Source organism: Streptosporangium sp. NPDC023825, assembly GCF_040639575.1.
In the GTDB taxonomy this organism is placed as follows: Bacteria; Actinomycetota; Actinomycetes; order Streptosporangiales; family Streptosporangiaceae; genus Streptosporangium.
Map to the genome: position 1 here is coordinate 1 of NZ_JBFAAE010000040.1, position 57,671 is coordinate 57,671.

The 57,671-nt window shown below is 72.8% G+C and carries 48 protein-coding genes (1 of these 48 running past the window's edge); 30 read left to right on the forward strand and 18 right to left on the reverse strand.

Translation table 11 applies throughout. The features are described from left to right. The first annotated feature begins 177 nt into the window (after window positions 1-177). From AB0G15_RS28595 to AB0G15_RS28655, 13 genes are all read left to right on the forward strand, one after another. On the forward strand, window positions 178-1,053 hold the full coding sequence (locus AB0G15_RS28595) for a sugar ABC transporter permease (protein ID WP_362845674.1): 876 nt from the start codon (window positions 178-180) through the stop codon (window positions 1,051-1,053). Continuing rightward, entirely contained in the window at window positions 1,050-1,931 is an 882-nt protein-coding gene (locus AB0G15_RS28600; protein WP_362845676.1) for a carbohydrate ABC transporter permease, read from the forward strand. Before AB0G15_RS28595 ends, AB0G15_RS28600 begins: the two co-directional genes overlap by 4 nt. A gap of 50 nt (window positions 1,932-1,981) precedes the next feature. Further along, on the forward strand, window positions 1,982-3,598 hold the full coding sequence (locus AB0G15_RS28605) for a glycoside hydrolase family 13 protein (protein ID WP_362845678.1): 1,617 nt from the start codon (window positions 1,982-1,984) through the stop codon (window positions 3,596-3,598). Beyond that, window positions 3,588-4,664: a LacI family DNA-binding transcriptional regulator gene (locus AB0G15_RS28610; RefSeq protein WP_362845680.1), complete on the forward strand. Its 1,077-nt coding sequence runs from the start codon at window positions 3,588-3,590 to the stop codon at window positions 4,662-4,664. The genes AB0G15_RS28605 and AB0G15_RS28610 overlap by 11 nt, the downstream gene beginning before the upstream one ends. Window positions 4,665-5,047: 383 nt before the next feature. Beyond that, window positions 5,048-5,179 (forward strand): hypothetical protein, encoded by a 132-nt coding sequence (locus AB0G15_RS28615; protein ID WP_362845682.1) that lies wholly within the window; start codon window positions 5,048-5,050, stop codon window positions 5,177-5,179. Then, a complete protein-coding gene (locus tag AB0G15_RS28620; RefSeq protein WP_362845684.1) occupies window positions 5,176-6,684 on the forward strand; it encodes an NAD(P)/FAD-dependent oxidoreductase in 1,509 nt (502 codons plus the stop codon). Before AB0G15_RS28615 ends, AB0G15_RS28620 begins: the two co-directional genes overlap by 4 nt. Continuing rightward, window positions 6,681-7,355, forward strand: coding sequence for a DUF6875 domain-containing protein (locus tag AB0G15_RS28625; protein ID WP_362845686.1), 675 nt, complete (start codon window positions 6,681-6,683; stop codon window positions 7,353-7,355). The genes AB0G15_RS28620 and AB0G15_RS28625 overlap by 4 nt, the downstream gene beginning before the upstream one ends. Further along, window positions 7,352-11,992 carry an amino acid adenylation domain-containing protein gene (locus tag AB0G15_RS28630; RefSeq protein WP_362845688.1) on the forward strand — a complete coding sequence of 1,547 codons (4,641 nt, stop codon included), beginning with the start codon at window positions 7,352-7,354 and terminating at the stop codon, window positions 11,990-11,992. The genes AB0G15_RS28625 and AB0G15_RS28630 overlap by 4 nt, the downstream gene beginning before the upstream one ends. After that, the gene (locus tag AB0G15_RS28635; protein ID WP_362845690.1) at window positions 11,989-13,305 is read left to right on the forward strand and encodes an MFS transporter; all 1,317 of its coding nucleotides are present in this window, start codon (window positions 11,989-11,991) and stop codon (window positions 13,303-13,305) included. Before AB0G15_RS28630 ends, AB0G15_RS28635 begins: the two co-directional genes overlap by 4 nt. A 220-nt stretch (window positions 13,306-13,525) precedes the next feature. Then, window positions 13,526-14,557, forward strand: a complete 1,032-nt coding sequence (locus AB0G15_RS28640; protein WP_362845692.1) for a methyltransferase — start codon at window positions 13,526-13,528, stop codon at window positions 14,555-14,557. A 166-nt stretch (window positions 14,558-14,723) separates the two neighbouring features. Then, the gene (locus AB0G15_RS28645; RefSeq protein ID WP_362845694.1) at window positions 14,724-16,010 is read left to right on the forward strand and encodes a right-handed parallel beta-helix repeat-containing protein; all 1,287 of its coding nucleotides are present in this window, start codon (window positions 14,724-14,726) and stop codon (window positions 16,008-16,010) included. 94 nt (window positions 16,011-16,104) lie between these two features. Continuing rightward, on the forward strand, window positions 16,105-16,743 hold the full coding sequence (locus AB0G15_RS28650) for an amino acid-binding protein (RefSeq protein ID WP_362845696.1): 639 nt from the start codon (window positions 16,105-16,107) through the stop codon (window positions 16,741-16,743). Between the two features lie 233 nt (window positions 16,744-16,976). Beyond that, window positions 16,977-17,714 (forward strand): hypothetical protein, encoded by a 738-nt coding sequence (locus AB0G15_RS28655; protein WP_362845698.1) that lies wholly within the window; start codon window positions 16,977-16,979, stop codon window positions 17,712-17,714. Window positions 17,715-17,802: 88 nt separating this feature from the next. On the opposite strand, the gene AB0G15_RS28660 is transcribed toward AB0G15_RS28655, so the two are convergent. Next, window positions 17,803-19,092: an ATP-binding cassette domain-containing protein gene (locus AB0G15_RS28660; RefSeq protein ID WP_362845700.1), complete on the reverse strand. Its 1,290-nt coding sequence runs from the start codon at window positions 19,090-19,092 to the stop codon at window positions 17,803-17,805. Window positions 19,093-19,387: 295 nt separating this feature from the next. Here AB0G15_RS28660 and AB0G15_RS28665 point away from each other — a divergent pair, with 295 nt between their 5' ends. From AB0G15_RS28665 to AB0G15_RS28675, 3 genes are all read left to right on the forward strand, one after another. Then, window positions 19,388-20,452 (forward strand): LacI family DNA-binding transcriptional regulator, encoded by a 1,065-nt coding sequence (locus tag AB0G15_RS28665; protein WP_362845702.1) that lies wholly within the window; start codon window positions 19,388-19,390, stop codon window positions 20,450-20,452. Window positions 20,453-20,546: 94 nt separating this feature from the next. Continuing rightward, the gene (locus tag AB0G15_RS28670) at window positions 20,547-21,506 is read left to right on the forward strand and encodes a carbohydrate kinase family protein (RefSeq protein ID WP_362845704.1); all 960 of its coding nucleotides are present in this window, start codon (window positions 20,547-20,549) and stop codon (window positions 21,504-21,506) included. 114 nt (window positions 21,507-21,620) lie between these two features. Then, on the forward strand, window positions 21,621-22,532 hold the full coding sequence (locus AB0G15_RS28675; RefSeq protein ID WP_362845706.1) for an aminoglycoside phosphotransferase family protein: 912 nt from the start codon (window positions 21,621-21,623) through the stop codon (window positions 22,530-22,532). A 56-nt stretch (window positions 22,533-22,588) separates the two neighbouring features. Here AB0G15_RS28675 and AB0G15_RS28680 read toward each other — a convergent pair whose 3' ends face one another. Further along, window positions 22,589-26,104: an indolepyruvate ferredoxin oxidoreductase family protein gene (locus AB0G15_RS28680; RefSeq protein ID WP_362845708.1), complete on the reverse strand. Its 3,516-nt coding sequence runs from the start codon at window positions 26,102-26,104 to the stop codon at window positions 22,589-22,591. Window positions 26,105-26,213: 109 nt separating this feature from the next. On the opposite strand from AB0G15_RS28680, the gene AB0G15_RS28685 reads away from it, so the two are divergent. Next, window positions 26,214-26,666, forward strand: a complete 453-nt coding sequence (locus AB0G15_RS28685; RefSeq protein ID WP_362845710.1) for an Lrp/AsnC family transcriptional regulator — start codon at window positions 26,214-26,216, stop codon at window positions 26,664-26,666. A 145-nt stretch (window positions 26,667-26,811) separates the two neighbouring features. Here AB0G15_RS28685 and AB0G15_RS28690 read toward each other — a convergent pair whose 3' ends face one another. Then, window positions 26,812-27,072 (reverse strand): aldo/keto reductase, encoded by a 261-nt coding sequence (locus tag AB0G15_RS28690; RefSeq protein WP_362845712.1) that lies wholly within the window; start codon window positions 27,070-27,072, stop codon window positions 26,812-26,814. A gap of 336 nt (window positions 27,073-27,408) precedes the next feature. On the opposite strand from AB0G15_RS28690, the gene AB0G15_RS28695 reads away from it, so the two are divergent. From AB0G15_RS28695 to AB0G15_RS28715, 5 genes are all read left to right on the forward strand, one after another. Further along, entirely contained in the window at window positions 27,409-28,959 is a 1,551-nt protein-coding gene (locus tag AB0G15_RS28695) for an ABC transporter substrate-binding protein (RefSeq protein WP_362845714.1), read from the forward strand. 231 nt (window positions 28,960-29,190) lie between these two features. Continuing rightward, on the forward strand, window positions 29,191-30,156 hold the full coding sequence (locus AB0G15_RS28700) for an ABC transporter permease (protein ID WP_362845716.1): 966 nt from the start codon (window positions 29,191-29,193) through the stop codon (window positions 30,154-30,156). Then, a complete protein-coding gene (locus tag AB0G15_RS28705) occupies window positions 30,153-31,019 on the forward strand; it encodes an ABC transporter permease (protein WP_362682903.1) in 867 nt (288 codons plus the stop codon). Before AB0G15_RS28700 ends, AB0G15_RS28705 begins: the two co-directional genes overlap by 4 nt. Further along, on the forward strand, window positions 31,016-31,828 hold the full coding sequence (locus AB0G15_RS28710) for an ABC transporter ATP-binding protein (protein WP_362845718.1): 813 nt from the start codon (window positions 31,016-31,018) through the stop codon (window positions 31,826-31,828). The genes AB0G15_RS28705 and AB0G15_RS28710 overlap by 4 nt, the downstream gene beginning before the upstream one ends. Further along, complete coding sequence (locus tag AB0G15_RS28715) at window positions 31,813-32,739, forward strand: ABC transporter ATP-binding protein (RefSeq protein WP_362845720.1); 927 nt, start codon at window positions 31,813-31,815, stop codon at window positions 32,737-32,739. Before AB0G15_RS28710 ends, AB0G15_RS28715 begins: the two co-directional genes overlap by 16 nt. Window positions 32,740-32,758: 19 nt before the next feature. Here the strand turns inward: AB0G15_RS28715 and AB0G15_RS28720 are convergent, their stop codons facing one another. Beyond that, window positions 32,759-33,229, reverse strand: coding sequence for a DUF2000 domain-containing protein (locus AB0G15_RS28720; protein WP_362845722.1), 471 nt, complete (start codon window positions 33,227-33,229; stop codon window positions 32,759-32,761). 113 nt (window positions 33,230-33,342) lie between these two features. Here AB0G15_RS28720 and AB0G15_RS28725 point away from each other — a divergent pair, with 113 nt between their 5' ends. Next, window positions 33,343-33,834: an Lrp/AsnC family transcriptional regulator gene (locus AB0G15_RS28725; protein WP_362682891.1), complete on the forward strand. Its 492-nt coding sequence runs from the start codon at window positions 33,343-33,345 to the stop codon at window positions 33,832-33,834. A 183-nt stretch (window positions 33,835-34,017) separates the two neighbouring features. Then, window positions 34,018-34,428 carry a hypothetical protein gene (locus tag AB0G15_RS28730; protein WP_362845724.1) on the forward strand — a complete coding sequence of 137 codons (411 nt, stop codon included), beginning with the start codon at window positions 34,018-34,020 and terminating at the stop codon, window positions 34,426-34,428. A 51-nt stretch (window positions 34,429-34,479) separates the two neighbouring features. Here the strand turns inward: AB0G15_RS28730 and AB0G15_RS28735 are convergent, their stop codons facing one another. Then, window positions 34,480-35,154, reverse strand: coding sequence for a response regulator transcription factor (locus AB0G15_RS28735; protein ID WP_362845726.1), 675 nt, complete (start codon window positions 35,152-35,154; stop codon window positions 34,480-34,482). Beyond that, a complete protein-coding gene (locus AB0G15_RS28740; protein ID WP_362845728.1) occupies window positions 35,151-36,278 on the reverse strand; it encodes a sensor histidine kinase in 1,128 nt (375 codons plus the stop codon). The genes AB0G15_RS28735 and AB0G15_RS28740 overlap by 4 nt, the downstream gene beginning before the upstream one ends. A 229-nt stretch (window positions 36,279-36,507) precedes the next feature. Between AB0G15_RS28740 and AB0G15_RS28745 the strand changes: the two genes are divergently transcribed. Both AB0G15_RS28745 and AB0G15_RS28750 read left to right on the forward strand, forming a co-directional pair. Then, window positions 36,508-36,942, forward strand: coding sequence for a DUF6223 family protein (locus tag AB0G15_RS28745; protein WP_362845730.1), 435 nt, complete (start codon window positions 36,508-36,510; stop codon window positions 36,940-36,942). Between the two features lie 378 nt (window positions 36,943-37,320). Next, window positions 37,321-38,958, forward strand: a complete 1,638-nt coding sequence (locus AB0G15_RS28750) for a glutamate--tRNA ligase family protein (RefSeq protein WP_362845732.1) — start codon at window positions 37,321-37,323, stop codon at window positions 38,956-38,958. A gap of 148 nt (window positions 38,959-39,106) precedes the next feature. Here the strand turns inward: AB0G15_RS28750 and AB0G15_RS28755 are convergent, their stop codons facing one another. Then, complete coding sequence (locus tag AB0G15_RS28755) at window positions 39,107-40,240, reverse strand: AI-2E family transporter (protein WP_362845734.1); 1,134 nt, start codon at window positions 40,238-40,240, stop codon at window positions 39,107-39,109. Between the two features lie 173 nt (window positions 40,241-40,413). On the opposite strand from AB0G15_RS28755, the gene AB0G15_RS28760 reads away from it, so the two are divergent. Further along, window positions 40,414-42,024: an ROK family protein gene (locus AB0G15_RS28760; RefSeq protein WP_362845736.1), complete on the forward strand. Its 1,611-nt coding sequence runs from the start codon at window positions 40,414-40,416 to the stop codon at window positions 42,022-42,024. A gap of 125 nt (window positions 42,025-42,149) precedes the next feature. Continuing rightward, window positions 42,150-43,958 (forward strand): glycoside hydrolase family 71/99-like protein, encoded by a 1,809-nt coding sequence (locus AB0G15_RS28765; protein ID WP_362845738.1) that lies wholly within the window; start codon window positions 42,150-42,152, stop codon window positions 43,956-43,958. 257 nt (window positions 43,959-44,215) lie between these two features. Here the strand turns inward: AB0G15_RS28765 and AB0G15_RS28770 are convergent, their stop codons facing one another. Continuing rightward, on the reverse strand, window positions 44,216-44,839 hold the full coding sequence (locus AB0G15_RS28770) for a helix-turn-helix domain-containing protein (RefSeq protein WP_362845740.1): 624 nt from the start codon (window positions 44,837-44,839) through the stop codon (window positions 44,216-44,218). A 121-nt stretch (window positions 44,840-44,960) separates the two neighbouring features. Between AB0G15_RS28770 and AB0G15_RS28775 the strand changes: the two genes are divergently transcribed. Both AB0G15_RS28775 and AB0G15_RS28780 read left to right on the forward strand, forming a co-directional pair. After that, window positions 44,961-45,353, forward strand: coding sequence for a nuclear transport factor 2 family protein (locus AB0G15_RS28775; RefSeq protein WP_362845742.1), 393 nt, complete (start codon window positions 44,961-44,963; stop codon window positions 45,351-45,353). A 125-nt stretch (window positions 45,354-45,478) separates the two neighbouring features. Then, complete coding sequence (locus AB0G15_RS28780) at window positions 45,479-46,015, forward strand: hemerythrin domain-containing protein (protein WP_362845744.1); 537 nt, start codon at window positions 45,479-45,481, stop codon at window positions 46,013-46,015. On the opposite strand, the gene AB0G15_RS28785 is transcribed toward AB0G15_RS28780, so the two are convergent. The 10 genes from AB0G15_RS28785 to edd form a co-directional block, all read right to left on the reverse strand. Then, window positions 45,924-46,469, reverse strand: a complete 546-nt coding sequence (locus AB0G15_RS28785; protein WP_362845746.1) for an NmrA family NAD(P)-binding protein — start codon at window positions 46,467-46,469, stop codon at window positions 45,924-45,926. The genes AB0G15_RS28780 and AB0G15_RS28785 overlap by 92 nt on opposite strands. Before the next feature lie 165 nt (window positions 46,470-46,634). Next, window positions 46,635-48,650 (reverse strand): tetratricopeptide repeat protein, encoded by a 2,016-nt coding sequence (locus tag AB0G15_RS28790; RefSeq protein ID WP_362845748.1) that lies wholly within the window; start codon window positions 48,648-48,650, stop codon window positions 46,635-46,637. A gap of 14 nt (window positions 48,651-48,664) precedes the next feature. After that, entirely contained in the window at window positions 48,665-49,510 is an 846-nt protein-coding gene (locus AB0G15_RS28795; protein ID WP_362845750.1) for a hypothetical protein, read from the reverse strand. 183 nt (window positions 49,511-49,693) lie between these two features. Next, complete coding sequence (locus AB0G15_RS28800; protein ID WP_362845752.1) at window positions 49,694-50,800, reverse strand: RNA-guided endonuclease TnpB family protein; 1,107 nt, start codon at window positions 50,798-50,800, stop codon at window positions 49,694-49,696. Between the two features lie 407 nt (window positions 50,801-51,207). Beyond that, on the reverse strand, window positions 51,208-51,534 hold the full coding sequence (locus AB0G15_RS28805) for a cupin (protein ID WP_362845754.1): 327 nt from the start codon (window positions 51,532-51,534) through the stop codon (window positions 51,208-51,210). Between the two features lie 67 nt (window positions 51,535-51,601). Further along, a complete protein-coding gene (locus tag AB0G15_RS28810) occupies window positions 51,602-52,222 on the reverse strand; it encodes an AAA family ATPase (RefSeq protein WP_362845756.1) in 621 nt (206 codons plus the stop codon). 1,302 nt (window positions 52,223-53,524) lie between these two features. Next, window positions 53,525-54,760, reverse strand: coding sequence for a TIGR03118 family protein (locus tag AB0G15_RS28815; RefSeq protein WP_362845758.1), 1,236 nt, complete (start codon window positions 54,758-54,760; stop codon window positions 53,525-53,527). Between the two features lie 262 nt (window positions 54,761-55,022). Further along, complete coding sequence (eda, locus tag AB0G15_RS28820) at window positions 55,023-55,634, reverse strand: bifunctional 4-hydroxy-2-oxoglutarate aldolase/2-dehydro-3-deoxy-phosphogluconate aldolase (protein ID WP_362845760.1); 612 nt, start codon at window positions 55,632-55,634, stop codon at window positions 55,023-55,025. Further along, entirely contained in the window at window positions 55,631-56,587 is a 957-nt protein-coding gene (locus tag AB0G15_RS28825) for a glucokinase (protein ID WP_362845762.1), read from the reverse strand. The genes eda and AB0G15_RS28825 overlap by 4 nt, the downstream gene beginning before the upstream one ends. 193 nt (window positions 56,588-56,780) lie before the next feature. Further along, a protein-coding gene (gene edd / locus AB0G15_RS28830; protein ID WP_362845764.1) for a phosphogluconate dehydratase crosses the window boundary here: on the reverse strand, window positions 56,781-57,671 show its 3' portion. Its footprint extends 1,005 nt past the window's final position; only the last 891 of its 1,896 coding nucleotides appear in the window; the start codon falls outside the window, past its right edge; it ends in the stop codon at window positions 56,781-56,783.

Sequence of the window (57,671 nt, forward strand, 5' to 3'; positions counted from 1 at the left end):
CCACGCAGACCAGACCCGACTCCCGGCGGAAGGCCAGCACCCCGTCCTGGGCGTCCAGCCAGGTCAGCGTGCCGTCGCCGAGCAGCTCGCGGCGCCGACGGCGCCCGCGGCCGGGGCCGCGGTAAGGAGCCCGGCCCGTTCCGGCGGGCGACGGGCCGGCACTGGTACGCCTGGGCCATGGTCGCCCCGGTGATCCTGGTCACCGGCCTGCTGGTCGGCTGGCCGCTGGCCAGGGGCGTCTACCTGTCGCTGACCGACGCCACCGAGGCCAACATCGGCCGGACGATCGGCGTCAACGTCATCCCCTCGACGTACGAGTTCACCTGGTTCGACAACTACGTCGCGATCCTGACCAGCGGGCTGTTCTGGGAGAAGCTGACCTGGACGGTCGTGTGGACCGTCGCCTGCGTGGCGTTCCACTACGGCCTGGGCCTCGGCCTGGCCATGCTGCTCAACCGCAAGGTCAGGTTCCGCTCGGCCTACCGGCTGCTGCTCATCCTGCCGTGGGCGATCCCGGGCTTCGTCTCGGCGTTCATCTGGCGCTACCTCTACAACAGCGACTTCGGCGTGATCAACGCGATGCTGCGGGCCGCCGGCCTGGGCGCGGTCGGCTGGCTCGACGACCCGACCACGGCGAAGATCGCGGTCATCGCGGTCAACGTCTGGATGGGCGTGCCGTTCATGATGGTCGCCGTGCTGGGCGGGCTCCAGTCGATCCCCGGCGAGCTGTACGAGGCGGCCGAGGTCGACGGCGCCACGCCGTGGCAGCGCTTCCGCTTCATTACGATTCCCGGCTTGCGTACCGTGTCGAGCACGGTTGTCCTGCTGGGCACGATCTGGACGTTCAACATGTTCCCGGTGATCTATCTGATCAGCGGGGGAGGACCGGGCAGCTCCACCGAGATCCTGGTCACCTACGCCTTCCGTGAGGCCTTCACCGGCGTCCGCAACTACTCCAACTCCGCGGCGTGGGGAGTGATCATCCTCCTGCTCCTCGTCGTGCTGGCCGTGGTCTACCGGCGCTCGCTGCGCAAGCAAGGGGAGGTCTGGTGAGCACAGCCACCACTGCCACCACTGCCGGCTCGAGGCGTGCCCGGGGGCGCGGGGAACGCAGTGTCGGCAAGTCGATCCTGCTGCACGCGACCCTGCTCGCCGCGGTCGCCACCTCGCTGTTCCCGATCGTCTGGCTGGTCCTGACCTCGCTCAAGCCGCGCGACGGCTGGCTCTCCAGCGAGCTGGAGATCTTCAACCAGCCCTCGCTGGACAACTACGTGCGGGTGCTGACCGAGACGCGGTTCCCGACCTGGCTGCTCAACTCGGTGATCGTCGCCGGGCTGACCACGGTCATCGGCGTCTTCCTGGCCTCCACGACCGGGTACGCCATCAGCCGCTTCCGCTTCCCCGGCTACCGCGGGGTGATGTGGATGCTGCTCGTCACCCAGATGTTCCCGGTGGCGATCCTGATCGTCCCCCTCTACAACCTGATGGCGGGCCTCGGGCTGCTCAACCAGATCCCCGGGCTGGTCATCGCGTACATGACGGTGGCGGTGCCGTTCTGCGCGTGGATGATGAAGAGCTACTTCGACTCCATCCCGCGCGAGATCGACCAGGCGGGGCTCGTCGACGGCTTGACGCCGTTCGGCGCGTTCTGGCGGGTCATCCTGCCGCTGGCCAGGCCGAGCCTCGCGGTCACCGCGTTCTACTCGTTCATGACCGCCTGGGGCGAGGTGGCCTACGCCACCGTGTTCATGTCGCAGGAGGAGAAGCGCACGCTCGGGATCGGGCTCCAGCAGTTCGTCGGCCAGCACTGGTCGGACTGGGGCCTGCTCACCGCGGCGGCGGTGCTGATCGCGGTTCCGGCGGCGGTCGTCTTCCTGCTCGTCCAGCGGCATCTGGTCACCGGGCTCACCGCCGGTGCCACGAAGTCGTAACACCACTGTGCTATTACGTCCTGATATGTCATCTGATCGGGGGATTTAATATGACCGAGCTTGTCCGGGCGGAACCGGGTGCCGGGACCGCCACCCGATGGTGGCGCGACGCGGTGATCTACCAGGTCTACGTGCGCAGCTTCGCCGACGGCGACGGCGACGGCGTGGGCGACCTGCTCGGCGTGCGCGGCGGGCTCCCCTACCTCGCGGACCTCGGGGTCGACGCGGTCTGGCTCACCCCGTTCTACACCTCGCCGATGGCCGACTTCGGCTACGACGTGGCCGACTACCGGGACGTGGACCCGATCTTCGGGTCGCTGGCCGACGCCGAGGCGCTGATCGGCGAGGCGCACCGGCACGGCCTGCGGGTCATCGTGGACGTGGTGCCCAACCACACCTCCGACCGGCACGCCTGGTTCCTGGAGGCCCTGGCCGCGCCCTCCGGAGACCCCGCGCGGGAGCGCTACGTCTTCCGCGAGGGCAGGGGCGCGACGGGGGAGCTGCCGCCCAACGACTGGGAGTCGGTCTTCGGCGGGCCCGCGTGGACCCGGCTGCCCGACGGCGAGTGGTACCTGCACCTGTTCGCCCCCCAGCAGCCCGACCTGAACTGGGAGAACCCCGAGGTCCACGCGGAGTTCGAGTCGATCCTGCGGTTCTGGCTCGACATGGGGGTGGACGGCTTCCGCATCGACGTCGCCCACGGCATGGTCAAGGCGGACGGCCTGCCCGACGTCGGCCACCCCGACCAGGTCGGGATGATCGGCACCGAGGTGGTGCCGTTCTTCGACCAGGACGGCGTGCACGAGATCCACCGTGCCTGGCGCAGGCTGCTCGACTCCTACCCCGGGGAGCGGATCGGCGTCGCGGAGGCGTGGGCGCCCTCCTCGCAGCGGCTGGCCAACTACGTCCGCCCCGACGAGATGCACCAGGCGTTCAACTTCCACTTCCTCGTCGCCCCCTGGGAGGCCGCCGCGTTCCGCGCGGTCATCCAGGAGTCGCTGACGACGGCCGGGACGGTCGGCGCGCCCTCCACCTGGGTGCTGTCCAACCACGACGTCAAGCGCCACCTCACCCGGTACGGCGGCGGCGAGGCCGGCCTGCGCCGCGCCCGCGCCGCCGCCCTGCTGACGCTCTCCCTGCCCGGCTCGGCCTACATCTACCAGGGGGAGGAGCTCGGGCTGCCCGAGGTCCTCGACCTGCCGGAGGAGTTCCAGCGCGACCCGCAGCGCCTGCGCAACCCCGACGACGGCCGCGACGGCTGCCGGGTGCCGCTCCCGTGGGCCGACGGCGAGCCGCACTTCGGCTTCAGCCTGCCCGGCGCCGAGGAGACCTGGCTGCCCATGCCGCCCTCCTGGGGGCCGCTCAGCGTCGCGTCCCAGCTCGGCGACCCGGTCTCCACGCTGAACCTCTACCGGGAGGCGCTGCGGATCAGGCGCGAGCGCCGCTCCTTCGACGACGCCCCGCTGACCTGGCTCGACTCCCCGCAGGGCACCCTCGCCTTCGCCAGGGGCGACGGGTTCGCCTGCACGGTCAACCTCACCGGCGAGCCCGTGGAGCTGCCCGCCCCCGGGCGGATCCTGCTGGCCAGCGCGGAGACGGCCGTCGCGGGCGGCACGGTGCGGCTCGCCCCCGACTCCGCCGTCTGGTGGGAACCCGATGCCGCATAGCACCGGGCAGCTCGGCGCCGGTGCCGGCGGCACCGGCACCGGCACCGGCACCGCCAGGCTGGCCGACATCGCCGCGCAGGCCGGGGTGAGCGAGGCCACGGTCAGCCGGGTGCTCAACGGCAAGCCCAGCGTGTCGCGGTCGACCCGGCAGGCGGTGCTGACGGCGCTGGACCTGATGGGCTACGAGCGCCCGCAGCGGTTGCGCCAGCGCAGCAACGGGCTGGTCGGCCTGGTCACCCCGGAGCTGGACAATCCGATCTTCCCGGCCTTCGCCCAGGCCTTCGAGAAGACGCTCACCCAGCACGGCTACACGCCGGTGCTCTGCACCCAGCTGCCCGGCGGGGCGGTCGAGGACGAGTTCACCGAGATCCTCGTGGAGCGCGGGGTGAGCGGCATCATCTTCGTCTCCGGGCTGCACGCGGACATCACCGCGCGCTCGGACCGCTACACCCAGCTGATCGGGCAGGGCGTGCCGATCGTCCTGCTCAACGGGCACGCCGCCGACGTGCCCGCCCCGTTCATCTCCCCGGACGACCGGGCCGCGGCCCGGCTGGCCGTGCAGCACCTGGCCGACCTCGGGCACGAGCGCATCGGCCTGGCCGTCGGCCCCGGCCGGTTCGTGCCGGTGATCAGGAAGATCGAGGGTTACCGGCAGGCCATGTCCCAGCTGCTCGGCGTCACGGACGTCGACGGGCTGATCTCGCACTCGCTGTTCTCGGTGGAGGGCGGCCAGGTCGCGGCGGCGCAGCTGCTGGCGCGCGGCTGCACGGGCATCGTGTGCGCCTCGGACCTGATGGCGCTGGGCGCGATCCGGGCCTGCCGCGACCGGGGACTGTCGGTGCCGGGGGAGGTGTCGGTGGTGGGGTTCGACGACTCGCCGCTGATCGCGTTCACCGACCCGCCGCTGACCACCGTGCGCCAGCCCGTGCAGTCGATGGTCACCGCCGCCGTGCACACCCTCCTGGAGGCCGTCGCCGGGGCGCCCGGCGGGCACTCCGAGCTCATCTTCCAGCCGGAACTCATCGTGCGGGGCTCGACGGGCTCCGGCCCCAAGATCGTTCGCTGAACGTCCCCGCCCGCCGGCATTTCGCGGCGATCCATTTCCGCCGCCTTCACGGGCTTCCCCGGCGTGCCCGCCGATCTCTATACTCCGAGATCCTCACACCGAGAGGACCGCCGCAGCCGCCGGTCCTCCGGAACACCGCGAAGGCCGCCGCAGTCGCCGGTCCTCCGGAACACCGCGAAGACCGTAGCCGCCGGTCCTCCCGGGCAGTGCGAAGGCCGTCAGAGCCGCCGGTCCCCTCGAACATCGCGAAGGCCGTCAGAGCCGCCGGTTCTTCCGCTCGGCATCCGCGTCATCAGCGTCATCGGTGTCATCCAGGCCGCCCGCGGCCGGCACCTCGCTCTCGTTCCACCCGTCGACCTCGCGCGCCCCTCAGGAGGCCGGTTTTGAGTGTGCACGACCTCGCCCAGATCGCCCAGCTCGCCATGATCGCCGATTCTTCCCGGTTCCCCGTCCCGATCCACGACCGCGCGGGCACGCCCTCGTGCCGCGCCGTGGGACCGGAGGAGACGCCGTGACGGACGCCTCCCACTTACCCGGTACGCCTGGCACACCTGACCTGTCAGGATTACTCGGCTCGCCTGACTCGCCTGGCCTGTCAGGCTTACCCGGCGGCCCGCGCCGCCACGAGACCCACCCTGTCCCCGAGCCCGTCCTCGCGGACAGGACCGCGCGGGCCGCGGTCGTCGGGGCGGGCCCGGCGGGATCGTTGCTCGCCGTCCTCCTCGCCCGCCGCGGCCACCCGGTCGACGTCTACGACATGCGCCCCGACCCGCGCGACGGCAAGGGCGACGGCGAGGGACGCTCGATCAACCTGGGCCTGTCGGCCCGCGGCATCCGCGCCCTGCGGCACGTCGGCCTGTGGAACGCTCTCGGGGACAGGCTCGTGCCCATGCGGGGACGCATGATCCACCGTCCGGGCAGGCCCGCGGCCTTCCAGGCGTACGGCACCGACCCGGGGGAGATCCTCTACTCGGTCCGCAGGGACGAGCTGACCACCCTCCTCGTCGAGAGCGCCGCCGCGCACGAGGGGGTGAGGCACCTCTTCGGCGTCCGCTGCGCGGGAGTCGACCGCGAGAGCGGGATGTTGACCCTGGCCGACGCGATCACCGGGGAGACGCGCGAGGCCCGCGCGGACTTCGTGGCCGGCGCGGACGGAGCGTTCTCCGCCGTACGCGCCGCCATGCAGCGGGGGCTCGCCGCCGACTACCGCCAGGAGTTCCTCGAATGGGGGTACAAGGAGCTCACAATTCCCGCGGCCCCCGGCGGCGGCTCCCGCGTCCCGCTGGAGGCGCTGCACGTCTGGCCCGGCGAGAACGCCCTGATCGTCGCCCACCCCAACGTGGACGGCTCGCTCACCGCGACGCTCTTCCTGCCGCACTCCGGCGCCCCCGGCTTCGCCGAACTCGCCGGGGAGCGGGACGTCACCCGTTTCTTCCGGCGGGTGTTCCCCGGCGTGGTGGACCTCGTGCCCGACCTGGCCGCGCAGTACGCCGCCAACCCGGTCGGGAACCTGGTGACCATCCGCACCTCGCGCTGGCGGCACGCGGACCGGGTGGTCCTGGCGGGTGACGCCGCCCACGCGGTCTACCCGTTCTACGGCCAGGGCATGAACTCGGCCCTGGAGGACTGCCTGGTGCTCGACGGCTGCCTCGCCCGGCATCCCGGCGACCGCGCGGCCGCGTTCGAGGAGTATCAACGGCTGCGCAAACCGCACACCGACATCCTGGCCGACCTGTCGGAACGGAACTTCGCCGACCTGCGCGACGGCACCCGGTCACCGCTGCGGCTGGCCCGCAGGCAGGCCGACCTCGCGCTGAACCGCGCCTTCCCCACCCTGTGGCGGCCGCTCTACACCATGGTCTCGCACACCGACATGCCCTACGGCGAGGCGTTGCGCCGGGCCCGCCGGCAGGACCGCGTGCTGCGCTGGTCGGGCGCGGCACTGGCCACGGGGCTGGCCGCGGGAGCCGCCCTCGCGGCCGTACGCACCGGCTCCTCCCCGCGCGGGACGGCACCGTGATCACGCACCCCGACGACCCGTCGCTCCGCCTGATCGAGACCGCCGACCTCGACGCCCCGTCCCCGCCGCCCGAGGTCCTCGCCCACCGGGACGCGCTGCGGGCCGTCGTGGACTGGGCCGGGACCTACCTGTGCCGCCCGCACCCCGACCTGGGCCGCAACGGCCCGGTCTGCCCGTACGCCCAGGGCTCGCTGAGCCGGAACAGGTTCTACCTCGCGGTGCCCGAGGTGGGACCCCGCGCCGCCGAGACCGTCGAGGACGTCGTCGCCGCGGTGGAGCCCTACCGGGCCTGGTTCGTCCGGCTCGCGCCGCTGGACGGGCCCGAGGCCGTGTTCACCACGATCCTGCTGCTGCTGCCCGGCCTCGGCGACCGCCTGGCGCTCGTCGACGGCGCGCAGAACGCGCTGAAGGGCGCCTTCGTCGAGGAGGGCCTGATGATCGGGGAGTTCCACGACGGGCCGCCCGACAAGCCGGGGTTGTGGAACCCGTCGCTGCGCCCTCTGGCCGGTCCCGTGCCGCTGCTCGCGATCCGCCACATGGTCGCCACGGACCTCCCCTTCCTGTGGGGGGACCCGGCCCACCGGCGCGCGTACCTGACCCGGTTCGACGGCAGGGTGCCCGCCCATCTGCGAGAGATCGTCATGGAGGCCGTGATGGAGGGGATCGAGTGACACCGCCCGTGCGCCGCGACCCCGCCGCGCCCATCCCGCTCACCCCCGCCCAGGCGCGCCTGTGGTTCCTCGACCGGGCCGGGGCCGGCGGCGGGGCGTCCTACGTCTGCTGGACCTTCCAGCGCCTCGTCGGGCCGCTCGACACGGACGCGCTGCGCGCGGCCTTCACCGCCGTCGTGGACCGGCACGAGGCGCTGCGCCTGGTCATCGTCGAGGGAGCCGAGGGAGTCGAGGGACCCGCCCAGGTGGTGCGGGAGAGCGGGCCGGAACTGCGGGTGGTGGACGCGCCCGACGAGGAACGGGCGCGCGACATCGTCAGGGACGTGCTCACGCGCAGGTTCACCCTCGACGGGGCCCCGCTGCACCGGGCCGTGCTGATCAGGCTCGCGGCCGGGGAGCACGTCCTGGGCTGGTGCCTGCACCACATCATGTGCGACGCGCCCTCGCTCGGGATCCTGGAGGAGGACCTCTGGGCCTGCTACCGGGCCCTGGCCGACGGCGCGGAGCCGCCGGGGCCGGTCTCCGCCCAGTTCCCCGACTACGCCGCCTGGCTCGCCGAACGGGGGGCGGAGGGGCGCGAGGCGGGCCTGGCCCACTGGCGCGAGCACCTGTCCGGCGCGCCCGCCGTCACCACCCTCCCGCAGGATCGGCCCCGGCCTCGCGAACCCGTACGGGGCGGGGCCCGCCGCTCCCTGCGCCTGCCCGGCACCCTGGTGACCGACCTGTACGCCCTCGTCAAGGCGCGGCGCTGCACCCTGTTCGTCATCGCGATGTCGGCGATGACCGCCGCCCTGGCCAGGCACTCCGACGAGGAGGACGTGGTCGTCGGGACCGCCCTGGTCAACCGGCACCTGATCGAGCTGGAGGGCTCGGTCGGCTGCTACATCAACCTCATCCCGGTGCGGACGGACCTGCGGGCCGACCCCACCCTGGCCGAGCTCCTGCGCGCCGTGCGCGGCTCGGTCATCAGGGGGCTCGGCCACCAGGCGACGCCGTTCGAGGAGATCGCCGACCTGGCCGGAGCCCCCCGGGACCTGCGCAGGAACCCCGTCTTCCAGACGCTGCTCGTCATGGGGGAGGGGGGCCGGTCCACCGAGCGGGCGGCGAACCTCACCACGGAGACCTGGGAACTCGACGAGTCCTCGCCCGGCGCCCGCTTCGACCTCACCCTCGTCGTGAGCGTGAGCGAGAGGGGGATCGAGCTGCACGCCGACTACTCCGCCGACCTCTACGACGAGGTCACCGTCGACCGGTTCCTGCGCCACGTCGTCGTCTTCCTGTCCGCCTTCACCGCCACGCCGGACCTGCGGGTCTGGCAGATCCCGCTCCACGACGGGATCCACGCCGGTACGCCGGACGCCTCGCACGGCGGCTTGCCGGCGGGTGAGCGGCCCCTGGACGGGGGCAGACCCGGCGGCGATCCGGAGCCCCGCGACCCCCGGCCCGCCGTGGACCTCACGGCGGTCCGTGGTTCCCGGCCCGCCGGAGACCTCACGATGGCTCCCGGTCCCCGGCCCGCCGGGGACTTCACGGCGGTCCACGAGCTCATCGCCCGGCGGGCGGCCGAGGCCCCCGCCGCTCCCGCGCTGGTCTCGGAGGCCGGGACGATCGGCTACGGCGAGCTGGAGCGCCGCTCGGCGCGGCTGGCGGCGCGGCTGAGGGAGGCGGGGGCCCGGCGCGAGTCCGTCGTCGCCGTCGTCCTGCCGAACGGCGAGGACGCCGTCGTCGCCCTGCTCGCCGCGCTGCGGGCGGGGGCCGCCTACCTGCCGCTCAACCCGGCCGACCCGCCGGACAGGATCGCCGGGATACTCCTGGAGGCCGGGGCGGTCGCCGCCGTCACCTCCGACGAGCACCGGGACGCGCTCGCGGGCTACCCCGGCGCGGTTCTCACCGCCGAAGCCGCGGAAGAGGCGGGGGACCTCGGCGAGGTGCCGCCCGCGGGACCGGAGGACCTCGCGTACGTGATCTACACGTCGGGGTCCACCGGGCGCCCCAAGGGGGTGATGGTGACCCACGGGACCCTCGCCCGGCTGACCGGGTCGTTCCGCGACGTCCACGGGTTCGGGCCCGGCGGGCGGGTGCTGATGCTGCCGCCGCTGACCTTCGACGCCTCGGTGGGGGACGTGTTCCCCGCCCTGTGCTCGGGGGCCGCCCTCGTGCTGCACCCCGACCCCGCCCTGCTCGACGGGCCGGAACTGGTGCGCTTCTGCGCGCGGCACGGCGTGACCGCGGTCGACACCGCGGCCTCCCTGTGGCGCGGGTGGGCGGCCGGACTGGCGCCCGGGGCGGTGCCCGCGGACTGGCCGGTCACCACGATGATGGTCGGCGGGGAGCGGGTGCCGCTCTGGGCGGTCCGCGCCTGGGCCGCCGCCACCGGCGGCCGGGCCGAGCTGTTCAACCACTACGGCCCGACCGAGGCGACCGTGTGCGCCACGGTGCACCGCACCCGCGACGGCGCCGAGGCGGCAGGGCGGGAACACCTGCCGATCGGGCGCCCCCTGCCGCACGTCCGCGCCTACGTCCTCGACCGCAGGGGCGGCCTGGCGCCCACCGGCACGCCGGGCGAGCTCCACCTGGGAGGCGACTGCCTGGCCCGGGGCTACGTCGCCCGGCCGGAGGAGACCGGGGCGCGGTTCGTCCACGACCCCCACGCCGGGCGCGAGGGGGCCCGCATGTACCGGACCGGGGACCTGGCCAGATACCTGCCCGACGGGACGCTGGAGTTCCTCGGGCGGGTCGACCGGCAGCTGAAGGTCAACGGTTACCGGATCGAGCCCGCCGAGATCGAGTCCGCTGTCACGGCGTACCCGGGGGTGCGGGACGCGGCCGTCGTGGCCTCCCCCGAGGGGGACCGGCTCGTCGGTTACGTGGCGCCGCGCGCCACCGACCCCGAGGAGCTCCGGGGCTTCCTGCGCGAGCGGCTGCCCCGGCACATGGTGCCCGCCGTGCTCGTACCGCTCGACGAGATCCCGCGCACACCGCACGGGAAGATCGACGCCGGGCGGCTCCCGGACGCCTCGCGGGAGGCGCCGGGATACGTCCCGCCGCGCGGCCCGCTGGAGACGGCGCTGGCCGGGGTGTGGGCCCGGGCGCTCGGCCTTCCCCGGGTGGGACGCCACGACAACTTCTTCGCGCTCGGCGGGTCCTCGCTGCTGGCCGCCAGGGTGCTCGGCGAGGTCCGCGGGGAGACCGGGGTCGACCTCTCCCTCGGCGGCCTCTTCGAGACGGCCGACCTGGCGGAGTTCGCGGCCTCCGCGGCCACGCCGGAACCGGCCCTCGGCGACGACGACCTGAGGGCGCTGGCCGTGCTGCCCGGCGAGGTGCGCGACGCCCTCGCCTCGATGCGCGGCGCAGCGGGGGACGGGGGCGAGGCGCCCGGCGCACCGGGGAACGCGCGCGGCGCCCTCCGCCCGGCCGGCTCCGCGCCGGGCGGGGCGGCGGCGGGGTGGCCGGGGCGGGTGCTGCTGACGGGGGCGACGGGCCTCCTCGGGGCACACCTGCTGGCCGAGCTGCTCGACCGGGGCGTTCCCGAGGTGGTGTGCCTGGTCAGGGCGGGAGACGAGCACGCCGCCGCCGGCCGGGTCCGTGACGTCCTGACCAGGCACGGCCTCTGGAGGCCCGGTTACCGGGAGAGGGTCACCGGTCTGGCCGGGGACCTGACGGCGCCCCGGCTGGGGCTGGAGCCCGGCCGCTACGACGCCGTGGCGGAGGGGAGCGACCTGATCTGCCACACCGGGCGGATCGTCAGCTTCGTCCAGCCGTACCGGATGCTCGGCCCCGTGAACGTCGGCGGGACCGTGGAGATGGTCCGGCTGGCCGCGCACCTGCGGCCGACGCCGCTGCACACCGTCTCCACCCTCGGCGTGTACCTGGGCCGGGCAGGCGAGGACCGCCCGATCACCGAGGACGAGGCCCCGGACGACCCCGCGGGGCTGGACTCCCCGTATTACCAGAGCAGGTGGGTCGCCGACGCGGCGGCGCGGCGGGCCCGCGAGCACGGCCTGCCCGTGACGGTCCACCGGCCCGCGCGGGTCGGCGGCCACAGCCTCACCGGCGGGGGTGACCCCGCGGACTACCTCAACCGGCTGCTCGCCACGTTCGTCCAGCTCCGCATGGTGCCCGACATCCCGGTCACCGAGGACGTCATCCCCGTCGACCACCTCGCCGCCGCCATCGCCGCGAGGCTGCTGGACCCGGCGTCGGCGGGGCGCGACTTCCACTACTTCGACGCCGAGGGGATCACCTACCGGCAGATGGCGGCGGCCCTGCTCGGTCACGGGTACGACGTCGAGCTCGTCCCCTGGGAGCGCTGGCGGGCGGAGATCCTTCGGCGCTCCGCCACGGGTGAGCCGGTCGCGATGGGGCCGTTCGCCGCCGGTCTGGGCGAGGAGCCGCCGGGACCGCGCGGACCGGGGTTCGACACCACGTTCACCTGCCCGCCGCCCGATGCCGCCCTGATCGGCCGCTATCTCGCGTTCCTCGAAACGTGCTCCGGACCCCTTTCCGGGACGTCTCCCCGGACGCCCTCCGGAGCCTCCGCCGAGGCCTTCGCCGAGAAACCCGCCGGGACGTCCATCGGGACGTCCGCCGAGACCGGGACGCCCACCGGGGCGTCCGCGGAAGGAGGGCTCCGTTGAGAGCCGACGCGCTCAGGTTCGCCGGTATCTGGTCCGCCGAGCTGGTGTCGGTGATCGGTTCCAGCCTCACCGGCTTCGTGCTCAGCGTCTGGGTCTACCAGGAGTCCGGATCCGAGACCCAGTTCGCCCTCACCATGCTCTGCGCCACGCTGCCCGGCATCCTCATCACCCCCTTCTCCGGGGTGATCGTCGACCGCTTCGACAGGAAGCGGGTGCTCGTGCTGAGCGACTGCGGGGCGGCGCTGTCGACGGCCGCGCTGCTGCTGATCGTCCAGGCGCAGGGCCTGGCCGTGTGGCACGTCTACGTCGCCACCGCGATCGGCGCGATCTGCGGGACCTTCCACCTCACCGTCTACCAGGCGATGACGCCGCTGCTGGTCCCCGAACGCCACCTGGGCCGGGCCAACGGGCTGATGCAGGCCACCTGGGGGCTGCAGATCGCGGCCCCGGTGGCGGCGGGGACGCTGCTGGAGGTGGTGGGACTGCGCGGGGTGCTCCTGCTGGACCTCCTGTCGTTCGCCGTCGCGACGGTCGTGGTCCTGGCGACCAGGCTGCCCAGGTCGGTCACCCGGCCCGAGACGGTCGCGAGCCCGCCGTCGCTGGGCACCGACCTGCTCTTCGGGCTGCGGCACCTGCGCTCCCACGGGCTGTTCCCCCTGGTGGCGGTCTTCGCCGCGTTCAACCTCGTGTTCGCCGTCGCGGGGGTGCTGATCCGCCCGCTCATCCTTTCGTTCACCGGGCCCGCCACGCTCGGGGTGCTGGTGTTCGCCGGTGGGGCGGGGCTGTTCGCGGGAAGCCTCGTCATGGGCCTGTGGGGAGGACCGCGCCGCAGGATCACCGGGATGAGCCTCTTCATGGCGGCGGGCGGGCTCGCCCTGGCCGCGCACGGCCTGTCGCCCTCGGTGGCGCTCATCGCGGTGGTCGCCCCCGCGTTCCTGTTCGTCCTGCCGGTGGTCAACGGCTGCGTGATGACGGTCCTGCAGCTCAAGACGGAGGCGGGGGCGCTCGGCCGGGTGCTCGCCACGGCGCGCACCCTGTCCCAGTGCGCGATGCCCATCGCCTACCTGAGCGCCGCGCCCGCCGCCGAACATCTGACCGGGCCCCTGCTGATGCCGGGCGGCGCGCTCGCCGGGAGCGTCGGGGAACTGATCGGGACCGGTCCCGGCAGGGGCACCGCCCTGATCTTCCTGGCCGACGGGCTGCTGCTCGTCGCCCTCGCGGTCACGACCTTCGTCCTTCCCCGGCTCCGCCGCCTGGAGCGCGAGATCCCCGACGCGCCCAGAACGGACACCGCACCCGCCCCGGTCTCCTGACCCCCGCCCCCGCCCCCAGTCTTCTGACCCCGCCCCGGAACCTCCTGCCCCTGGCCTCCTGACCTCGCCCCGGAACCCCCTACCCCCTGCCTCCTGACCCCGCCCCGGGACCGCGCCCCGTGAGAAACCTTCGGAACCGCACTCCCGTGAGAAGCCTTCACAACCGCGACCTTCACGCACCGCGCCCCATACGAACCGCGACCCTTACGAACGAGGTCCGATGCCGCTGCACCTGACACCCGAGGACGCCCGCCGCTACCTGGAGAGCGGAGAGGCGCCCGGTCCGCATCTCGACGTGATCGGCGCCATGTCGGCGCACGCCGCCGCGGCCGGGCTCCGGCTCGGCCTGTTCGAGGCCCTGGCGGACGGGCCCAGGGACCTGCCCGAGCTGGCCGCCGGGCTCGGCGCCGACCGGGACGGCCTGCGCGTCCTGCTCGGCGCGCTCGCCGCGACCGGGTACGTGACCTCCGAGTCCGGCGGGTACGCGCTGACCGCCGTGTCCCGCCCGCTGCTCGGCGGGTACGGCAACACGCTGCTGTTCTGGCAGGAGGTCCTGGCCGGGCTCTGGGGCGGGCTGGATGAGTCGGTGCGCTCGGGCAGGCGCGGCGCCGACTTCTACGCCTGGCTGGCCGGGCGCCCCGAGGTGCTGGCCCGCTTCCAGCGGTTGCTCCAGGACCAGGCGGGGTGGCTGGCGGAGGAGATCGCCGCCGTCGCCCCCCTGCCGGGCGGCGCCTCCCGGCTGCTCGACCTGGGCGGAGGGCACGCCCGCTACAGCATCGCCTACTGCCGCGACCGGCCGGATCTGCGCGCCACCGTCGTCGACCTGCCCTCGGGGATCGAGGCGGGCCGCCCGGCGGTGGCCTCGGAGGGGATGGCCGACCGCGTCACCCTCCTCGCCGGGGACATCCTGGGCGATCTCCCGTACCGGGACCAGGACGCCGTGCTGCTGTTCAACCTGCTGCACGGCTTCGGCGAGGAACAGGCCTCGGCCCTGCTGCGGGCCGCGGCGCGCACGCTGCGCCCCGGCGGGGTCGTGCTGGTCCTCGACCGGGATCCCGGCCATCCGGGCGACGCGGTGGCGCGGGCCTTCACCCCGCTCTTCGAGCTCAACCTGCACCACACCCAGGGCGGGCGGCTGTACTCCCCGGAGACGATCACCCGGTGGCTCGCCGAGGCGGGTTGTCACGGGCCGCAGGAGTATGTCCTGACGCGCTCCCCGGCCCACCTCCTGACCATCGCCACCAGGGCGTGAGCCGCGCGGACGGCGACCGGGCCCGTCCGGCCCGGCCGGAGCGGAGCCGCCTTGCGGCCCGCCGGAGTGAAGCGGAGGTAACGACCGGCTGTGCGTCCTTCGCTCAGATCGCTGGGGGAACCCCGGGTGTGCGAAGATCTGCGCTGACGTACAGGCGGTGACGGCGATGGAGCGTACCAAGATGAACTCGACGAGGCTGTGGGCCGCTCCCGTGGCGGGGGCTCTCGTGGCGGGAAACATGCTCGTCGCCGTGCCCGGAGCCGCCGCGGCCACGGCCGCGGCGGGCACCGTCTACTACGTCGACTCCAGGTCCGGAGACGACTCCGCCGCCGGGACCTCGGCCGCGGCGGCCTGGCGCAGCCTGGACAACGTCAACGCCGCCACTCTGAGCCCCGGCGACACCGTGCGCCTCAAGCGCGGCGGCAGCTGGCCGGGCGCGCTGACGCTGTCCGGCCGGGGCACCGCCGCCAGCCCCATCTCGGTCGAGCCGTACGGCGAGGGCGCGGCCCCGAGGATCAGCGGCAGGGACGCGGCCTGCGTGGTGATCTCGGGCTCCTACGTGCGGGTCGTGGGGGTGCGGGCGAGCAACTGCCAGTGGGCCGGCTTCGAGGTCGGCGGCAGCCGCAACGAGCTCGACCGCGTCATCGCCGACCGCAACGTCACCGGGGTCCACTTCATCGGCGCGCGCAACGTCGTCAAGAACAGCGTCCTGAGCGACAACAACCGCATGAGCGTCAACGACGAGGGCGGCGACGACGACTCCGGCGCGTTCGGCGTGCTGCTCAACGGCGACGACAACCTCGTCACCGGAAACGTGATCACCGGCAGCTACGCGGGCAGCCAGGACTACGGCACCGACGGCGCCGCCGTGGAGGTGTTCAACGGTGACCGCAACCGGATCACCCACAACGTCGCCAGGAACAACGAGACCTTCGTCGAGCTCGGCGCGCAGAAGGGCAAGACCGCCGGGGGCAACATCTTCGCCCACAACGTGGTCACCTCCTCGCGCAGGGGCTCCTTCCTCGTCACTCGAGGCGCCCGCCACGTGGTCGGGCCGGTGAAGGGCACCGTCGCGGTGCACAACTCGGTCTACCTGCCCGCCCGCAAGACCCTCGGTTGGGCCTGCCACGACGGCTGCTCCCCGGCGATCCTGAAGCTGCGCAACAACATCGTCGTGGTCGGCGGCCAGGTGGGCTTCGAGGACGGCAAGGGGGCCGACGAGGACGCCGGCGTCTACAAGGGCCGCTCCCGCAAGTTCAAGCTCGGACCCCGGTCGATCATGGCCGATCCCCGCTTCAGGAGCCGGACGGACCTGCGCCTGCGCCCCGGCTCCCCGGCACTCGGCCGCGGCGTGAAGCTCGGCCTCACCTGGTACGGCGGGGCGGGCCTGGCCCGGGACCTCGCCGGTGCCACGCTGTCCGCGACCCCCGCCGCCGGGGCCTATCAGTCCTGACTTTTACCCGTTTTGGGTCTTATTCTGGACATCTCCCCGGAACCTTCGTGAAACCTGGCTAGGACAGTCTGGTGCGCAGAGCGAGGTGATCGGCATGATGTTGCGGCTACGTGTTTCCTTCCCCGACAGGCCGGGCGCACTGGGCCAGGCGGCCCGGGTGCTCGGCACGCTGGGTGCGGACATCCTCCAGGTGACGGTCCTGGAACGCGAGCTCGGCCGGGCGGTGGACGACTTCACCGTCTCCTGGCCCGGCACCGTGGACGCGGAGACGGTCAGGGACCGCCTCTCCGGCGTCCCCGGGATGCGCGTCGAGGGGGTCTGGCCCACCCGTGAGGTGCCAGGCACCGCGCCCGACTACGACCTGCTGAAGCACGTCGCCGCCGATCCCGGCAGGGCCTTCGCCACTCTCGTGGACGCCATGCCCGACCTGGTGAGCGCCGAGTGGGCGGTGATCCTGTCGCCGGAGAGCGGAGATCTCCTCCACCGCAGCTGGCAGGCTCCGGTGGCCCTCGACGAGACGGGCGGCCTCGTCGGCGTCAAGGCGGCCGACCTCGCCACGCTGCGCCCCGCCGTCCTCGATTCCGGGCGGCATCGGCTGATGAGCCTCCCGGTGCCGGACACGAGCCGGCACCTGGTCCTGGCCAGGAGCGACGGCCCGCCCTTCCACCGCGCGGAGCTGGACCGTGCCACCCGCGTCCTGGAGATCGTCTCCATCATGAGCCGATCCTCCTAAGTCCCCGCGTTTCCGATATGTCGGTTATTGGGTAGGAAGGCGGGGAGTGGCTCGGCGCCACCTTCCGTGACCGCGCCTTTTGTTCGTCGTGCCCGGTCCCGCCCACCGCGGGCGGCCGGGTCCGCCCGGCGGGACGGTGGCCGTCGCGCACACCCGCATCAGATCTCCCCCCGATGGACGCCGCTGGTCGTATCGGTACCGGGCCCTCGCGGGTCCGCGAGGAGGGCAGCCTGATGCCTGAGCGCCACCACGTGACGATGATCCTGCTGGGGCTGTGTCTGGGGGCCGGTACGGCCTGCGGGGGGAGCCCGGCCGTCACGGACACCGCCGCGGTCCCGGTGCGAGACCCCGGCATCGAGCGAAGTCCCGGTCCCCGGCAGAGCACCACTCCCGGCGCCACCCCCGGTACCGGTTCCCCGGGGAGCGCCGCCCCCGTGCCGGAGGGGTTCAAGCGGATCGGGGGACCCGCCAACGGTGTCACCGTCTCCGTCCCGGAGGAATGGGTGGCACTCGACCTGACCAAGGACGATCTCGACAAGGGGCTGAAGAGCAGCGGCCTGTCGGGTCCCACGCTGGAACAGGCGAAGAAGAGCCTGCAGACCCTGGTCGACAACAACGGCATCTGGGCGTCGGACACCGACTCGGCGAAGACCTCCAAGAACGGCTTCCCCACCAACCTCAACGCCTTCTGCCAGGCCGGCCGGCAGATCTCGACGGAACAGCTGCTCAGGGAGACCAGATCCCAGCTGGAGCAGCTCAACGCCAAGGTCATCGAGACGGGAAAGGTGCGGATCGGCTCCAGGGAGGTGGCGCGGCTCGTCTACTCGTTCGAGACCAACGGCGTCAACGTCCGGGGCACCCAGTACTACGTGCCGGTCGAGGACAGGACCTGCATCGTCACGCTCAGCACCGACACCGGGGGCAAGCAGGAGCTGTTCGACCGGATCGGAGAGACGATCAGGCCGGTCTGACCGCCCCGCCTCCCGGGGCGGGCACCCGGCCCGTACGGCCGCCGCCGCCGCACCGCCGCCGTCGCGGCGGCTGCGAGGCGGCGCCGCGTCAGCGCTGCGGCGGGTCGATGCGGGCGCCGTCCATGGTGAAGAGCATCAGGCGGGTGACGTCGACACCGACCCTGGCGGGCTCTCCGGACCGCCATACCGGGCGGGAGCCCAGGCGGACGATGAGGTCGGCCCGGCGGTGGTGGCCGCTGACGTGCTCCTGCTGCTGCTGCGGCTCGGCGTCCTCGTCGAACACGCCGCCGGGCATCAGCCGCCGCAGGACCGAGCGGATCCGCCCTCCGACGAGGGGGACGCCCAGGCCGTTGGCCTTGTGCCGGGGGTCGGGAGGCTCGGGCACGGCCACGGAGGTCAGCCCGCTCTCGACGTAGGCGAGCCACTCGTGGCCGTGGTACTCCAGGGCGCGGACGCGGCCGAGGAAGGTCGGCCCCTCGAAGCTGTCGGGGACCGGGGCCAGGCAGTCCGGGCGCAGACCGACGATGATCTGGTGGCCCACGTGCTGGGAGATGACGTACGCCCTGGGATCGGTCCAGGGGATCATGATCTGGTGCGGGCCGAAGTCCAGCAGGATGAACTGGTTCTGCGGGGTGCGCACGGTGGCCGCGAGCAGGTTGATCTGCTGGGAGCTGAGGAAGGCCGCGGTGAAGGCGGTCGCGGGGTCGTTGTAGACCTGGCCGGGAGTGCCGACGTCCTGCAGGACGCCGCGGTTCATGATGGCGATCCGGTCGGCCAGCGTGAGGGCCTCGACCTGGTCGTGCGTCACGTAGATCGTGGTCACCCCGAGGGAGCGGACCAGCGACGAGATCTCCATCCGCAGCTCGGTGCGCATGCCCGCGTCCAGATTGGAGAGCGGCTCGTCCATCAGGAAGAGCGAGGGCTGGCGGACGATCGCGCGGCCCATCGCCACGCGCTGGCGCTGGCCGCCGGAGAGCGTTCCAGGGCGCCGTTCCAGGGTCTCGTCGATGTGCAACGCCTTGGAAAGCTCCGTCACGCGCTCCCTGACCATCGCGGGGTCGGCCTTCGCGATCTCCAGGGGGAAGGCGATGTTGCCGCGTACCGTCCGGTGCGGGTAGAGCGCCCCGTTCTGGAACACCATGGCCACGTCGCGGTCGCGGGGAGCGAGCTCGTTGGCGAGCGTGCCGCCCAGCCACAGGTCCCCTTCGGTGACCTCCTCCAGACCCGCGATCATCCGGAGCAGGGTGGATTTGCCGCAGCCGGAAGGGCCTAACAGAACGAGAAATTCCCCGTTTTCCGCGCGCAGACTCATGCGGTCGACCGCGAGGTATCCACCCGGGTATACCTTGCTCACGTTGTCGAGGACGACGGTACTCATGCGCGCTCGTTCCTCCCGGACGCCCCCGCCCGGATCCCAGCCGTGTGATTGATGAGGTAGTACATCGCGACACTTGCCCGTGTGTCCATAGATGTCGTTAGAAATCGCTCATCTAATGGTTACTTCTCCGTTCCCGGGCGTGACGGTCAGTCGTGACAGCGAACCTTTACCCGAGCCCCAGCACGAAGGTTGAAATGTTACAATTTGCGAAAAGTTGCAGAAACGAATTTCATAGGGGGCGCCGGATGCCGAGCGGTTCGCGTCCGGTTCGGCCGCACGGTGGGGTGACTGCTTGATGGACGGTGAGCTCGCGCAGACCTCACGCTTCCGCTCCGACGGGACGACGATCCGGCTGGCCGACATCGCCGCGCAGGCCGGGGTGAGCGAGGCCACGGTCAGCCGGGTGCTCAACGGCAAGCCCAGCGTGTCGCAGTCGACCCGGCAGGCGGTGCTGACGGCGCTGGACCTGATGGGCTACGAGCGCCCGCAGCGGTTGCGCCAGCGCAGCAACGGGCTGGTCGGCCTGGTCACCCCGGAGCTGGACAACCCGATCTTCCCGGCCTTCGCCCAGGCCATCGAGAAGGCACTCACCCAGCACGGCTACACGCCGGTGCTCTGCACCCAGCTGCCCGGGGGCGCCCCGGAGGACGAGTTCACCGAACTCCTGATGGACCGCGGGGTGAGCGGCATCGTCTTCGTCTCCGGGCTGCACGCCGACACCACGGCCAAGATGGACCGTTACACGCGCCTGATCGAGCGCGGGCTGCCGATCGTCCTGCTCGACGGCTACAGCGAGCGCGTCGAGGCGCCCTTCGTCTCCCCGGACGACCGGGCCGCGGCCCGGCTGGCCGTGCAGCACCTGGCCGACCTCGGGCACGAGCGCATCGGCCTGGCGGTGGGGCCGCGCCGGTTCGTGCCGGTGATCAGGAAGATCGAGGGCTACCGGCAGGCCATGTCCCAGCTGCTCGGCGTCACGGACGCCGACGAGCTGATCTCGCACTCGCTGTTCTCGGTGGAGGGCGGCCAGGCCGCGGCGGCGCAGCTGCTGGCGCGCGGCTGCACGGGCATCGTGTGCGCGTCCGACCTGATGGCGCTGGGCGCGATCCGGGCCTGCCGCGACCGCGGGCTCTCGGTGCCGGGGGAGGTGTCGGTGGTGGGGTTCGACGACTCGCCGCTGATCGCGTTCACCGACCCGCCGCTGACCACCGTGCGCAAGCCCATCGGCGCGATGGCCTCGGCGGCGGTGGCGACCCTCCTGGAGGAGATCAACGGGGTCCGCGCCAAACACGTCGAGCTGATGTTCCAGCCCGAGCTCGTCGTCCGCCGCTCGACCGGCTCCGGCCCCCTGGTCAGCCGCTAGGGACACGCGCCCGGCCGGGTGGGAGCCGGTGGGAGCCGGTGGGAGCCGGTGGGAGCCGGTGGGAGCCGGTGGGAGCCGGTGGGAGCATGGCCCGATGGACATCGGTCACGACGTCGTCGTCATCGGCGGCACCGGAGTCGACACCACGGCCTACGTGCCCGCGCTGCCCCTGCCGTACGCCGACACCTACGCGGTGCCGCCGGTGGTCGACCGGATCGGCAACACCGGCAGCGGCGTCGCCCTCGGCTGCCACGCGCTCGGGCTGAGGGTCAAGCTGGTCGACCTGATCGGCGACGACCCGCAGGGCCGGTTCGTCCGGGCCCACTTCGCGGAGAGGGGGATGGACACCGGCTGGGCGCTCGCGCCGCAGGGGACCCGGCGCAGCATCCTGCTCGTCGGCCCGGACGGGCGGCGCACCTCGCTGTTCGACCCGCGCGCGGCGCCGGGCGAGCGGCTGCCCAGGGAGCTCTATCTGGACGCGGTCCGCGCGGCCCGGCACGTCCACGTGTCGATCACCGACTTCTCCCGGCACGTCTACCCCGACCTGCGTACCGGTTCCGTCTCCACCGACCTGCACGACTGGGACGGCGAGAACGACCACCACCGGGACTTCGCCTACTCCTCCGACCTGGTCTTCCTGTCGGCCACCGCACTCGGCCCGCGCCGCGACGAGGTCATGCGCGACATCCTGGAACGTGGCCGGGCGAGGGCCGTGGTCTGCACGGAGGGCGCCGAGGGCTGCCGCGTCCTGGACGCGGACGGCTTCCGTGGCTTCCCCGCCGCTCCCCTGCCGGGACCGGTGGTCGACAGCAACGGCGCGGGCGACGCGTTCGTCTCTGGGGTCCTGTACGGGCTGCTCTCCGGGCGTTCCCTCGACGACTCCATTCCCCTCGGCGCCGTCGCCGGAGCCCATGCCTGCACGTCGGCGGGCACCCACGAGAACCCCGTCGGTGAGCCGGAACTCCTCCTTCGCGCAGGGGAGGCGGGAGAACCCGGCCGTGCGGAAGGACCCGGCCGTGCGGGGGAACCCGGGGAACCCGTCCGCCTCCCGTAGCCCTCGCGCGGGCGCGCCGACCCCTCCCGCCCGGCCGCCACGTGACGGCGTCCGGGTCCGAGGGGCGCCGAAAACCGTTTGCGCGGCGCAGGGAAGGGCCGACACACTCTCCGGGTGGTAGAGAGCCTGCACGGTGACGGGCGCGCCGGCATCGACGCGGCGCTGGTGAGGCGACTGGTCGCGGCCCAGTTCCCGCAGTGGAGCGCCCTTCCCGTGACCCCGGTCGAGGTCGACGGGTGGGACAACCGCACCTACCGTCTCGGTGACGAGATGACGGCGCGCCTTCCCACCGCCGCCGGTTACGTCCCGGCGGTCGACAAGGAGGATCGATGGCTGCCGATCCTCGCCCCGTCGTTGCCGGTCGACATTCCCGTGCCGCTGGCGAAGGGGGCCCCGGGCGAGGGATACCCGTTCAGCTGGTCGATCCGCGGCTGGCTGGACGGCGAGACCGCGAGCCTCGACCGCATCGGCGATCTGCCCGGGTTCGCGGTCTCGGTCGCCGGTTTCCTTCTCGCCCTGCAGCGTGCCGACGCGACCGGCGGGCCGCCGGCGGGCGCGCACAGCTTCCACCGAGGCGCGTCACCGGCTCACTACGACGACGAGACGCGCCGCTCCCTCGCCGCGCTGGACGGCCACGTCGACACCGTCCGGGCGTCGGCCGTGTGGGACGCCGCCCTCGAGGAGACCTGGTCCGGGCCGCCGGTGTGGTTCCACGGCGACATCGCGAGCGGCAACCTGCTGGTCAGGGACGGGAAGCTGGCCGCCGTCATCGACTTCGGGACGTCGGGCGTCGGTGATCCCGCCTGCGACCTGGTGATCGCGTGGACGATGTTCTCCGGCGAGAGCCGGGAGGCCTTCCGCGGCGCCGTCGGCCAGGAGCCCGCCACGTGGGCGCGGGCTCGTGGCTGGGCGCTGTGGAAGGCCCTGATCAGCCTGGTCAGGGACCTCGACGGGGACGAGAGGCGAGCCGCGGAGCACCGCCGCGTCATCGACGAGGTCCTGGCCGACCACGATCGCGCCGGCTGACCCCGCCGCCACCGCCCCTGACGCAGCCGCCCCTGACGCCGCCGGCGGCGCGGACCCTACTCGCCGGTCAGCTCGTCGAGGACGGCCCTGGCGGAGGCGCGGTAGGCGTCCACGTTGCGCAGCTTCACGTGCTCGTAGCCGCGGATCACCTCGGGCAGCTCGGCCAGCTCGCGGACCCGCTCCCCGGTCTCCGGGCGCAGGTGGTCCAGCGCGCTGTGCACGTCGCGGGTGTACTCGGCGGCGAGCTCCCGCTCGGTCCCGCGCACCCCGCCCAGGCCGAACGGGTCCAGGCGGGTGCCGCGCAGCGCGCGCATGCCGTACAGCAGGCGGAAGGCCGGGTCGAACCAGGCGCCGAGGCGGAGCTTGCGCCTCATGCCCAGGGCGCGCAGGAACGGCGGGTGCAGGTTGTAGGAGACCCGCGCGCCGGGGCCGAACTCGGCGGCGATCCGCGCCCGCTCGGCCGGGTCGAGGTGCAGGCGCGCCACCTCGTACTCGTCCTTGTACGCCATCAGCCGGTGCAGCTGCCGCGCGTAGGCCTCGGTGACGGCGGTGCTCCCGGGGGAGACCTCCCGCTCCCTGGCGAGGACCGCGCGGACCGCGTCGGCGTACCGGGCGGCGTAGCGCGCGTTCTGGTACGCGACGAGGTCGGGCACCCGGACCGTGAGGATCCGGTGCAGCTCGGTGCCGGGCTCGGCGACCGCGTCGACCAGGCCTGCCGTCTCCGGGCCGGGCGGCGGCGCGACCGGGGCGGCGGGGCGGGTCGCCGCCGCCACGGCCTCCGGGGCGGCCACCACCGCGCGGCCCCAGTGGAAGGCGGCGACGGTCCGCTCGGCGGCCCGGCCGCCGCCCGCGCGGATGGCCCGCTCGATCGACTCCAGGCCGAGCGGGATGAGCCCGCGCTGCCAGGCGGCCCCGACGATGATCGTGTTGGCCGGCATGTGGTCGCCGAACAGCGCCTGGGCCATCTCCTCGGCGTCGAGGTAGACGTTCAGCTCGCGCCGGGTCCGCGACTCCAGCGCGCCGATCGGCGAGGCCACGTCGGTCAGGTGGGTGGCCGGGTCGAGCACCATCGAACCGGTCGGCACCAGGCTGGTGGATACCACCGCCACGGTACGGTCACGGTCGGCGGCGGCCAGGTGGGCGGGATCGGTGGCGCCGATCAGGTCCAGCGCCAGGTAGGCGTCCACGCTGGCCGCGCCGCCCCGCGCCGAGCGGTCGCCGTCACCGTCGAAGATGAGGATGTCGGAGACGACCGTGCCGCCCTTCTGGGCCAGGCCGGTCTGGTCGAGCCCCCGCGACCGCCTGCCGTCGAGCATCGCGGCGGTGCCGAGGATCTGCGCGACCGACACCACGCCGGTGCCGCCGATGCCGACCAGCCTGATCGAGGTCTCCCCGGTGCGCGCCTCGGGCAGGGGCATCTCCGGCGGCGCGGGAACCGCGGCACGCCTCTTCGAGGCCGCCTTCCCCTTCGCGGGCAGGACGGTCAGGAAGGACGGGCAGTCGCCCTCCACGCACGAGTAGTCCTTGTTGCAGGACGACTGGTGGATCTCGGTCTTGCGGCCGAACTCGGTCTCCACCGGCAGCACGGACAGGCACTCGGACTTCTGCCCGCAGTCGCCGCAGCCCTCGCAGACCCGCTGGTTGATCGCCACCCGCCTGGCGGGGTCGGGCAGGTCGCCCTTCTTGCGCAGCCGCCGCTTCTCGGCCGCGCACTGCTGGTCGTGGATGAGCACGGTCACGCCGGGGACCGCGGCCAGCTCGCGCTGGGCGTCCTCCAGCGCCGTCCTGTCGCGCACCTCGGCGATGCCCGCCAGCCTGACACCCCGGTAGCGCTCGGGCTCGTCGGTGGTGACGACGATCCTGCGCACCCCCTCGGTCTCCAGCCAGCGGGTCAGGTCGGGCACCGACAGCGCCGGAGTGATCGTCTGGCCGCCGGTCATCGCGACCGCGCTGTTGTAGAGCAGCTTGTAGGTGATGTTGACGCCCGCGCCGACCGCGGCCCTGACCGCGAGCGAGCCGCTGTGGTGGAAGGTGCCGTCGCCGAGGTTCTGGAAGATGTGCGGGGTGTCGGTGAACGGCGCCTGGCCGATCCACTGCGCGCCCTCGCCGCCCATCTGGGTCAGGCCGGTGAGCGTGCCCTTGCCCTCGCGGTTGAGCACCACCATGGTGTGGCAGCCGATCCCGGCGCCGACGGGCGCGCCGTCGGGGACGGCGGTGGAACGGTTGTGCGGGCAGCCCGAGCAGAAGAACGGGGTGCGCTTGGGGGTGAGCAGCGTCAGCGGCGCCGGGCGCGAGATGACGGAGAGCCCCTTCGCCACCTGCTCGCCGAGGCCGGTCAGGCCGTTCGAACCGTCCAGGTCGGTCAGGCCCCGGCGGCGCAGCCGGAAGGCGATGGCCTTGGCGGCCAGGTCGGCGTCGACGGCGCCGTGCCGGGGGATGAGCTGCGCGCCGTTCTCGTCGAGCTTGCCCAGCACGCGGGGGGCGTCGGCGGTCCCGTACAGGATGTCCTTGACCGAGGTCTCCAGCAGCGGGGCCTTCTCCTCCACGACGAGGATCTCCGACAGTCCCCGGGCGAAGGTCCGGACGATCTCCGGGTCCAGCGGCCAGAGCATGCCGATCTTCAGGAGGCGGACACCGGCCTGCTCCGGCGTGACGCCGAGCTTGCGGAAGCCCTCGCGGACGTCGTAGTAGGCGGTTCCGGAGGCGACGACGCCCAGCCAGGCGTCGCGGGGGTCGGCGGTGACGCGGTTGAGCCCGTTCTCGCGGGCGTAGGCGCGGGCCAGGTCCAGACGCGGGCCGACGAGCGTGCGTTCCATCTCCAGCGACCACGGGGTGAGCAGGGTGGCGTCGGGCACGTGCCGGTAGGGCCTGCCCTGGTACTCGACGACGGGCATGACCGGGACGACCCGGTCATGCCCGACGTCCACGGTGCCTGTGCCGTCCACGACGTTGGAGACGGCCTTCACCGCGACCCACAGGCCGCTGGCCCGGGACGCCGCGATCGCGTGGCGTCCCAGGTCGAGCAGCTCCTGGACGCTGCCGGGGTGAACGATCGGCATGCCCAGCGTGGCGAGCGTGCCCTCGGTCGCCGAGGGGAGGGTGGAGGACTTGCAGGTCGGGTCGTCGCCGCAGAGCGCGATCAGGCCGCCCTCGGGGTGGGCGCCGACGAAGTTGCCGTGCCGGAACGCGTCGGCCGCGCGGTCGACGCCGGGCGCCTTGCCGTACCAGACGCCCAGCACGCCGGAGGTGCGCGGGCGGGGGAGGGCGGGCACGAGCTGGCTGCCCCAGACCGCGGTGGCGCCGAGTTCCTCGTTCTGCCCGGGGCGGTGCACCACGCCGAGCGGCTCGGTGTGCCGGCGGGAGCGGGCCAGCTCCTGGTCGAAGCCGCCGAGGGGGGAGCCGGGGTAACCGGACACCATCGTGCCGGTACGGAGACCCGCCGCCCCGTCGGCGCGCATCTGGTCGATGATCACCCTGACCAGGGCCTGGGTTCCGGTCATGAAGACCTGGCCCTCGTCGAGCAGATAGCGGTCGTCGGGGGAGATCTCCCGGGCGTCTGCGAAGATCGTCATGTTTGGTCCCGTCGTCGGCGCTCCTGCGTTGCCGCAAGGTTATGCCAGGTAGAACAAAACTCGATGTCAAACTTTCCAAGGTTGGCCCCCCTCGTTAGCATCCGATGTCATGGATGTGACAGATCGCGCAATTCTCGGTCTCCTGCAGGTGGAGGGGCGGCTGAGCAACCTGGAGCTGGCCGAGCGGGTGCGGCTGACCCCCTCGCCGTGCCTGCGCCGGGTCCGCAACCTGGAGGAGACCGGAGTGATCACCGGCTACCGCGCCGTGATCGACCCGACCGCCGTGGGGCGGGGCTTCCAGGTCGTCGCCTACGTCGAGCTGGAGGGCCAGGACGCCGAGACGGTCACCGCCTTCGAGGCCGCCGTCATGGAGATCGACGACGTGGTGGAGTGCCTGCGCATGTTCGGCCGCCCCGACTACGTGCTGCGGGTGGCGGTGCCCGACATGGACGCCTACAGCCAGCTCTGCCTGGAGAGGCTCGGCCGCCTGCCCGGCCTCGACAAGCTCACCTCGCAGATCGCCATGAAGGCCCTCAAGCCCGGCGGCGTCCTGCCCCTGTGAACCGGCGCCTTTCATCGGCACGACAGCTGATGATCGCGGTGGCCGTTCGCATGTCCACATGCTGTCACCAGGAAGATCGCCGTTTACGGCGGGAGCACTGGAATTGCCTGAGGTCCATACCTTCAGCCCGGAGCGCCGATGGTCCTCAGAATGAATATTCCCGGACGGTCGGGTGTGGCCTGCCCGCAGCGAGATGCGCGCCGATGACCTCCTCGGAGCGCCCCTGGGAATAGCCGTTGGCGGTGTCGATGAAGTTGCCACCAGCCGCCGTGTAGCGAGCGATCAGCTCGCGCGAGGTGCCCTCGTCGGTGCCGAGGACCTCACTGCCGAAGGTCATCGTGCCGAGACAGAGAGGGCTCACGCGCAGGCCGGTGACGCCGAGTGTGCGGTACGAGTCCAAGGACATCGTCAATGTCGCCTTTCGGCGAGTGGAACGTACCGGTCCGTCAGGCCGCGGAGCGCTCGGCGACCGGGCTCCCGGGCCGCTTCGCCGGTAAGGGGTGTCCGTAAAGCGGATTTTTGTCCGAAATTGAATAAAGCCTACTATTTCTGTAGGGTTAGCCGAGAAGCCGCTGACGACGTGTTCCCAGCCAGTCGCCGGTGGCGTACCGCAGCAACCCCTTCCGGCGTGCCCTCGCCGACCGCGACGAAGTGAACCGTCCGAAACCACGCCCGCAACGGTCCCCACGCCTCTCGTGCGGCTTGTGCGGCCCGATGGCGCGGACGGTCATCGGGAGAGACAGTGAAAAGGAAGACGACGCCCCTCGTCGGAGCCGTGATCGCGGCCGCGCTGGCCCTCGCCGGCTGCGGCCCGGACTCCGGTTCGGGCTCCGGTTCGGGCTCCGCCTCCGGAGGGAGCGCCGCGCCCGGGGGATCGGCGGCCGCCTTCGACCCGGCCGCGACGATCGAGGTCGGCTCGCTCTACGAGCCGCAGAACCTCGACAACACCGGCGGCGGCGGTCAGGGCGTGACCGAGGCGTTCAACGGCAACGTCTACGAGGGACTGTTCCGGCTCACCGACGAGGGCAAGGTCGAGAACCTGCTCGCCGAGAGCCAGAAGGTCAGCTCCGACGGCCTCACCTACACCTTCACCCTGCGCGACGGCGTCACGTTCCACTCGGGCGATCCCCTCACCTCCGCCGACGTGAAGCACAGCATCGAGCAGGTCACCGCGAAGAAGTCGCAGTCGGCCCGCAAGAGCGCCTTCGCCGTCGTCAAGAGCATCGAGACCCCCGACGACGGCACGGTCGTGGTGAAGCTGAAGGACAGGTCGATCTCGTTCGTCTACAACCTCAGTTACGTCTGGATCGTCAACGACGCGGCGAAGGACCTGGCGAAGTCCGAGGACGGCACCGGCCCGTACCGGCTGGGCGAGTGGAAGCGCGGCTCCACGCTGAGCCTGACGCCGTTCGACGGCTACTGGGGCACCGCCCCGACGAACAAGGGCGTGGTGTTCCACTACTTCACCTCGGCGACCGCGCTCAACAACGCGCTGCTGACCGACGCCGTCGACATCGTGACCAGCGAGCAGAGCCCGGACGCGCTGGAGCAGTTCAAGAACAACCCGAACTACAAGGTCAACGACGGCCGGTCGACGACCAAGCTCCTGCTGGCCTTCAACGACAGGGTCAAGCCGTTCGACAACAAGCTCGTCCGCAAGGCCGTCGGCGCCGCCATCGACGACCGCAAGCTGCTCGACTCCATCTGGGGCGGCTACGGGACGCCGATCGGCTCGATGGTCCCGCCCACCGACCCGTGGTACGAGGACCTCACCTCGCTCGACCCCTACGACGTGGAACTGGCCAGGAAGCAGCTCGCCGAGGCCGGTTTCCCGAACGGGTTCGCCTTCACGCTCGACACCCCGAACTACGACCCGCACCCCACCGCGGCCACGTTCATCAAGGGCGAGCTGGCCAAGATCGGCGTCAACGTGACGATCAACGTCATCACCGCCGACGAGTGGTACACCAAGGTGTTCAAGAACCGCGACTTCGCCGCCACGCTGCAGGAGCACGTCAACGACCGCGACGTCGTCTGGTACGGCAACCCCGACTTCTACTGGGGCTACGACAACCCCGAGGTGACCAGGCTGGTCGACGAGGCCGAGCGGTCCGACACCGTCGAGAAGCAGGCCGAGCTGCTCAAGCAGGCCAACCGGAAGATCGCCGAGGACGCCGCCAGCGACTGGCTCTACCTCTACCCGCAGATCGTGGTGGCCTCGTCGTCGCTGTCGGGCTACCCGGTCAACGGCCTCAACTCGCAGTTCCACGCCTACGGCATCAAGAAGGGCTGATGTCCGGCACCGCGCTCCGCCTGCCCGGCACCGCACCCCTCTGGCCCGGCACCGCACCCTGCCGGCCCGGCCCGGCACAGCGCTCCGCCTGCCTGGCCCGCCACCTCGCGGGCCAGGCGTCGCACCCCGCCGGCCCGGCCCGCCGCCCCGCGCGGCCGGCCGGGCTCCGGCGCGCCTGCCCGCCGGTACGGAGTCCTCTCTCATGACCACTCGTCCGCTGCCCGGTTCACCATGATCACTTACCTGCTGCGGCGGGCGGCGTTCCTCGTCGTCTCGCTCCTGCTGGCCTGCGTCGTGCTGTTCCTGCTGCTGCGCCTGCTGCCCGGCGATCCGGCCAACGCGCTGCTGTCGGTCGGGGCCACCCCCGAGCAGATCGAGGCCGCCCGCCACCAGATCGGCTCCGACCGCCCGCTGCCCGAGCAGTTCGCCACCTGGCTCGGCCGGCTCGCCGCCCTCGACCTGGGCGAGTCGTTCGTCAGCACCCTCCCGGTCGGCCCGGAGATCGCCTCCCGCCTGGTCGTCACCGTCCCGCTGACCCTGCTGTCCTTCCTGCTCGCCGTCGCCGTCGCCGTACCGGTCGGCTTCGTCGCCGCCCACCGCGCGGGCACCTGGTACGGGTCCCTGCTCAGCGGGCTGTCCCAGCTGGGCATCGCGGTCCCGGCCTTCTGGGTGGGAATGCTGCTGATCACGGTGTTCTCGCTCCGGCTGAGGGTGTTCCCGGCCGGCGGCTTCCCGAGGGACGACTGGGCCGACCCGGCCGCGGCCCTCACCTCGCTGGCGCTGCCCGTCGTCACGATCGCCCTCGTCATGTCGGCCTCGCTCGTCCGCTACGTCCGCTCCGCCACCCTGGACGTGCTCGGCAGCGACCACCTGCGGACCTTCCGGGCGCTCGGCTCCTCCTTCACCGGGGCGATGTGGCGGCACGGCCTGCGCAACGCGGCCGTGCCCGTCGTCTCCGTCCTCGGGATCGAGCTCGCCACGACCTTCCTCGGGGCCGTCGTCGTCGAGAGCGTGTTCGCCCTCCCCGGTCTCGGCGGCATGCTGGTCAAGGGGATCGCCCAGCACGACTACCCGGTGATCCAGGGCATCCTGTTCGTCAGCACCTTCGCGGTCCTGCTGATCGGTTTCGCCGCCGACCTCGCCCAGCGGCTCATCGACCCCCGGCTGCGCGGCACCGTCTCCGGAGGCCCGCGATGAACGCCGCGGCCTCCCCGCCGAAGGCCCCCGTACCGGGTGCCCGTCCCCGGTCTCGGCGGTCCACGACGCTCGTGATCGGATGCGTGCTCGCCGGCCTGGTCGTCGCCGTCGCGGTCGTCTCCCTCCTGTGGCTCCCGTACGCCCCGGACGACACCTCGGGAGACCGGCTCATGCCGCCGGGGGCCGCCCACCCGCTGGGCACCGACAAGCTGGGCCGGGACCTGCTCACCCAGCTGATGATCGGCGCGCGGATCGCGCTGACGGTCGGGGCCGGGTCGGTCCTGCTCGGCGGCGTCCTCGGCCTGCTCGCCGGTCTCGCGGCCGGGTTCGCCACCCGATGGCTCGACGACACGCTCTCGGTGCTGCTCGACATCCTCATCGCCTTCCCCACCCTGCTCCTGGCCATGCTCGTCGTCGCGGTCCGCTCGGCGTCGCTCGGCTCGGCGATCCTGGCGATCGGGCTGGGCATGTCCGCGATCGTGGCGAGGCTGACCCGGGTGCTCGTCAAGCGCGTGCTGGCCCAGGACTTCGTCACGGCCTCGCGCACGTCGGGAACCTCCTGGCCGCGGGTGGTGACCGAGCACGTCCTGCCGAACATCTGGCCGACGCTGCTGGTCAACCTCGCGCTCCAGCTCGGGCTCGCCGTGCTGGCCGAGGCCTCCCTGTCCTACCTGGGGCTCGGCCCGCCCCCGCCGAACGCCTCCTGGGGGCGCATGCTGCAGGAGGCCCAGGCGACCGTGCTCACAGCGCCACTCGGCGCCGTCGCCCCCGGCGTGCTGCTGGTCGTGCTCGTCGTCGGCGTGAACCTGATCGCCGACGGCCTCAGGGACGTGGCCGACCCGACCCGGCGGAGGACGCGATGAGCCTGCTCCACGTCACGGGACTGCGCGTGCGCTCCGCCGACGGCCACGACCTCGTCAAAGGCCTGTCCTTCGCGATCGGCCCGGGCGAGCGACTCGGCCTGATCGGCGAGTCCGGGTCCGGCAAGTCGCTGACCGCCCTCGCGGTCATGGGCCTGCTGCCGTCCGGGATGACCGCGTCCGGCAGCGTCGTGCTGGACGCGCCGGGTACGGGCCCGTCCGAGATCGTCGGAGCCCCCGAGCGGCGCCTGAACGGGCTGCGCGGCCGGGCGGTGTCGGTCGTGTTCCAGGAGCCTCTGACGGCACTCGACCCGCTCATGAGGGTCGGCCGCCAGCTCGCCGAGCCCATCAGGCGCAGGCGGGGACTGCGCGGCGCCGCCCTGCGCGCCGCCGTGGCCGCCGCCCTCCAGGAGGTCCGGATCGCCGAACCCGACCGGGTCGCGCGGGCGTACCCGCACGAGATCTCCGGCGGCCAGCGCCAGCGCGTCGCCATCGCGATGGCCCTGGCCTGCGAGCCCGCGCTGCTCATCGCCGACGAGCCGACCACGGCCCTCGACGTGACGGTGCAGGCGGAGGTGCTCGCCCTGCTCGGCGGCCTGGTCACCGCCCGGGGCATGGCCCTGCTGTTCATCGGCCACGACCTCGCGGTCGTCTCCGGGATCACCGACCGCGTCCTCGTCCTCAAGGACGGCGAGGCCGTCGAGTCGGGAACCGTCAGGGAGATCGTGGACGCGCCGCGCCACCCGTACACCCGGTCACTGGTGGCGGGCGCCCGGCACCTCGACAGCGCACTGGATTGGACGAACCGTTGACCCGGCCCACCCCGGACCAGCCCGCCGACTCCACCGTGCCCGCCGACTCCACCGAGCCCGCTCCCGACGCGGCGGGCGGGCCCGTCCCGGCCACCGCAGGACCGGCCGGGGCCGTTCAGGACGGGGTGGCCCGGCCCGTCCTGGAGGCGCGCCAGGTGGGTTTCGCCTACCGCGGGGCGGCGGCCCCCGTGCTCTCCGACGTCTCCTTCCAGGTGCTGCCGGGGCGCAGCACGGCCCTGGTCGGGGAGTCGGGGGCCGGCAAGACGACGCTGCTGCGCCTGCTGCTCGGCCTGGCCGTGCCCACCGCCGGGCGGATCCTCTTCGACGGGACGCCGCTCTCGCCGCGCGACCGCGGGCGGATGCGCGCGTTCCGCCGCAGCGTGCAGACCGTGTTCCAGGACCCGTACTCCTCGCTCGACCCGCGGCAGCGGGTGGGCCGGATCGTCGCCGAGCCGCTCCGCTCGCTCGGCCTGGTGCCGGCGGCGCGGTGGAACGCCTCGGCCGCGGACCTGCGCGTCGCCGCCGCGCTCGAAGCCGTCGGGCTGCCGGCCGACGCCGCGCGCCGCTACCCGCACGAGTTCTCCGGCGGGCAGCGCCAGCGGGTCGCCATCGCGCGCGCCATCGTGTGCGAGCCCCGGGTCCTGCTCGCCGACGAGCCCGTCAGCGCGCTGGACGTCTCCACGCGCGTACGCGTCATCGACCTGCTGGCCGAGCTGCGCGAGAGCCACGGGCTGACCGTGGTGATGGTCTCCCACGACCTCGCCGTGGTCGCGATGCTCTGCGACCACACGGCGGTCCTCGAACGCGGCCGGATCGTGGAGCAGGGCGACACCGCCGCCGTGCTCGGCTCCCCGAGCCACCCCTACACCCGCCGCCTGATCGACAGCGTGCCGAGGCTTCCCGTCACCTGACCGGCCCCTCCCCGCCGCCTCAGCGCAGCAGCGGGAGCTTGCCCGTGAGACGCTCCACGGCCTGGCGCGGGCCCAGCAGGCTCACCGCGTAGTACGAGAGGTCCTCGCCGCCGGCGCGGGCCAGCCCGGCCAGGTACTCGTCGTAGACGTTGGTCCGCTGCGCGATGGCCGCCATGTCGGCGACGACCAGCCCCGCCTCCTTTGCCGCCTCGTCCCTGATCCGGCGGACGACGTCGGCGGGCGCGGCCAGCACCGTGCACCCGGTCCAGGGCAGCCCGGCGTGGGTGTGACCCGAGGCGTCGGTGCCCGCCGATCCCAGGATCGCGGGCACCGCGTTGCCCACGGACGCGGCCAGGCAGGCGGCGGCGTTGGCCTGCAGGCCGCGGGGAAGATCATGGTCGATCACGATCGCCCATTTCACCGGAAGCCGCCGGGTGGGCAGGTCGGTCCGGCGGTCCAGGGTGTCGATCCAGTCGGCCGATATGGTCATCCGTGTTCCCCTCTCCGAATTTCTGAGAGGACGTTCGCATCCGAAGTGCAGGAATCACAACTCGATCTCACTCATTCCGAATAAAGTTCGGAAATCTCTGGGAAGATGTACGCGTGGACGAACTTGACACGGCCATCCTCGCCGAGCTCCAGCGCGACGGCCGCCAGACCAACCGCGAGCTGGCCGAGCGGCTCGGCATCGCGCCCTCGACCTGCCTGGAGCGGGTGCGCTCCCTGCGGAGCAGGGAGGTGATCGAGGGCTTCCACGCCGAGGTCAACCTCGCCGCCATCGGCCGCCCGGTCCAGGCGCTCATCAACGTCCGGCTGCACCCGAAGATCAGGGAGGCGGTCGAGGGCTTCCGCGACCATGTCGCCGCTCTCCCCGAGACCCTCGCGGTCTTCGTGGTGTCCGGCGGCGACGACTTCATCATCCAGGTGGCCGTACGCGACACCGGCCACCTGCGCGACTTCGTCCTCGACCACGTCTCCCGGCACCGCAACATCGCCGACGTACGCACCTCGCTGGTCTACGACCACATCCGCAAGACCTCCGTCGAGGTCCTGCCCCCCGAGCGGCCGAGCCCGCCCCGGACCCGCCGCCGCTGAGAGCGGACCCGCGAGTCCCTCGACCTTCGGGCAGCTCCGGTCCACCGGGGCACCTCGTGCCGGCCGCGAGGCCGGATCCCCCTCATCCGACCACCGGCTTCGGCCGGCGCACGCGGTGATCCTAAGATCGCTGGGAGGCCACCCCCCCCCACGATCGACGACCTGGTATCCGGAGGATCCGCCATGCGACTCCCTCGTTCCCTCTCCGGCTGGACGATGGCCGTCTTCGGCCTCCTCGCCGTGGCACTCGGCGTCGTCGGCCTGGTGTCGCCGGACACCATGCTCGCCCTCCTCGGCTTCGAGGTGCCGCAGACGCGCGACCCCGCCGACTACACGAAGGTGTACCTCGCCGCCTCCTCCATGGCCGCGGTGAACATGGGCGTCTACTACCTCCTGGCCGCCGCCGCCGACTACCGGCCCTTCTTCCTGTGGACGGTGCCGTTCCGCCTGCTGACGTTCACGGTCTTCACCCTCCTGGTGGTGACCGGCGCCGCCCCCGCCCGGTTCATCGGCGTCGGTCTCTGGGAGGGGGCCGGCGCGGTGGTCACCGGGGCCGCGCTCTGGTGGGAACGCAGGCGCCCGGACGCCGCCTGACGGCCCGGGCACGGTCCCGGCGCCGAAACGCAGGGACGCTCGATCCCGGCGTCAGAGGACGTCGGGAGAGTCGCGCGGGACCACCAGGCCGGATTCGTAGGCGAGGACAACGAGCTGGGCGCGGTCGCGGGCGCGGAGCTTGGCCATGGCCCGGTTGACGTGGGTCTTCGCGGTCAGCGGGCTGATCACCATGCGGTCCGCTATCTGGTCGTTGGACAGGCCCCGCGCGACCAGGGCGACGGCCTCGCGTTCACGGTTGGTCAGTTCTCCCAGCCCCGTGCCGGTGCCGCCGTCGAGCGGCTGGGCGACGTACCTGTTGATGAGCCTGCGGGTGATCGACGGGGCGAGCAGGGCGTCGCCGCGCGCGGCGACGCGTACGGCGTGCAGGAAGTCCTCGGGCACGATGTCCTTGACGAGGAATCCGGCCGCGCCGGCGCGCAGCGCGTTGAAGACGTGCTCGTCGAGGCCGTAGTTGGTCAGGATGACGACGTGGACCCCGGCCAGGGCCGGGTCGGCGGCGATGCGCCGGGTCGCCTCGATGCCGTCGACGACCGGCATCTGGATGTCGATGAGGGCGATGTCGGGCAGGTGCTCCCTGGCCAGAGCCAGGGCCTCCGACCCGTCGCCGGCCTCGGCCACCACCTCGATGTCGTCCTCGAGGTCGAGGAGCGCGCGGAATCCGCTGCGGATGAGCGGCTGGTCGTCGACCAGCAGGACGCGGATCATGACGTTCGCTCCACGGGAAGTTCGACCTGGACGGTGAAGCCGCCCTCGCCGCGCGGTGCCGCCCGCAGGTGGCCGCCGAGGGCGGTGACGCGCTCGCGCATCCCGAGCAGCCCGACACCGGGCACCGGGGCGGTGCCCGGCGTGGCCCTGCCGTCGTCGTCGACGCGGATCACGAGGGTGTCGGGACGGTAGTCGATCCGGACCGACGCGGTGGCGGTGGCGGCATGCCGGGAGATGTTGGTGAGCGACTCCTGAACGATCCGGTAGACGGTACGGCTCACCGCGGCCGGCACGTCGTGCCGTTGCCCCTCGATCGTCAGCGTCGCTTCCAGCCCGATGGTGCGGGCGCGTTCCAGCAGTTCCGGGAGGTGGTCGAGCCCACGCGGCGGGGTCGTGTCGTCGTCGCGCAGCGCCTGCAGGGTCGCGCGCAGCTCCCGGGTCGCCTCACGCCCGGCCTCCTGGATCGCGAGCAGGGCCTCCGGTACCTGCTCGCCGCGCCTGCGCGCCACGTGGACGGCGACCTCGGACTGCACCTTGATGATCGAGATCTGGTGGGTGAGCGAATCGTGCAGCTCCCGCGCGATGCGCAGCCGCTCCTCGTCGGCACGGTGCCGCGCGGCCTCCTCCCGGGTGCGCTCGGCCTCGTCCGCCCGCCGCTCGGCCTGCCGCAGCGCCTCACCCGCGGCGCCGGCCGCGACCAGCCAGGCCAGCTCGAGGGCACCCCGGGCCTGCGCGAGCGCCTCGCCCAGGTCGTGCGAGCCCGAGACCAGGGCCGCGAGGGGGAGCGCGGCCAGCATGGCCACGCTCGCCACCACCGTGACGGTGCGGTGTCCCGCCCGTACGGCGGCGTACACCGCGAACAGGTACGCGACGGCGGGCACGTCGAAACCGGCGGCCTGGTAACCCACCGCGCACAGCCCGGTGACGGCCAGGACGGGAAGCGGGGCCCGGCGGCGCGCGGCCAGCGCCAGACCGCCGGCCGCCAGCAGCGCGTGACCGAGCAGGGCGAGGTCCGTGGCGGCGTGCCGCCCGGACAGCCCGGTGACCAGCAGCGTCGCCGCCACGCCGACGGCGATCGCCCAGTCCTGGACCTCGGCCCGGACACCGGCCCGTCCTGTACTCATGCGGGCACCCTAGCCGGATGTCCGCGCAGGCGACTCCCGCGCACGGACGATCGGCCGGCTACCGCGCCCGCGGTATCCCCGCGGTTCCTGCGGCGTCCGCGGCAGCCGGTTGCGGCACCGGCGGCAGCGCGAAGTGTCCGCGCCCGCCGGACGACCGGCGGCGGGTCCGGCGGACATGATCAGGCGAGTCGAGTCGTAGCAACCAGTCCTAGGAGAAAAGGAGCACCCCATGTCAGTCCGACGTGTGCTTGCCGTGGCCGGAGCCGCCCTGATCGGAGGCTTCCTGCTCGCCGTACCGGTGGCCGCGCACGCCTCGGTCCAGCTGGACCCCGTCGGTGCCTACACCATGACCGCCGGGCGGCTCTGGTCCCTGGTGGCCGCGGTGGTGGGGCTGGCCGGCGTGGTCGCCGGCGGGCTGGCGCTGGCCCGCTCCACCGGCCGGATCGGCTCCGGCTCCGGCTCCGGCTCCGGGAGAAGGGGGGCCTTCGTGGCCCTGGCGGCGGGGCTGGCCGGCGCGGTCGTCGGCGGGCTGGTCGTGGCCGCCGCCGAGGGTGGCCCCGGCACCGGTTACGGGATAGTCGGAGGGGTCATGGCCCTGGTGGTGGGGCTGATCGGCACGGCCCTCGGCGGGCTGGTGCTGGTCCGCTCCCGCCGCGCCGGATAACCCGCGCCGGACGACCCGTACCGGATGACCCGCGGGGGACGGCCCACCGGCATCGCCGGTGCCGGACGCGGGCGGCCGCGCCGCCGGCGCCGCGACCGAGGCCGTCCGAACCGGCCCGGCCCGGCCCGGTCCGGTTCGCGTGAGGGATCCCGCCGCTCGCGACGGCGGACGGGAGGGGGAGGGCGGGGCAGAGCCATTGGTCCCGGTTCGTCCGGCCCCTCCTTCCGGCCTCGGCGAGACGGGGAAGGAACTCGGCGAGACGGGGGAGAAATCGGCGGGCTCGGGCTCCGGTCTGTCGGGCATACTGCGGGACAGGGCCCGCCACCGGCGAACCCCGCCCGTCCTCACATGCCATCTGCCCGCTGGAGTGGACCACCCATGTCTCCGCTCGACCGCGCCGCCGTCGACGCCCTGTTCCCCGCCGGCCTGCCCGAGGTCGGCCACTGGCAGCGGCGCTACCCGCCCCGGCCGCTGCCCGAGGGAGCCCAGGTCACCCGGGTCAGCCCCAGCCCCACCGGCCACGCCCACATCGGCAGCGTGTACGTGGCCATGATCGACGCCGACGTCGCCCGTCACAGCGGCGGCACCTATTTCGTGCGGGTGGAGGACACCGACCGGCTGCGCGAGGTCGAAGGCGCCGCCGCCCAGTTCGACCGCGTCTTCTCCGTCTTCGGCGTCTCCCCCGACGAGACCGACCCCGACGGCGCCTACGGCCCTTACACCCAGTCGGCGCGTTCGCCCGTCTATCTCAGTCACGTGCGGGAACTCCTGCGCCTGAACAAGGCGTACCCGTGCTTCGCCACCCGCGACGAGCTCGCGGCCAACGCCGCCGCGCAGCGGGCAGCGAAGGTCCCCACCGGCTACTACGGCCGGTGGGCGATCTGGCGGGACGCCCCGGCCGAGCGGGTCGGCGAGTACCTGGCCGCCGGCCGGCCGTACGTGGTGCGGTTTCGCTCTCCCGCCTCCCCCGGTGATCGGATCGGCTACCACGACCTGATCCGGGGCGAGCTGGAAGCCGACGCGAACCTCAACGACGCCGTCATCCTCAAAAGCAGCGACCAGCACCCGCGCCTGCCCACCTACCACTTCGCCCACGCCGTCGACGACCACCTCATGGGTGTCACCGTCGTCATCCGCGGCGACGAGTGGATCTCCTCGGTTCCGCTGCACCTGCAGCTGTTCGACGCGCTCGGCTTTCCCCACGTCGGCTACGCCCACATCGCGCCGCTGATGAAGATGGAGGGCGGCAGCCGCCGCAAGCTGTCCAAGCGCAAGGATCCCGAAGCGTCGGTGGACCACTACATCCAGGCGGGCTACCCGGTCGAGGCGGTCCTGTACTACCTGCGCGGCCTGGCCAACGGGCGCCTGGCCGAGCTGCCCCTGGCCGAAGCGCTGGCCGCGCCCATCCTGCTGGAGGAATGCGGCGCGGCCGGTCCTCTGGTGGACATGGCCAAGCTGGACGACATCAGCGCAGACTTCGTCGCCACCCTGCCCGGCGAGGAGATCCTGCGCCGCCTGGCGGCCTGGGCCGCCGACCACGACCCGGACCTGGCCGCCGTGCTCGACGGCGACCGGGACCTGGCGCTGCGCGCGCTGGCCGTCGAGCGCGACGGGGTACCGAACCCGCGCAAGGACCTGCGCAAATGGTCGGACTTCCGGGCCGCCTACGGCTTCTTCTTCCCCTCGCTGTTCGAGCGCGCCGACGACGGCGACCCCCGCTTCGGCGGCCTGGACCCGCGCCTGGTCCGCGCCATGCTCGACGACCTCGCCGAGCGCTACCGGCCGCACGCCGACCCCGGCCGCTGGTTCGACCAGGTGCGCGACCTCGCCGCCCGGCACGGTTTCGCCCCCACCCCCAAGGCGCACAAGGCCGACCCCGGCGCCTACCCCGGATCGATCCGCGAAGCCTCCCAGGTCGTCCGTGTCGCGCTGACCGGAGCCACCCGCAGCCCCGACCTCGCCGCCGTCGCCCACGCCCTGGGAGCCGAGGAGGTCGTACGACGCCTGCGACGGTGATCCCGCCGTCGCGGGCGTTCCAGTCGCGGGCGTTCCATCGTCGCGGGCGTTCCGGAGGGCGCTCGGACCTGTGGCGCGTCCCGCGATCCGGGTCCCGTCTTCCCCGCCGGGGAGGCCCCGGGGCCTTCGTCGCCGGACGGTTCGTGTCTCAGGCGGGTTTTTCCGCGGGGGCGGGGCTGGGGGCGGGGGTGTCGGGCGGGTCGGTTCGCGGGTGCGGGGGCGGGTCGCTGAGCTGGTCGCGCAGGTAGTTCCAGACGACGGCGATCAGGGCGGCGACGGGCACGGCGAGGAGGCTGCCCACGATGCCGGCGAGGTTGCCGCCCAGGGTGACCGCGAGGAGGATCACCGCGGCGTGCAGGCCCAGGCCGCGGCTTTGCACCATGGGCTGGAAGACGTTTCCCTCGAGCTGCTGGACGGCGACGATGATGGCGAGCACGATGAGGGCGTCGGTGGGGCCGTTGGAGACCAGGGTGATCAGGACGGCGACGAAGCCGGCGAACAGGGCGCCGATGATGGGGACGAAGGCCGAGACGAAGGTCAGGACGGCCAGGGGCAGGACGAGGGGGACGCCGACGATCCACAGGCCCAGGCCGATGAAGAGGGCGTCGAGCAGGCCGACGAAGGCTTGGGAGCGGACGAAGGAGCCCAGGGTGTCCCAGCTGTGGGCGGCCACGGTGGGCAGGTCGGTGGCCAGGCGGCCGGGGAGCTGGCGGGTGAGCCAGGGCAGGAACCGCGGGCCGTCCTTGAGGAAGAAGAACATCAGGAACAGGGCCAGGACGGTGGTGACCAGGCCGTTGAGGATGGTGCCAACGCCGGTGACGGTGGCGGTGACGATGCTGCCGACGCTCGATTGGATGCGGGTGGTGGCGGTGTCGAGGGCGGTGCTGAGCTGGTCGGCGCCGATGTTGAGGGGTGGTCCGGCGGCCCAGTCGCGCAGGCGTTGGATGCCGTTGCCGACGCCGGTGGCCAGCTCGCCGGCCTGGGAGGCGACCGGGACCGCGATGAGGACCAGGGTGCCGGCGGCGACCAGCAGGAACAGAACGGTCACGGCGGAGGCGGCCAGAGTGGGGTGCCAGCCGTGTTGGCGTAGGAAGCGGGTGATGGGCCAGGTCAAGGTGGTGAGCAGCAGGGCGATCACCAGAGGCCAGACGATCGACCACATCTGGCCCAGGATCCAGAGGATGACCGCGGCCATCAGCACGACGAGCAGCATCTGCAGGGAGATCCGCGCCGAGGTGCGCAGCGCGGTGCGGGTCTTCGCGACGTTCAGCGGGGCAGGCACGAGATCACCTTAGACATAGCCGGCTCACACCGCAGACATAGTCGGCTCACACCGCGGACATAGCCGGATCACACCGCGCCACCGCGGGAACCCGGCCGGACCCGCCGCGGGCGGGGCGGCCCGCGCGGGAGCCGGCGCTTTTCGCCGACGCGGGGAGGGTGTTGGATGAGTGCATGCGTGAAGTGGACGGAGAGCGCGAGCCGGTGCGGACCGCGGCGGATTCGGAGAGCCCGTCCACCTCACCGTGGAGCGCGCCGTCGTTTCCGTCCCACGCCCGCGACACGGGGGAGTTTCCGTCCCACGCCCGCGACACGGGGGAGTTTCCGTCCCACGCCCGCGACACGGGGGAGTGGCGCCCCGCCCGTGGCGTGCCGGGCGGGACGCCCGCTCCCGGGGTGAGCGGTCCCGGCATGCGGCAGCCCCCCGGAGGCGGTCCCGAGCGCCGTTCGCGCGCCGGACGCCCGCTCCAGGCCGGGCCGATACCCGGGCCGATGCAGGGGCCGATGCCGGGCCGGCGCGAGGGTGGGGCAGGCCGGCTCCGGCCGCAGGCCGAGACGCGTCCGGCGCCTCGTGCCTTCAACCAGCTCGCCCTCGGCTCCTACAACGAGAAGCTGGTGATCGAGAGCATCCGGCAGGCCGTGTCCACGAGCAGGGTGGAGATCGCCGAGCGCACCGGGCTCACGCCGCAGGCGGTGTCGCGGATCACCCGTAACCTGCTCACCTCGGGCCTGCTGACCGAGGACGCCCGCCAGTCGGCGGGCGCCGGCAAGCCGCGCGTGCCGTTGCGGCTGCGCCCTGACGCCGGTTCGGCCATCGGCGTCCACCTCGACCCGAAGATGATCACTGTGGTGGCCGTCGACCTGTGCGGCGACCTGCTCGACCAGCGGCACCTGCCCCTGCCGGAGCAGGCCGACCCGCAGTGGTGCCTGGCGCAGATGACCCGCATGGCACTGGAGTCCGCCGAGGCGGCCCATCCCGCCTCCGAGGCCCTGCTGGGTGTGGGGGTCGCCGTGCCGGGCCCGCTCGACCCCCGCGCCGGCCTGCTGCTCGACCCGCCGCTGTTCCGGGACTGGAAGCACGTGGCGCTCAAGGCCGAGCTGGCCACCCGGCTGGACGTCACCGTCATCGTCGAGAAGGACTCCACGGCGGCGGCGATCGGCGAGCGCTGGCTGGGCGCGGCCGACCGCGCCGACGACTTCGTCTACCTCTACCTGGGCGCCGGTGTCGGCAGCGGCGCCTTCCTCAACGGCGACGTCTACCGGGGACGTACGGGCAACGCGGGCGAGGTCGGCCAGCTGTGCGCGATCGCGACCGGCCGGCTCACCCCGGAGGGCGGCCCCGACCTCGTCCCCGAGTGCGCCCCGACGTCCGCGGTGGTGGACCGTGCCGGCGCCGCGGGCATGGTGGTCCCGCCGGGCGACGCCGCCTACGAGTGGGTCTGCGAGGCCGCGGCGCGCGGTGACCGGCGGGCGGTCGCGGTGATCGAGGAGGTGGCCCGCGTGATCGGCCTGGGCGCCGCCGGGCTCATCGACCTGCTGGACGTCGAGCTGCTCATCATCGGCGGGCCCGCCGTCCTGCCCGCCGTGGCCGACATCTACCACGGGCAGATCGCCGCCGCCGTCAACGGGTTCCCGATGGCCAGGCACCTGCGCGAGGTGGAGGTCGCCCAGTCGCACCTCAACCGGGCCGCGGCGGCGGTGGGGGCCGCGTCCAGCGTGTTCCACGAGGTGTTCACGCCCAGCCTGGGCTCACGGGCGCGAGCGGCGCACCCGGACGCCGTGTGACCGCACCCGCCGGAGGCGCGGGGACTTTACAGAGACGATGACCGGGATTTCGCGTGGATTGACATAGTCAATCCAATGGATTTACATATCCGTAACCTCCGTCACCCCCCACCGAAGGCTAATTCGTGAATAAGCGCCACAAACCCCTCCTGAGGGCGACGCTGGCCGTCTCCCTCCTCGCGGCCGCCCTGAGCTGGTCGGCCGCGACCCCGGCCCTCGGCGCGCAGGCCGCCGCCCCGCCCACCGTGAAGAACAAGGTCTACGCCGGCTACCAGGGGTGGTTCAACGCCCAGGGCGACGGCTCGCCGCTCAACCACTGGCGGCACTGGTCCCGCGGGACACAGCCCTCACCGGGCAACCAGACCTTCGAGCTCTACCCGGACATGAGCAGGTACCCCGCCTCGGCCAGATACCAGACCGGGTACGCGGCACTCGGCAACGGCCAGCCGGCGACGCTCTTCTCCTCCTATCCGACGGCCGTGATCGACCAGCACTTCCAGTGGATGAGCCAGCACGGCATCGACGGCGCCGCGATCCAGCGCTTCGGCGCCGACGTCGTCGAGCCGGGCTCGGCCAACGCCCAGGTCCGCAACACGATCACCTCCAGGGCCAGGGACGCCGCCGAGAAGCACGGCCGCGGCTTCTACGTCGAGTACGACGTCAGCGGCCTGACCGACGCCAACGTGGAGCAGGTCCTCACCCGGGACTGGACCGACGTGGTCACCGGTCAGCTCCGCCTCACCGACTCTCCGGCGTACGCCAGGGAGAACGGCAAACCCGTGGTCGAGATCTGGGGTTTCGGCTTCTCGGACCGCCCCGGCACGGCCGCCCAGGCCGAGCGCATCGTGCGCTGGTTCAAGGACCGCGGCCTGTACGTCATCGGCGGCGTGCCGCGTGAGTGGCGTTCGGGCGCGGACGGCAAGCCCGGCTTCGGCCCGGTGTACCGGGCGTTCGACATGATCTCGCCGTGGATGGTGGGGTACGTCGGCGACACGAGCGGGCTGCTCGCCGGCGACCGCGACGCGCTGAACGCGACCGGCCAGGCCTACCAGCCGGTCATCTACCCGGGCTTCGCCTGGTCCAACTGGAACGGCGGCGCGCGCAACATGATCCCGCGCCGGTCCGGCGACTTCATGTGGGAGCAGGCCGTCGGCGTGCGCCGGGCGGGGGTGCCGCAGGCGTTCATCGCGATGTTCGACGAGTACGACGAGGGCACGGCCCTCGCGCCGGGCGCCGAGGACTCCTCGCAGGTGCCCACCGACCAGTACTTCCTGACCACCAGCGCCGACGGCAAGTACGTGTCGTCCGACTTCTACCTGCGCCTGGCGGGCAGGGCCACCCGCATGATCACCGGCCTTGACCCGCTGGTGACCACGGTGCCCATCCCGCTCAGCGCCGGTCCGGTCTTCTTCCGCACCAGCGTGGAGCAGGGCACCGACGCCCAGCCGACGTGGACGAACACCCCGGGCGGCGGCGGCACCACCAACGTCACCGGCCAGTCGCTCGCGGTCGCGACGGGCGAGGACAACCAGATCGGCGCGTCCGCCCTGCGCATCCGGGGCAGCGCCGCCTCCACCGCGGCCTCGCACGCCTACTTCCAGGTGTTCGACGTGAACATCCCGGTGACCGCCGCGACCAAGCTGCAGTACTCCTTCCTGCCGAAGGACGCGGGCGGCCGCAACGTCGCGGTGGACTTCACGATGACGGACGGCACCACGCTCCGCGACAGCGCCGCCGCCACGACCACCGGCGCCGACATGCACCCGGGCACCGCCAAGGGCACGGTCGGCTCGTGGACGCGGATCCAGAGCGACTTCGGCTCCGCGCTGAACGGCAAGACCATCGACAAGATCCTCGTCGGCTACGACCGCGCCGCGGGCACGGCCGGGACCTTCACCGCCTACATCGACGACATCACCGTCACCAACTCCTGATCCGCGTCCGTCCCCCGGCCGGGGCACGGCGCCCGCCGCGGCGCCGTACCCCGGCCGGTTCATGTCACCGGCCGGACGCCGTGCGCGGTTCGGCGAGCTGTCTCTCCAGGCCGTCGAGCAGGGCCTGGAGGCCGTGTTCGAAGGTCGGCTCGGGGGCGGCGGCGTAGTCGGTGGCCGGCGGCGTCCCCAGGCGGGCGCGCAGCTGAGCTCGTCCCGGCCGCCGCCGGTCGCATCCGGGGCAGGGGAGGGCGCGTCGCCTACCGGGGCCGGGGCCGTAGCCCGTCGAGGATGAGCCGGGCGAGGTGCGCGGAGCGCTCGGGACTGGTTTCCGCGCCGGCGTGGCGGATCGCGGCGAAGGCGCCGGCGACCAGCGCCATCACCTCGTCGACGGTGAGGTCGGGGCGCGCGGCGCCGGCCGCGTGCGCGCGGTCCAGCAGGTCCGCGACATGGCCTGTGAGATCCGCCGCGACGTCGGGGGCGGCGGTGCGCAGGTCGAACTCGGCGGCCACCAGCGCGCTCTTCACCGCCACGTTCTCGGCGCCGGTGGCCATCATCTCGGACAGCAGCGTGAACAGGGCCGCGGGATCGCCGGTGGCGGCGAGCGCCTCCGCTCTCGTCACCAGCCGCCTGATCTGGTCGGTCGCGACGGCGAGATACAGCGCCTCCTTGGCGGGGAAGTGCCGGTGGACGGTGCCGGGGCCCACGCCCGCGCGGCGGGCGATCTCGTCGAGCGGGACGCCGAGGCCCTCGGTGGCGAACAGCCGCTGCGCGGTCCGCAGGATCCGCTCGCGGTTGCGGCGCGCGTCGGCCCGCGGCTCCCGGTCGCTCCCGTGGGCCGCCGTCGGGTTCGCCGGTGCCGGCTCGGGCGTCTGGTCGGACATGTCGGCATCAGTATAACCGGGGCGCCGCACCGTATATGGTGGCCATAACCGGGGCGGCGCACCGTTTAGGGTCCGCGCCGCTCGTCACGACCCGATCGTCAGCCACGAGGAGATCACGACGATGACCACACGCGAGGACGCGAGCGCCCTGGTGCGGCGGATGCAGGAGTGCTTCAACAGCCGTACGTTCGACCAGGCCGCCGACCTGCACACCCCCGGTTTCTTCAGCCATCCGCTCGGTACCACCGGGTTCGAGGCGGGAAGGGATGCCTGGCGCGCGCTCGTCGCCCGGTTTCCCGACGTGCGCGTCGTGGCCCAGGACATCCTGGTCGACGGCGACAGGGCCGCCGTCCGCTCGACCGTCGAGGGGATCGCGGATCCGGACGGCGACGCGCGGCCCATGCTGTTCGAGATCTTCCGCATCGACGACGGCCGGTTCGCGGAGATGTGGGGGGCCAGCGCGGGATTCCCGTCCTCGGCCGCCCCGGAGGACCTGCTCCCCAGGGTGAGCTGACCGGCTCCGGCGGCCCGCGCTCACGCGGTGCGCCCGGACGCCGTCACGATCCCACCGGAATCCGCGGCGCCCGCTCCCCGGGACGTCCGGGACACTGGGCGGAGCACCCCATCTGGAGGAAGAGCATGAACGCACGTTCCGAGGCGGGCGACCGCCTCACCGCCATGGGCACCCAGTTGCTCGAAGTGCACATCTGGCTTCGCGAGATGCTGGAGGACCTCCAGGACAGCGTCGACGACTACTTCGACGGCAAGGGGCTTCCGCCGCGGGACCTGCGCGCCCACTGCCTTTCCTTCTGCACGGCGCTGACGCGCCACCACACCGGCGAGGACAGGGGCGCGTTCCCGGCGATCGCCGAGGAGTTCCCCGAACTGCGCAAGGTGCTCTCCGAACTGCGCGCGGACCACAACCAGCTGGACTGGCTGCTGGGGAACCTGCGGAAACTGCTCGAGTCCCTCCCGGAGGAACCGGACCCGGCCACGGCCTCCAAGGTGCGAGAGGAGGTGACGGCGCTGTCGGCGATCATGCAGACGCACTTCATCTACGAGGAGAAGAAGCTGATCTCCGTGCTCAACTCGATGGACGTGCCCGAGTGGCGCGAGAACCGGCCGGACTTCCTGCTGATCGACGACGAGGACGGGCCCGTGGCCCCTTCCCGGTGAGGCTCCGCACCACGCGGCGGCATCGGACCGGCCTTCCCCGTCCACCTGGCCGCCTGCGGCGCGGGTGGCGCCGCCGGTCCGGTCCGGGAGTCCGGGTCACCGTACGGTGACACCGCCGGGTCCGCGTACGGTGACACCGAGGGATCAACCGCAGGTTCTGCATGAAGGAAGCGGGTCGCAGGTGCGTGTGGCCGAGCCCCGAGCGTTCGATGTACGCCTCGACGAGCTGGTGCCACGCGAAATGGACGATGGTGGTGTCCTCGGCGGCGGACACCCCGACATGGACCACATGGGAGACGCCCTCGGCCTTGGCCGCATCCACGGCCGCCTTGGATCGCGCCAGCATCCTCACGTCGTAGCCGGTGAGCAGGAACACCCGATCGACATCCGCGAACGCCGGCCGTACCGCCTGCAGCCCGGTGGTCTCGGCCTCGTCCAGATCGAGACGGCGCACCTCGACCCCTTCTGCCAGAGATGCGCGTGGTCTTTGACGTCACCGGCGACAGCGGACGTTCCGGTGATCCGGCCCTCGTCGTCGATGCCCGTGGCGATGCTGCGCCAGCCACCGGGGAGGGTCCCCGGGTAGGTCAGCCGGCCGTCCTCCCAACCGGGTGCGGGATCAGACGAAGCGGAGGTAGCCGATGACGTTGTTCAGCATCTCCGGGTCGTTCTCGGGGAAGCGGGCGACGAAGGTGCGGAGCCTGCCGGTGTCGTCGAGGGCCGCCCACAGGTAGGCGACCTCGGCGTCGGGGAGCGTCATCCACCAGGCGGTGCCGGGAAAACCGCCGAAGGTCGCGTCGGCCGGGGGACGGTGGCTCAGCGGGCGGGCGGGGAGGGTGCGCTCCAGTTGTCCGCGGACCGTGCTCAGGATCCGGGCGCGGGACGCGGCCGAGGCGGGCGGGGCGATGCGCAGGACCCTGATCGCCAGGTGGTGGAGCTTGTTCGGGGAGGTCAGGTCGGCGGTGCCGGCCCGGTCGTGGGAGAGGGCCCAGCCGTCGGGGCGGCAGAGGGCGATGCCGCCGGCCCAGTCGGCGTACCCGGTCAGGCCGGCGCCGGTGCCGGTCGACAGGGTGGCGCCCGCGCCGGCCAGCAGGCGGCCCTCGGCGTAGAACTCGACACGGTACTCGCCGGTCGCGGGGCAGGCGGCGTCGACGACCGCCCAGGACGTGGTGCCGGAGGGCTGTTCGGGCTGCCAGGGCTGGATGCTGACCAGGTCGGAGCGCTGCAGCCACTCGTCGCCCGGCCGTGCCCGGTAGTAGACGATCGAGGCCACCCTGGCGCCCTTGAACATGCCCTCGTAGGAGAGCGTCGCCTGGATGACGGCACCCTGCGCGGCCACCCGGATCGCCGGGATCCGGGCCGACGGCGCGGGCCGCGCGTTCGGGGCGAGCTCCTCGCCCTGGACGCGCACCAGCTCGCCCTTGATCTCCTGGGCGAAGGGCCGGGCGTGGTCGCGCTGGGCGGCCACCAGGTCGAGGGTGGTACGGGTGGCGGCGTAGAGCTCGTTGCGTTCGGTGGGGTCGGGGCGGCTCCTGATCACCCGGAGCAGCTCGGTGGCCGCCCGCCTGGCCTCGGCGGTCTTCTTCTGGCCGAGCAGGGCCAGCAGCAGGTTCATCCGGGGTATCGGCGGGCCGGGGTTGAGCTCGACGGCGGCCCGGCTGTGCTCCTCGGCCGCCTTGTAGTCGGCCAGGTGGATCTCGAAGCCCCCCAGGTTGACCAGGGCGGTGTACTTCTCGTCGCCGCCGTACTCGACCGCCTTGGCCATGTCCGTCACCGCGGCCTCGTACGCGCTGCGTGAGGCCGTGCTGAACACGTACGCCGACGTGGCGCGCTCGGGGCTGGCCGCCATCACGCGGGCGCTCGCGCGATGCTCGTAGGCGACCGCGTAGTCGTCGCGCAGCGCGATCGCCCGGGTGTAGTGGGCGATCGCGCTCTCGTACTCGCGCAGCCCGGCGAGACGGTCGCCCTCGGCCACGGCCGTGATGGCCGCCCGGGGCGTCGTGACGGGCGGTACGGCGAGAAGGACGACGGTGCCCGCGACGGTGACGGCCACCATCGCGGCGGCGGGCCACACCAGGTGGTTCCGGTTGGCCTCGCCGACGGTCAGGGACAGGCCGAACAGGGTCAGCGCGACCGCGAGGAGGGCGGTCCCCGCCGAGTAGGTGTTGCTCCTGTCGCCCCACGAGCTCGCGGTCTCCTGGGTCGCCTCCTGCTCCAGGCCCGCCACGGTCGCCTCCCTGTTGAGGTCGCCGAGGTAGCGCTGCGCGGCGGCCGCGTCGGCGCCCAGCAGCGGGGAGGAGTCGTCCAGCTTGCCGTACGCCTGCCGGAGCCGGTCGGCGACGGCCTCGTGCTCCCGCTCACCGAGCAGCGTGGCCCGCAGGGACTCGAGGTCGTGACGGCGCTTGACGGTGGTGGCGGCGCCGAGGTTGGCGGTGCTCTCCATGGAGTCGGCCGTCGCCCCGGCCTGGGCGGCCAGCGCGGTGACGGAGGCGCGCTGGGCCTCGCGGGCGTTCCTGTCCTCCTGGGCGCCCGCCTGCCCCCCGAGGTAGGTGAGCATTCCGGCGAGCAGGCCCACCGCGGTCATCGTGAGCGCGAGCCGGCGCTTGAACGGGGTGTCGAACTCCTCGTCCGTCATGGCGGGTCCCTCTGTCATACCGGCGCCAGGGAGAGCCACAGGGCGAGGGCGGTGAGCAGCCCGTACCCGCAGAGGGAGGCTCGCAGGAGCCGGTCGCGCCGAGGTGGCGCGACGAGGCGGGCGACGGTCAGCAGGAGCACGATCGCGAGGGTGCCGCCGACGGTGAGGGTGAGATGACCGACCCGGTCGTGCAGGGCGTCGGCGCGCCGCGCGGTCCGGGCGGGCTGGTCGCCCGGCACCGTGAAGATCTCGTGGTTGCGGATCACGGCGGCCTCGCTCATCTCGTAGTCCCACCTGGCGGAGGCACCCGCGCCCGGCAGGTGGCGGCGGTCGATGTACTGGTCGACGAGGAAGCCGTCGGCGATGTCGCGAAGGGCCCTGGCCTCGTCGGGGTCGACGGCCTCGATCGCGTCGGCCTGGGCGTGGAGGGCCCGGTAGTGCACGACCTGGCCGCCCCTCGACCGGCTGCTCATGTGCGCCACCACGCCCGCCGTCCGTACCTGGATGGTCTCCACCACGGCCTGCCGGTCGGTGTCGATGGCCTGCGAGTTCAGCCGCACCGCCGCGTACGAGGCGGCCGCCCCGGTGATCGTGGACAGGCCGATCGCGATCGCGACGATCCGCTCGTACGGCCGGGCCCCGCCCCGCTCCCCGCCGCCCCGCCTCGGGAAGCGGAAGCGCCGCTTGCGGAGCGGCTTCCTCGGCCCGGCCGCGCCGGCCCTGCGGAGGGTCGTGATCCTTGCCCGCAACGACCGCACGGCGCCGTGCTGGGGGCGGCCGTTCCGGTCACCCGCGGGGACACCGCCCGAGCGCTCGGCGTGGCCGGGATCGGGCGCGTTCCCTTCGGCTTCGGGGGGCATGCGAGACCTCCGGCTCAGGGGCCTGCAGGCGCGGTCACCGTGCCGGTCCGTGGTCAGTTGTTGACTTCCTCCCCCTCGTGAACGAGGGGATTCCCACGGTCGCCCGTGAGGGTTCCTGCTTCGTCGCCGGTCGCCTGCCAGAGAGGACTCTCTGTGAGGTCTCACACCAGCTCCACAGGCGTTTCACCTCTCCACCAGCCCGGCGGCGAGGATGTTCTTCGCGGCGTTGACGTCCCGGTCATGGACGGCGCCACAGGCGCACACCCAGTCCCGGACCCCCAACGGCATGGACCGCTGAATCGTGCCGCACGCCGAGCACAGCTTCGAGGAGGGAAACCACCGGTCCACGACGACCAGCTCCCGCCCATACCAGGCCGCTTTGTACTCCAGCATCGTGCGCATCTGGCGCCAGGAGGCATCCGAGATGGCGCGGGCCAGCTTGTGGTTCTTCACCAGGTTGCGCACGGCGAGGTCCTCGATCACGACCGTTTGGTTCTCACGGACGAGACGACTGGTGACCTGATGCAGGTGATCACGCCTGCGGTCGGCGATGCGGGCATGCACCCGCGCCACCTTGAGCCTGGCCTTGGCCCGGTTGGCCGAGCTTTTCTCCTTGCGGGCGAGGCCGCGCTGAGCCTTGGCCAGCTTGCGGCGGTCGGCCCCCTCATGCCGAGGGTTGACGATCTTCTCCCCGGTGGAGAGGGTCACCAACGCCGTGATCCCCGCATCCACGCCGACCACCTTGGTCGTCGGGGTGAGCGGCCGGATCGCGTCCTCACACAGGAGGGACACAAACCAGCGTCCGGAACCGTCCTTCGACACGGTCACGGTGGACGGCTCCGCACCCTCGGGCAGGGGGCGCGACCACACGATCGCCAGCGGCGCGTCCATCTTCGCCAGCGTGAGTCGACCGTCGCGGTAGGTGAACGCCGAGCGGGTGTACTCGGCGCTTGTCCGGGACTTCTTGCGGGACTTGAAGGTCGGGTACCTGGCGCGCTTGGCGAAGAAGTTCGCGAACGCCGCCTGCAGGTGCCGCAGCGCCTGCTGCAGCGGCACCGACGACACCTCGTTCAGGAACGCGAGCTCCTTGGTCTTCTTCCATGCGGTGAGTGCAGCCGAGGACTGCACGTAGGAGAGCCTACGGCTTTCGAGGGTGTAGGCGCGGGTGCGTTCTTCCAGAGCCTTGTTGTAGACCAGGCGGGCGCAGCCGAACGTGCGAGACAGCTCCGCCGCCTGCTCGTCTGTCGGGTAGAAGCGGAACTTGAACGCCCGCTTTACGATCTGCGCCACGCCTCACACGATGCCACATGAAGCCGACTGTGGATGTGTGTTCGATCCCAGACCTGCGGCACTGCGCCGTGTTTCCTCCCTGGCCTGAAGGCCGGAGTCTCCACGCTGGAGGTATTCGATGACGATAACGGCATCGAACCACGGAGTCGACAGGGACGGCAGCGGGCTGCGCAGTTTCTCCACGCCCAGCCGGTAGGTGCCGGGCTTCAGCCCGCCGAGCGGCAGTTCACCGTGGTGACCGAGGCGCCGGCGGTCTCCACCTCGAGGGATAGACGGTCCGGGTCGTCACGCCGTCGCGCGGGTGCCGGAACCCGTCCGCGCGGGACGCGACCGGCCGCCCGTGACCGCCGCGACCGCGCCCTGGCCGTCCCGCCCCGCCTTGGGAGGGGCGGGCCACGCCGGTGCCCTCAGCCGCCGATGTTGACGACGCTGGTGAGGATGACCACCGACTCCTCGTCGGCCTCCAGCGAGTGCCGCCGCTGCGGGATCGGAGCGGTCTGGCCCGCGCCGAGCGCGACGGTCCGATCCTCGTCGATGAGCCGGACCCGCCCCGACAGGACGTGCAGGCTCGCGGCCGGTGGGGCGTCGTGGTCACCGAGGACCGTCCCCGCGGTCAGCGCGATGATCGCCTGACGCAGCGTGCCCTCGTTGAGGTAGGTGTGGGCGCTGCGGCCGTGCGAGCTCGCCCTGGCGAGGGCGAGATGCTCCGCGGCGAGAGCCAGTACGTCGATCATTGGGTTCCTTCCGGTCGCTCTGAACCTGCCCTGGGCGGGCGAGGCGCAGAGCCAGGTGAAGGTAAAGTCATCCGTCCCGCCGTGCGGCGGGCCGCTCGTCGAAGCGTATGGCCCTGAGCAGGTTGGCGGCGGGACGGTCGAGGATCGTGACGCTCGCGGCCGGGGGGAACGCGCCGCCCCGGGCCCGGTCGATGATCACTCGCCAGCGGCGGCAGTGCCGGGCGAAGGTCGCGCTCGTGACGACCCGTCCGCGCGAGAGCTGTCCCTCGCGGGCCGTCCTCGGCTCCACGTCGAGCAGGATCAGGTGGACCTCGCTGCCGACCCTGCGGGCCAGCCAGGCGAACCCGTACAGGATGTGCGGCCACGTGCCGCGGGTGTGCGCGACGACGGCGTGCCCCTTCAGCAGGGCGCGGGCGATCCGCACCACGTGGGTGGTGTGCACGAGCGGGATGCGGGCTCTCGGAGGGACCGGGCCCAGGTAGCGGGCCCACCAGTTGCGGGACTGGCGCGAGTCGATGACGCGGGCCTCACCGGCGCGCACCGGTTCCCTCTCGTCGCCGCGCAGCCCGTACAACCGGTCGAGCAGGGTGCTCTTGCCCGCGCCGGGGAGCCCTGCGAGGAGCACCAGCGACCCCGCCGGGTAATGCAGATCGTCGACGGAGGACCGGCTGGCCGGTGTGGTGGCCATCACGTGCACCTCGCTGGTATGGGGAACTTCTCTCATAGTGCGTCTCGCGGCCTTCCAGTGGCGGGATCGAGTTCGCCTTCGGTCCGGCGGGCACCGGAGGGGACGAACCTGGCGAAGATCGGACCGAGGGCTACTCGTGAGGCACGTCCGGAGACGGTGGTGGACGACGGCCGGGACGGTGCGGTCCGGCGACGGCCACGGGGCGGGTCGCGGCGGGAGCGTGGCGAGGTGGGACGTCGCGCCGGAAGGCCGGGAAAACCTCGGATGCCCCGGAAAGTCGGGGGACCTTGGAGACTCCGGAAACCCGGGGGGCCTCGAAGGCTCCGGAAACCCCGGAAACCCCGGAAACCCCGGAAACCCGGGGAGTCCGGCAAGTCCGGGAAACCCCGGAGACACGGCCCCGGAGGGGCGGGCGCCGTGGTGGGGGAACGCCTGTGAGGTGGTGCCCGGAGGGGGAGGGGACTGTCAGGGGCATGCTCGCTCCTCGAATGCGCTCGGCCATTCGAGGTCTCCTTCACCCGCACCTCGCGGGCGACCGTCCGGGGACGCCACAGGGCGTCCGTATTGACCGGGCCGGTTCTTGGGAAGTACTCCCCTCGTTCGTTCAAGGTTAAAGGAAACCGGGCGGTGGCGCGGTCACCGGCGGGTGACTCTCCCGGGTGGCGTCGTGCCGGGGCGCCCGCGAGGGGAATCGGGAGTCCGGGCGGATCACCGGCCGACCGTCCTTGATCTCCGGTTCCCGGGCTCCGCTTCCAGGTCACTGCCTCCCGGGCTCCGCTTCCCGCTCACTGCTTCCCGGGCTCTGCTTCCCGGTCTCCGCTCAGCGCTCCTCGTTCCCCGGTCCGGCTCAGCGCTCCTCGTTCCCCGGTCCGGACGCGCCGCGGCGCCGGCACCCCTCCGGCGGTCCGCGCGGACCGGCCTGTCGGCTCGGCATCGCGGTCCGCCGGTACGGGGTGCCGGCGCAGCCGGAGAAACCCCCGGGCCCTGGCGCCCGGCGGTGGTCCGTCAGTGATTTTGACGCGCTCCTCGGAACGAACGGCCAAGGATTCAGCCCGTGCCGCTCTCGCGGCACCTCTGTGGCTTCCCGCTTCACCGACCTGGGCCACCGGGACGGTGGTCTTACCGGGTCTCCGCAGGCTTTCGAGCCCTCACGAGCTCCGTTTCCGCCCGTCCGGCGGTACCTGGCGCGAGCGCCTCACCGAGCGTCAATCCGCAGTGGGGGCGAATCGGCGCCTCTTGCCTCGCTACGAGGGAGAAGTCCGCTTCACCTCCGGGGTGAACATCGGAGCACTACGAACGAGTTCAGTAGCCCGAGTTGTTCGATCCCGAGTTGTTGGACCCGGAGTTGTGGGAACTCGGGTGCGAGGGGGAGGGGGAGGGGGACGCGTTGCCCGTGGGGGAGCCCGTCGAGGTGGCCGCTCCCGAAGGCCGGATCAGGCCGAGCAGGCCGTGCGTGCCGCCGTCGCTGCCCGCGCTGAACCACAGGGAGTTCGTGCCGCCGACGGTCTCGGTGCCGGGCTCCAGGTCCCACAGGCCGCCCAGGGTGATGGCCCTGCCGTCGGAGGAGCGCAGCGGGCCGAGCGGGCGGCCGTTGCGCGGGTTGTAGGCGTTGATCCGGCCGTCGCCGAAGTTGCCGACCAGCAGGGCTCCGGAGTGGGCGCCGAACCCCTTCGGGGCCAGCGTCATCGCCCAGGGGGCGTTGAGGGCTCCGCGCGCGGCGAAGCGGCCGACGAACCGGCCCGAGCCGTTGAACTGGCTGACGAACCCCTTGCCCTGCCCGGCCACCGACTTGCCGGTCTCGGGGTCGCGCTTGGCGTAGGCGACGAGGATGGAGTTGCCCACGACCTCCACGTTGAACGGCGCGTAGTCCTCCGGCAGGCCGGGGTCGCGGAACGCGCGGCGGCCGAACGAGATCCGGTCGAAGTCGCCGTCGAAGACGTGGACCCGGTTGTGGGCGAAGTCGGCGGCCAGCAGCATCGCCCCCCGGTTCGTCTCGGCGAGGGCCAGGCCCTTGAAGTCGGCGCCCTTGACGAACGCGCTGATGATCGCGTCGTCCGGGTCGGCCTCGGCGTTCCAGCCGGTGATCGCCCCGCTGGGGCTGGCGAAGATGAACGTCGCCGGTCCGGAACCGCCGGGACCCTTGACGACGAACTCCTCGCCCTTGTTGACGACCTGCCCGGTGGGCCTGCCGCCGGGGACGCGTACCTGCGTCTTCTCCTGCTTCACGGTGCCCGCGCCGCCGGAGTAGACCGTGGCCAGGCCGGTGCCCGCGGCCGAGACCCACAGGGTCTTGCCCATGGCCAGTCCCCACGGGTTGACCAGCGTGGGGTCGGTGACCGCGGCCCGTCCGCTGACGTCCGAGACCAGGTTGGTGACCGCGAAGTGGTTTCGCAGGGTCTGCCGGCCGGCTTTCTCCGGGCCGCTGCCGGCCTTGGTCTGTTTCGCTCCGGCCTGCGCCTGATGGGTTCCGGCGGACGCCGTACCGGCGACGCCCATGACCAGGACCGTGGCGCAGATCGTGACGATGCGTACTCGCATTCATGGCTCCTCTGTGAGGGAGTGCCTTTCGCCGCGAGATACGCGCGGGGTCCGTGCGCGGTTCAGTCCGTTTCGGAAAGGCCCGGACCTGGGAGGAGCCGGGAGGGCGGAAAAGGGCGGCCCGTGACCGCCGGGTGGGGCGGCCACGGGCCTGATCCCATGAGCGTCACACCGGGTCACGGCGACTCATGGCCGCGGCGCGCGCCAAGGGAGGAGAAGGCGCGCCCGCGGGGTCTCGCGAGGTCCCGCCGAGCGGTGAGGATCAGCGGAGGGCGGCCGCCTCGGTGGCCAGTTTCTCGATCCTGGCGTAGTCGCCGGTGGCGAGCGCGTCGGCCGGGGTGAGCCAGGTCCCGCCCACGCAGCCGACGTTCGGCAGCGCGAGGTAGTCGGGGGCCGTCGCGAGCTTGATGCCGCCCGTCGGGCAGAACCTGACCTGCGGCAGCGGGCCGCCGAGCGCCTTCAGGTACGGCAGGCCGCCGGCCGCCTCGGCGGGGAAGAACTTCATCTCGGTCACCCCGCGCTCGGCGAGCGCCATGACCTCCGACGCGGTCGCCACGCCGGGCAGGAACGGCACCCCGCTGACCTCCATGGCGTCGACCAGGCCCGGCGTGGTCCCCGGGCTGACCAGGAACTTGGAACCGGCCGCCACGGAGGCCGCCACGTCGGCCGGGGTGCGGATGGTGCCCGCGCCGATCACCGCCTCCGGGACCTCGGCGGCGATGCGCGCGATGGCGTCCAGGGCGGCGGGGGTGCGGAGGGTCACCTCGATGACCGGCAGGCCGCCCGCGACCAGGGCGCGGGCCAGGGGAACCGCGGTCTCCGGGTCGTCGATCACGACGACCGGGACGACCGGGGCGATGTCGAGCAGACTCATGTGAACTCCAGGGTGGACAGGCGCTGGTTCAGCCAGGCCGCCGCGCCGGTCAGGGCGGGCTGGGGGGCCACGATCAGCGCCGTGGCGATGCCGGAAAGGTAGTCGTTCAGGGTCGGGGTGGCCTCGAAGCGAAGGCGGAAGTCGCTGGAGCGGACCCGGTCCACGATACGCGGCAGCACGCCGCCGCCCAGGTAGACGCCGCCCCGCGCGCCGAGGGTGAGGGCGACGTTCCCGGCGAAGGTGCCGAGCATGGCGCAGAAGACCTCGACGGTCTCCGCGCACAGCGAGTCGTCCATCCGGGTCACGATGTCGGAGGCGGACAGCCTCGGCGCGTCGGTCCCGTGGACGAGCGCGAGCCCCCGGTGCAGGCGCGACAGGCCCGGCCCTGACAGCAGGTGCTCGGCCACCACGTGCTCCAGGCCGTCCGCGCGCAGTGCCCGGACGATCTCGTGGTCGCGCCGGTCGAGGACGGGCGCGGTGACGTGCCCTCCCTCCCCGGGGATCGGCACCCAGCCCTCGGCGGCGGGCACCAGGCCGCCCACGCCGAGACCGGTCCCGGGCCCGAGCACGGCCTTGACGCCGTGCGAGGGCTCGGGGCCGCCCAGGGAGACCAGGTCGTCTCCCCGCAGGTGCGGCAGGGACGCGGCCAGGGCCTCGAAGTCGTTGAGCAGCCAGGCGTTCGGGATGCCCAGGTCGCGTATCGACCCCGTCCACCCGGCGTTGGTGAGCCGGTAGCGGTCGCCCTTCACGGGCCCCGCGATCGCGACGCACGCGGCTCCCGGCTGAACTCCGCCCGCATGATCTGCGATATAGGCGGCTACGGCTTCGGGTAGGCCATCGTGTTCCGCGCCCGCGAGCACGGCCACCGCCTCGGGCTGTCCACCGGGCTCGGTGACCAGCCCGAACCGGGCGTTGGTGCCGCCGATGTCGGCGACGAGCCAGGGAAGGCTCACGAGATCTCCTTCGCGGGTCGTGCGGCCGTGGCGGGCCGCCCGAGGTTCACCGGCCGTACGACCTCCACGGGCCGCGTGACCGGCGTGACCCGTGCGGACGTGGGCCGCGCGAATGTGGGCCGTGCGAATGTGGGCCGTGCGAATGCGGGCCGTGCGAATCCGGATCGTGCGAAGGAGACGGTGGTGTGTTCCCTCACGCACGGATTCCGCTCTGGGCGGTCGCCAGGCGGGTGCCGTTCGCGACGGCCTCGGCGTGGCCGTTCAGGGCGAAGACGCCCGCGCCGCGCTCGGCGGGGCCCGCCGCGCGGCGGAAGGCGCCGAACAGCTCACGGCCGGTGCCCACCCACTGGGCGTCGGTGAGCGGCGCGCCCTGCACGGGCCTGGCGGCCAGTTCCGCGGCGGGGACCAGCAGCTCCAGGGTTCCGGCGGCGGCGTCGAGGCGGATCGGGTCGCCGTCCCGCACCAGCGCGATGGGACCGCCGTCGGCGGCCTCGGGCGACAGGTGGATGGCGGCCGGGACCTTGCCGGACGCGCCGGACATGCGGCCGTCGGTGACGATCGCCACCCGCTGCCCCCTGTCCAGCAGCACCGCCATCGGCGGGGTGAGCTTGTGCAGCTCGGGCATGCCGTTCGCGCTCGGCCCCTGGTAGCGGATGACCGCCACGAAGTCCTGCCCGTCCAGCTCTCCCGCGTCGAAGGCGCGCAGCAGCTCCAGCTGGTCGTCGAAGACCTTGGCCGGGGCCTCGATGACCAGGTGCTCGTCCTTGACCGCGGAGACCTTGCTGACCGCGCGTCCCAGGTTGCCGTCGAGCATGTGGATGCCGCCGTCGGCGGAGAACGCGTCGGAGACCGGGCGCAGCACGTCGAGGTCGGTGCTGCCCTCGGTGCGCTCCTCCCAGACCAGCTCGCCCTCCTTCAGCTCGGCGGCCGAGCGGTAGTGGTCCAGCCCGCGCCCGGCGACCGTCAGCACGTCGCCGTGCAGCAGCCCGGCGTCCAGCAGGTCGCCGATGAGCACCTGCATGCCGCCCGCGGCCTGGAAGTGGTTCACGTCCGCTTGGCCGTTGGGGTACATGCGGGTGAGCAG

Coding starts and splice junctions, on each gene's coding strand:
- AB0G15_RS28645 (WP_362845694.1), top strand. CDS start 14,724: ATGGAGCGTACCAAGATGAACTCGACGAGGCTGTGGGCCGCTCCCGTG.
- eda (WP_362845760.1), bottom strand. CDS start 55,634: ATGAGTCTGCTCGACATCGCCCCGGTCGTCCCGGTCGTCGTGATCGAC.
- AB0G15_RS28660 (WP_362845700.1), bottom strand. CDS start 19,092: ATGAGTACCGTCGTCCTCGACAACGTGAGCAAGGTATACCCGGGTGGA.
- AB0G15_RS28670 (WP_362845704.1), top strand. CDS start 20,547: ATGGACATCGGTCACGACGTCGTCGTCATCGGCGGCACCGGAGTCGAC.
- AB0G15_RS28775 (WP_362845742.1), top strand. CDS start 44,961: ATGACCACACGCGAGGACGCGAGCGCCCTGGTGCGGCGGATGCAGGAG.
- AB0G15_RS28740 (WP_362845728.1), bottom strand. CDS start 36,278: ATGAGTACAGGACGGGCCGGTGTCCGGGCCGAGGTCCAGGACTGGGCG.
- AB0G15_RS28735 (WP_362845726.1), bottom strand. CDS start 35,154: ATGATCCGCGTCCTGCTGGTCGACGACCAGCCGCTCATCCGCAGCGGA.
- AB0G15_RS28710 (WP_362845718.1), top strand. CDS start 31,016: ATGAGCCTGCTCCACGTCACGGGACTGCGCGTGCGCTCCGCCGACGGC.
- AB0G15_RS28720 (WP_362845722.1), bottom strand. CDS start 33,229: ATGACCATATCGGCCGACTGGATCGACACCCTGGACCGCCGGACCGAC.
- AB0G15_RS28605 (WP_362845678.1), top strand. CDS start 1,982: ATGACCGAGCTTGTCCGGGCGGAACCGGGTGCCGGGACCGCCACCCGA.
- AB0G15_RS28790 (WP_362845748.1), bottom strand. CDS start 48,650: ATGACGGACGAGGAGTTCGACACCCCGTTCAAGCGCCGGCTCGCGCTC.
- AB0G15_RS28595 (WP_362845674.1), top strand. CDS start 178: ATGGTCGCCCCGGTGATCCTGGTCACCGGCCTGCTGGTCGGCTGGCCG.
- AB0G15_RS28810 (WP_362845756.1), bottom strand. CDS start 52,222: ATGGCCACCACACCGGCCAGCCGGTCCTCCGTCGACGATCTGCATTAC.
- AB0G15_RS28770 (WP_362845740.1), bottom strand. CDS start 44,839: ATGTCCGACCAGACGCCCGAGCCGGCACCGGCGAACCCGACGGCGGCC.
- AB0G15_RS28655 (WP_362845698.1), top strand. CDS start 16,977: ATGCCTGAGCGCCACCACGTGACGATGATCCTGCTGGGGCTGTGTCTG.
- AB0G15_RS28760 (WP_362845736.1), top strand. CDS start 40,414: ATGCGTGAAGTGGACGGAGAGCGCGAGCCGGTGCGGACCGCGGCGGAT.
- AB0G15_RS28805 (WP_362845754.1), bottom strand. CDS start 51,534: ATGATCGACGTACTGGCTCTCGCCGCGGAGCATCTCGCCCTCGCCAGG.
- AB0G15_RS28780 (WP_362845744.1), top strand. CDS start 45,479: ATGAACGCACGTTCCGAGGCGGGCGACCGCCTCACCGCCATGGGCACC.
- AB0G15_RS28680 (WP_362845708.1), bottom strand. CDS start 26,104: ATGACGATCTTCGCAGACGCCCGGGAGATCTCCCCCGACGACCGCTAT.
- AB0G15_RS28610 (WP_362845680.1), top strand. CDS start 3,588: ATGCCGCATAGCACCGGGCAGCTCGGCGCCGGTGCCGGCGGCACCGGC.
- AB0G15_RS28815 (WP_362845758.1), bottom strand. CDS start 54,760: ATGCGAGTACGCATCGTCACGATCTGCGCCACGGTCCTGGTCATGGGC.
- AB0G15_RS28745 (WP_362845730.1), top strand. CDS start 36,508: ATGTCAGTCCGACGTGTGCTTGCCGTGGCCGGAGCCGCCCTGATCGGA.
- AB0G15_RS28685 (WP_362845710.1), top strand. CDS start 26,214: ATGGATGTGACAGATCGCGCAATTCTCGGTCTCCTGCAGGTGGAGGGG.
- AB0G15_RS28705 (WP_362682903.1), top strand. CDS start 30,153: ATGAACGCCGCGGCCTCCCCGCCGAAGGCCCCCGTACCGGGTGCCCGT.
- AB0G15_RS28665 (WP_362845702.1), top strand. CDS start 19,388: ATGGACGGTGAGCTCGCGCAGACCTCACGCTTCCGCTCCGACGGGACG.
- AB0G15_RS28750 (WP_362845732.1), top strand. CDS start 37,321: ATGTCTCCGCTCGACCGCGCCGCCGTCGACGCCCTGTTCCCCGCCGGC.
- AB0G15_RS28795 (WP_362845750.1), bottom strand. CDS start 49,510: ATGCCCCCCGAAGCCGAAGGGAACGCGCCCGATCCCGGCCACGCCGAG.
- AB0G15_RS28690 (WP_362845712.1), bottom strand. CDS start 27,072: ATGTCCTTGGACTCGTACCGCACACTCGGCGTCACCGGCCTGCGCGTG.
- AB0G15_RS28640 (WP_362845692.1), top strand. CDS start 13,526: ATGCCGCTGCACCTGACACCCGAGGACGCCCGCCGCTACCTGGAGAGC.
- AB0G15_RS28650 (WP_362845696.1), top strand. CDS start 16,105: ATGATGTTGCGGCTACGTGTTTCCTTCCCCGACAGGCCGGGCGCACTG.
- AB0G15_RS28730 (WP_362845724.1), top strand. CDS start 34,018: ATGCGACTCCCTCGTTCCCTCTCCGGCTGGACGATGGCCGTCTTCGGC.
- AB0G15_RS28700 (WP_362845716.1), top strand. CDS start 29,191: ATGATCACTTACCTGCTGCGGCGGGCGGCGTTCCTCGTCGTCTCGCTC.